The following is a 56,232-nucleotide window of genomic DNA, read 5'->3' as shown; positions in this document are numbered from 1 at the left end:
TCGGCGTCTCCGGCTACAACACCGAGGATCCACAGGCCCTGCTGGTGCACCTGCCGCCATCCGTGACCCGTACCGATCTGACCGATCCGTACGAGGGCGCGGCCCAGTGGTGGAGCGGCACCGGCGACTTCATGGACAACACCCTGACCCGCACGCTCGACCTGACCGGCCACGCGCCGGACGCCGGCCCGGTCCGGCTCGGCGCCCGTCTCTGGTACGACATCGAGCAGGACTTCGACTTCCTGACCGTGGAGGCCTCCACGGACGGCGGCACCACCTGGTCCGCCCTGCCGGGCACGGTCGGCGGTACGGCGATCCCCGCGAAGGGCATCTCCGGCACCTCGGCCGGCTGGAGCGAACTGGCGGTCCCGCTGGACGCGTTCGCGGGCCGGAGCGTGCAGCTGCGGCTGCGGGTGACCTCCGACAGCAACACCCACGGCAAGGGCGTCACCTTCGACGACCTCACCGTCACGGCCGGCGGTGCCACCGTGCTGCGCGACGGGGCCGAGCAGGGCGCGAACGGCTGGAGCGCGGTGAAGTGGTCGCGCACGCAGGGCCGTACGGGCACCGCGGAGCACCCGCGCGCGTACCTGGTGGAGAACCGCCGCTACACCGGCTACGGCAGCTACCTCAAGAGCGGACCGTACAACTTCGGCTTCGGCAACGACACGGTGGAGTTCTACCCGTACCAGCAAGGCGTGCTGATCTGGCTCTGGGACACCGCCTACAGCGACAACACCACCAAGGCGCACCCGGGCGGCGGCATGCTGCTGCCGGTCGACGCGCGCCCGGAACCGCTGCGGTTCGCGGACGGCACCCTGTTCAACGCCCGTGCGCAGACCTTCGACGCACCCTTCTCGCTGCGCGCGAGCGACGAGATCGTGCTGCACAAGGCGGGGGCGCCGACGCTGGTCCCGGCACGCCCGGGGGTCGCGGTCTTCGACGACCGCCGCGGCACGTACTGGAACGCCGAACTGCCGCAGGTGGGCGTGAAGGTGCCCGACACCGGGACCCGGATCGCGGTGGTGAAGGAGGCGGCCGGCGGGGCCCTGACCACCGTCCAGGTCAGTCCCTCGCCCTGACGCGCGCACCCCTCGTGCGCATCGGTCATCGCGACTGATGCGCACGAGGGGTTTCGTCAGCCGGCCGACGTGACCGGCAGGGTCCGTACGGCGTGGGTCCGGAACGTGGTGTTCCAGGACAGTTCCGCGGCCGGTACCGCCAGGGTCAGACCGGGGAAGCGGCGCAGCAGGGTCGCGAAGGCGACGGTCAGCTCCAGGCGGGCCAGGGGCGCGCCCAGGCAGTAGTGCACCCCATGGCCCAGCGCGAGGTGCGCCTTGTCCGCGCGGTGCAGGTCGAAGGCGTCGGCGCGTGGGTAGCGGGCCGGGTCGCGGTGGGCCGCGGACAGGCACAGCAGCACGGTCTCGCCCGCCGGGATCCGGACGCCGCCGATCTCCACCGCCTCGGTGGGGAAGCGCCGGATCGCCGTCTGGTTGGGGTGGGCGTGGCGCAGCAGTTCCTCGACGGCCTCGTCGAGCAGGGCGGGGTCGCGGCGCAGCGCGGCGAGCTGCTCGGGGTGCTCCAGGAGGGTCAGGACACCGCCGCTGATGACGGCCTGGGTGTTCTCGACTCCCGCGAGGAGGATGAGGAAGGCGAGGGAGACGAGTTCGTCCTCGCTGAGCCGGTCCGCCTCGTCGCGGGCGGCGATCAGGGCGGACAGCAGGTCGCCCCCGGGCGCGCTGCGGCGTACGGCGACCAGGTCCACCAGGAGCCGGTGCAGGCCCCCGACGGCCTCGGCGACGTCCTGCGGGCGGCGGGGCGCGAGCATCTGCCGGCCGAGCGCGGCGAAGGGTTCGCGGTCGGCGTCGGGCACGCCGAGCAGGTCGCCGATCACCCTCAGCGGCAGCACGGCCGCGAACTCGGCGACCAGGTCGGCCCGTCCGTCGGCGGCGATGCGCGCGGCGAGTCGGTCGGCGAGGCCCTCGGCGGCGGCCTCGATGCGCGGCCGCAGCCCGGCGGTGTGGCGCGGGGTGAAGGCCTTAGAGACCAGGCGGCGCAGCCGCAGGTGGTCCTCGCCGTCGAGGTTGAGCAGGTTGGCGTCGAGCGCGGGCGGCAGCGAGAACCCCTGGTAGCCGGCGCCCGCGTACCGCTTGTCGACGCTGAGGCGCGGATCGGCGAGCCCCGCCCGGACGTCGGCCTCCCGGGTCACCAGCCAGGCCGCCGAGCCGTCGGGCAACTCCACCCGGTGGACCGGCTGTTGTGCGCGCAGCCGGGTGAACACCCGGTGGGGGTCGGCCCGGTAGGCGTCGTCGAAGGGCCGCTCGTGGCCCGGGAGCATGGCGTGCGCAGTCATGCCCGCCATCCTCCCAGGGCCCTCGGTGCGGTGGGGTACGGCGGTCAGCCGCGGGGGACGACGGTCCGGAGAACCCCGGGCAGCGGGTACCAGTCGGAGGTGATGACGGTGTCGTTGCCCACGGGGTTGCTGTGGGAGACCCGCCACGACGCTCCGAAGAAGTTCGTCCACACGTCGAGTTCGAGCAGGGCTGCGCCCGAGTCCAGCGCGTCGGCGAAGTAGGCGTACGTGGACTTCTCGTAGGCGTTGTGCACGCCGACACCGGTGGAGCCGGCGTACGGCAGGTCGGCGGCGGGCACGCGCGGGGCGGCGCCGGAGGGGGTCACGGCGGCGAACGCGAGGGCGAGGGCCGCCACCACGACCGCCCCCGCCCGGCCGGCCCTTCGGTTGCGCAGTCTCATGTGTTCGGCTCCTGTCCCGAGCGGCTGCATCAAGTCGCGCGGAGCGTAGGGGCGTTGGATGACGGCCGGGAAGACGGCGGATGGCGGGGCGGGCGAATGTGAGCACGGACACATCCGTCGGGCGGAACCGCCCGGTCCTCCTCGCCATCGAAGGGGGAGACGATTCGATGCTCCGGGCAGAGGGGTGCCGCATGCCTGCGACGGTTCACCGGCGGTCCGCCGTACGGCTGTCCGTGGTGCTCGGGGTCTGTGTCGCGCTCGTCCTGGGCCTCGGGGCGTTCCTGTGGCAGCTGCGCGCCCTGGCCGGGCACCTGGCGGAGGGGGACCTGACGACCGGGATCTACGTCCAGGACCCCCGGCTGGCGGACGAGGCCGCCGACGCGGTGCTGAACGGGCTCGGCCACGAGACCCCGGCCGCGCCCGCGCCCGAGCCCACCCTGCCGGCGCCCACGGCACCGACGGCACCGGCCCCCACGGACCGCGACCAGCGGGGCGCCGAGACCGCCCCGGCCGCCGAACCCACGGTCGGCGCGCTGTTCTCGCCCGGCGACGACGGGGACCCCGAACACCACTGCTCGGCCAGCGTGGTCCACTCCCCCGGCGCCGACCTCGTCGTGACCGCCGCCCACTGCGTCCACACCGGGGGCTTCCGCACCAACCTGGTGTTCGCGCCCGGCTACCGGGACGGCGTACTGCCGTACGGGGTGTGGGTGCCGACGCGGATCCACGTCGACCGCCGCTGGAGCGAGGACCACGACCCCGACCACGACATCGCCTTCCTGGAGGTACGCCGTCCCGGACATCCCGGCGCACGCCTGGAGGACCTGACCGGCGGCGAACGGATCGCCTTCCGGTCCCCGCTGCCGGCCCCGGCCCGGCTGCTGGGGTACCCCAACGACGCCGAGGCGCCGCTGTCCTGCCGGAACACCGCACGGACCGCCGGGCCCACGCAGGTGCGCTTCGACTGCACCGGCTTCCCCGACGGCACCAGCGGCGGCCCGCTGCTCACCGGCGCCGACGGCCCGGCCGGCACGGGCACGCTGATCGGGGTGATCGGCGGCCGTGACGGCGGCGGGGACGACGCCACCTCGTACAGCAGCCGCTTCGACGACGCGGCCGAGGCCCTGTACGAGCGCGCCGCGGGCGACTGACCCGCCCCCACCCGCCCTCCCGCGGGGGCGCAGCGTCGCCGCCGCCCGGCCGCCCCTACCGCCCGGCCGCCGCCACCAGGACGTCCCCCGCCCCCACCCGGTGGTAAAGCACGCTGCGCCCGGCCCGCCGCCGCAGCACCAGGCCCGCCTCCCGCAGCACCTTCAGCTGGCCGGCCACCGTCCCCAGGCTCAGTCCGGTCAGCGCCACCAGCTGCGTCGTCGACTTCGGGCTCTCCAGCAGCACGAGGATCCGCGCCCGCACCGGTCCCAGCAGCCGCGCCAGCGCCGTCGGCACCCCGGCCCCGGCCGCCCCCTGGGTGAGCTGCCCCGTACACGGGTAGACCAGCGCGTGCCGGTGCGCACCCCGCCAGGCCACCCACCCGTGCCCGGGGGTCACCGGCACGAACACCAGCCCCGCCGGCCCGGACAGTTCCCGCGGCGGCCGGTCCTGCCGGTTGATCCGCAGCCGCCCGTCGCCGAGCCAGGCCATGTCCGGACGCAGGCCCGCCAGCGCCGCCGCCCAGCCGGCCACGCCCAGCTGCCGCGTCCGCACCAGTACGTCCGCCTCCGCGACCCGGCGGCGGCGCGGCCAGTCCGGCCGTACCGCGTACGTCCACACCCACTCCAGGACGTCCGCCGCCCGCGGCCCCAGCCCCCGCGCGCGGGCGACCCGGTCCGGCAGCGCGGAGGCGGCCCGCAGATCGGTGCGGACCACCGCGTCGCCGCTGGCGCGTACCGCCGCCAGTTCCTCGGCGAAGGGCAGTCCCCGCGGCGGCGGGGTGAGGAAGCCCGCCAGCCAGCGCGGGCCGAAGGCCGCCCGCACCAGCTCGGCGGCGACCGGATCCTGCCTCAGATACGCCTGATAGCCGGGCAGTTGGGCGGCCAGCCAGTCCCGTTCCGCCGGGTGCGTGGCCGTGCGGCGCTCCAGTGCGAACAGCGCGGCCGTCGTCTCCGCCAGCTCCGACACCACGAACCGGCTCTGCGCCAGCGCGTCCGTGTCGATCCGCCACCACCCCATGTTTCGCCTCCACGCGGAACAATAGGGGTGCGCCGTACCGGGCATGAGACTTCCGGCATGCCCCGCACCCCCACCTACCGGGCCCTGGCCCGCACGCCCGAGTTCACCCCCTTCTTCCTGTGCGCCACCCTGCGCGTGGCGGGGAACACCGTCTCCGGTCTCGCCCTCGCCGTCCTTCTCTACGAGCGCACGCGCAGCCCGCTGCTGGCCGCGCTCGGCATGTTCGGCCCGTCCTTCGCCCAGGTGGCCGGCGCGAGCCTGCTGCTCTCGGCCGCCGACCGGCTGCCGCCGCGCGCGGCGCTGGCCGGGCTCGCCCTGTGCGGTGCGCTCGGCACCGCCCTGCTCGCCCTGCCCGGTCTGCCGCTGGCGGTGGTGTTCGCGCTGCTCCTGCTCCAGGGGCTGGCCGACGCGGTCGGCGGCGGGGTGCGGTACGGGCTGCTGACCGAGATCCTGCCCGCCGGGGCGTACCTCGCCGGCCGTTCCCTGCTGGCCGTGGCGGCGGGGGTGGTGCAGATCGCCGGCTTCGCCCTGGGCGGGCTGCTGATCGCCGTCCTCGCGCCGCGCGGCGCGCTGCTGGCCGCCGCCGCGCTCGCCCTGGTGGCCGCCGGCTGCGCCCGGCTGGGCCTGCGGCGGCGGGCGCCGCGGGCCGGTGGCCGGGCCTCGGTGGCCGGGACCTGGCGGGTCAACGCGCTGCTGCTGGCCGATCCGCGGCGCAGGGCGCTGTACCTGGCGCTGTGGATCCCCAACGGGCTGGTCGTCGGCTGCGAGTCGCTGTTCATCCCCTACGCCCCCGGGCACGCGGCGCTGCTGTTCGGCTGCGCGGCGGCCGGGATGCTGGCCGGGGACATCGCCGTGGGGCGCGTGCTGCCGGCGGCCTGGCGCGACCGGGTGGCGCCGGCGCTGCGGCTGCTGCTGGCCGTGCCGTACCTGGTGTTCCTGCTGCGACCGGGTCCGGTGGCCGCCGCGGTCGTGGTCGGGATCGCCTCCGTCGGGTACAGCGCGGGGCTGCTGATGCAGGAGCGGCTGGTGGGACTGCTCCCGGCCGGTACGCAGGGCCAGGCGCTCGGCCTGCACTCGGCGGGGATGCTGACCGCTCAGGGGCTGTGCGCCGCGCTCGGCGGGGCGCTGGCGCACGTCCTGTCGGCGGCTGCCGCGATGGCGGTCCTGGCCGGGGCCTCGGTGGCGCTCACCCTGGTCCTGGAGCCGCGGCTGCGGGCCAGTAGAGTGCGGGTCCGGTCCGTCCCCGTCCCCCGAGGTTCCGCACAGTGAGCTCCGCACCCACCCCGCCGCCGGGGCCCCCCGTGACGGTCGTCGGCATCGGCGCGGACGGCTGGGACGGCCTGACCCGGGACGCGCGGCACGCGCTGATGGCGGCCGAGGTACTGATCGGCGGTCCCCGCCAGCTGGCCATGGTGCCCGAGGGGGCCTGCGGGGGCGAGCGGGTGAGCTGGCCCAGCCCGCTGCGGCCGGCGGTGCCGAAGCTGCTGGAGCAGTACGCCGGGCGGCGCGTCGCGGTGCTCGCGAGCGGGGACCCGATGTTCTACGGCATCGGGCGCGCGCTCTGCGAGGAGGCCGGCCCCGAGGGCCTGGCCGTGCTCCCGCACCCGTCGTCGGTGTCGTACGCCTGCGCCCGGCTGGGCTGGCCGGTGGAGGACACCGACGTCGTCACGGTCGTGGGCCGGCCGGTGGCCAGGGTGGCGGCGGCGCTGCACGAGGGGCGCCGCCTGCTGGTCCTCAGCGCCGGTGCGCGCTCGCCGGGCGAGCTGGCCGCGCTGCTGGTGGAGCGGGGCTTCGGGCCCAGCCGGATGCGCGTGCTGGAGCGGCTCGGCTCGGCGGAGGAACGTCACTACGGCGGCACGGCCCAGGACTGGTCGCACGCGCCCGGCGACCCGCTGAACGTGGTCGCCGTCGAGTGCGTACGCGCGCCCGGCGCCCTGCGGCTGGGCGCGGCGCCCGGGCTGCCGGACGCGGCGTACGAGACGGACGGCCAGCTGACCAAGCGTCATGTGCGGGCGGCCACGCTGTGCGCGCTGGCACCCGCGCCGGGCGAGCTGCTGTGGGACATCGGCGGCGGCTCCGGCTCGATCGGCATCGAGTGGATGCGCACGCACCCCTCCTGCCGGGCGGTCACGGTGGAGCGGGTGCCGGAGCGGGCGGAGCGCATCGGCCGCAACGCGATGGCGCTCGGCGTACCGGGTCTGCGGGTGGTGATCGGCTCCGCGCCCGGCGCGCTGGCCGGACTGCCGGCGCCCGACGCGGTGTTCATCGGCGGCGGGCTGACCGCGCCGGGTCTGCTGGACGCGGTGTGGGCGGCGCTGCCGGCCGGCGGCCGGCTGGTGGTCAACACGGTCACCCTCGAATCGGAGGCCCTGCTCGCCCGCCGGTACCGCGAGCACGGCGGCGAGCTGGTGAAGCTGGCCGTCTCGCACGCGGTGGCGGTCGGGGGCTTCACCGGCTGGCGGCAGGCGATGCCGGTCACGCAGTGGTCGGTCACCAAGGAATGGGTCACCAAGGAACAGGACGGCGTCTGACATGACCGTGTACTTCATCGGAGCGGGCCCGGGCGCCGCCGACCTGATCACCGTGCGCGGTGCCCGTACGCTCGCCGCGAGCCCGGTGTGCCTGTACGCGGGCAGCCTGGTGCCGCGCGAACTGCTCGCCGAATGCCCGGACGGCGCACGGCTGGTGGACACCTCCCGGCTGAACCTGGACGAGATCGTGGCGGAGATGGCCGCCGCGCACGAGGCGGGCCTGGACGTGGCGCGGCTGCACTCGGGCGACCCGTCGATCTTCAGCGCGGTCGCCGAGCAGATGCGGCGGCTGGACGCGGCGGGCATCCCGTACGAGGTCGTGCCGGGCGTCCCGGCGTTCGCGGCGGCGGCCGCGGCCCTCAAGCGGGAGCTGACGGTGCCCACCGTCGGCCAGACGGTCATCCTGACCCGGATCGCGCAGCAGGCGACCCCGATGCCGCCGGGCGAGGATCTCGCCACCCTGGGCCGCAGCGGCGCCCTGCTGGTCCTGCACCTGGCCACCCGCTACGTCGACCGGGTCGTCGACGAGCTGCTGCCGCACTACGGCGCCGACTGCCCGGCGGCGGTGGTCGCGATGGCCAGCCGCCCCGACGAGCTGATCCTGCGCGGCACGCTGGAGGACATCGCGGCGCAGGTGAAGGCGCACGGGCTGGTGCGCACGGCGGTCATCGTGGTGGGCCGCACGCTGGCGGCGGACCAGTTCCGCGACAGCCACCTGTACTCGCCGGAGCGCGACCGGCATGTCTGCTGATCCGGGCCGCCGGGTCCCGCACGTCCTGATCCTGGGCGGGACCACGGAGGCGCGCGGCCTGGCGGAAGCGCTGGCCGGGACGGCGGGGACGCCCGGGACGCCGGGGACGCCGGGGACGCCGTACCGGGTGACGACCTCGCTCGCCGGGCGGGTGGCGGCGCCCGTGCTGCCGCCCGGGGAGAGCCGGATCGGCGGGTTCGGCGGGCCGGAGGGGCTGGCCGCGTGGCTGCGGGCGCACGCGGTGTCGGCGGTCGTGGACGCCACGCATCCCTTCGCCGGGCGGATGAGTTTCCACGCGGCCGCCGCGGCCGCCGCCACCGGGGTACCGGTGCTGGCACTGCGCAGGCCGGCCTGGGCGCCCGTACCCGGTGACGTGTGGCACCGCGTCCCGGATCTGGCGGCGGCCGCGGCGGCCGTGCCCGGCCTCGGCGGCCGGGTGTTCCTCACCACCGGCCGCATGGGGCTGGCCGCCTTCGCCCATCTGGACGAGCCGTGGTTCCTGGTCCGCTCGGTGGACCCGCCGCAGGCGCCGATGCCGCCGCGCACCGAAGTCCTGCTGGCCCGCGGCCCGTTCACGCTCGCCGACGAGCGCGCGCTGCTGCGCGGTCACCGGATCGACGTGCTGGTCACCAAGGACAGCGGCGGCTCGGCCACCGCCCCGAAGCTGACCGCCGCCCGCGAGGCGGGCGTGCCGGTGGTCGTCGTGGACCGGCCGGCCGTGCCGACGGGGGTCCCGGTGGCGGAGTCCGTCGGGGCGGCGCTGGAGCTGCTGGCGCGGACACTCTCCTGAGAAGCCGTGTCACATCCTCCTTCCGCACCCATGCGTGGTGGCTGAAAGCAGGCGGGGGAGACGGGGACCGGAGGGGGCGAGGATACGTTCACATCTGACGTGGTCAGGTCAGATGGAAGGAAATTCCCGTCCATGTCCTTACACACCACAGCCCGCTCGCCGGGCCGCCTCGGATCCGTCGCCCCCGCCGCCGTGCAGGCACTGTTGTGCACACTCCTCGTGGTGCCGTTCGCCGTCCTCACCGGCGGGTCGGCCCACGCGGCACCTCCCTACGACACTCCCTTCCTCACGTGGAACATGCAGGGCGCGACCGCACTGCGCGAGAGCCTGTGGACGTCGTACATGCCGGGGATCCTCGACAACGCTCCGCCCAACGTCGTCATGCTTCAGGAGGCGGGTGCCGACGTTCCGCACCACGCCAGAGTGCTGAACAATCCGCCGGGTGCCGTCGGCAACCCGCTGGACACCTACGCCCGTTGACCTTACGGCGGCCCGCGCAGAGGCGACTGGTACATCGTCTTCCTCCAGGCCCACGATCCGCAGGCGCCGGGCGGCCGGGTGAACACCATCGTGATGTCGACCGCCCCGGTCGTCGAGGCGATGGCGGTGGACAACCCGCACCGCAGCAACCGCAGCCGGGCCGCAGCCACGCAGCGGAACCCGGACACGGCCGCGCCCGTCGGCTGAGGAGCCCCGGAACCCTCCCCCCGGGGCGCTCGTTGGGACCGGTATGGAACAGCGCGTCAGTCTGATCACCCTCGGCGTCACCGACCTCGACCGTTCCAAGGCGTTCTACGAGAGCCTGGGCTGGCGGGGGCAGGAGGTCGCGCGGACCGTCTTCTTCCAGGCGGGCGGCCTGGGCCTGGTCCTGTGGGGCCGGGAGGAACTGGCCCGCGACTGCGGCCTCGACGACGGCAGCGGCAGCGGCTTCGCGGGCATCGCGCTGGCCCACAACCTGCGGTCCCGCGAGGAGGTCGACGCGCTCCTCGAGACGGCGCGGAAGGCCGGGGCGACCGTCACCAAGCCCGCCGCGCCCACGTTCTACGGCGGCTACGCGGGCTGCTTCGCCGACCCCGACGGCCACCTGTGGGAGATCGCCCACAACCCGGGCTTCCCCCTGTCCGAGGACGGCTCCCTGACCCTCCCGGACCTCACCTCACCCTGACCCGCACCGGCGCCCCCGGCGGGGCCCGTGGCCGTGCCCGGGGGCCGCGGTGGGGGTGTTGTCACAGGCGGTGCCCACCGTGCGGGCATGAGTGCCACGACCCCGCTGGTCCACGGCGGTTCCGCCGCCCCCGACGCCCCCGTCACCCGGGTCGGCGGCCTGCCGCTGGCGCCCGCCGGGACCGGTTGGCCGGGTTGTGCGGTCTGTGCGGGGCCGCTGCAGTTCCTCGCCCAGGTGGTCCTCGACGACGGGCGCGGGGTCCTGGCCGTCTTCATGTGCGCCCACCGGCCCGGCCGGTGCGAGCAGTGGAGCGCCACCGGGGGCGGGAACCGGGCGTTCCTCTTCCCGGCCGCCGGGCTGCGCCCCCTGCGGCTCCCCCACCCCGACGCGGAGCTCGGCGGCGTCCCCGAGTGGCTCCCGTACGAAGAGACGCCTCACTGCCCCGGCTGCGTCCGGCCGATGGACTTCGCCGCGATGCTCACCGAGGACCCCGACCCCCTCACGGCCCCCGACTTCGGCTCCGGCCGCGCCTACGCGTTCACCTGCACGCCGTGCGCCCGCGCCGCGTTCGGCCGGCAGTGCTGAGGCGGCGGGCGCCGTCCCGCCGACCGCCGCGATCCGGACAACTCTGCTCCTGCCGCTGCCGATTCGGGGATTCCGCCGCCATGCTCACGCCATGAATGACTGGGACGGCACCACCTCGGGCGACCTCGAGCCGACCTCGGCCGTCATCGGCGTGCTCGTCGTCATCGCGGCCTGCCTGCCGCTGAAGGTCAAGGCCCAGCGCGTCCTGCTGCTGGTGGCGATCCTGCTGGTGGCCCTGGTCGGCATCGGCACGCAGTACATGGCGTACGAGAACGCCTCCGTCTGGAGCCGGTACCGCGAGGACGCCGAGCTGTTCAACATGCTCATCATGCTCGGCCCCGGCGGCCTGATCGCCCTGCTGCGCCTGCTCGGCAACGCGTTCTCCAGCACGTGACCCGGCCGGAGGCGGCTGCGGTACGGCGTACCGCAGCCCCCTCCGTCAGGCCTCCGGGTAGCGGCGCGGGGTCCAGGTCAGCCTCGTGCCGTCGCCCCGCTCGGTGACCTGGGTCTGCGAGGAGCCGATCAGCAGGATCGTGCGCATGTCGACCTCGGCCGGGTCCAGCTCGGCGAGGGTGAGGACGCGCACCGACTGCTCGGGGCCGCCGACGTCCCGCGCCACGACCACCGGGGTCCCCGGCGCGCGCAGCTCCAGCAGCAGCTCGCGGGCCTGCGCGACCTGCCAGGTCCGGCTGCGCGAGCCCGGGTTGTACAGGGCGAGGACCAGGTCGGCGGCGGCGGCCGCGCGCAGCCGGCCGGCGATGACGTCCCAGGGCTTGAGCCGGTCCGAGAGGGAGATCGTGGCGTAGTCGTGGCCCAGCGGCGCGCCGGCCGCCGCCGCGGCGGCGTTGGCCGCGGTCACGCCCGGCAGCACCCGTACCGGCACGTCCTTGTACGCGTCCTGCCCGGCCACCTCCAGCACGGCCGTGGCCATCGCGAAGACCCCCGGGTCGCCGCCGGAGACCACGGCCACGCGCTTGCCGCGGCGGGCGAGGTCGAGGGCGAACTCGGCGCGCTCGGACTCCACCTTGTTGTCGGAGCCGTGCCGGATCTGGCCCGCCCGGACGGGCACCCGGTCCAGGTACGTCGTGTAGCCGACCAGCACCTCGGCGTCGGCGAGCGCCCGCCGGGTCTCGGGGGTGAGCCACAGCGGACCGGCCGGGCCGGTGCCCACGACCGCGACCTCGCCGGGGCCCGACGGCTTGCTGCCGGGGTTGCCGACCCGGCTCGGTACGACGGCCACCGCGAAGTACGGCACCGACGCGGGGTCGGTGTCGGCCAGCGCCCCGGTGCGCTCGCCGGCCATCGTGGCGCGCTCGACGTAGCGCGCCTCGGCCAGCCGGCCGGAGTCCTCCATCGCCCCGCGCACGGCGGGGAAGGTGCGCCCGAGCTTCATCACCACCGCCGAGTCGGTGGCGGCCAGGCGCGCGGCGAGCTCCTCGCGCGGCAGGGTGCCGGGCAGGATCGTCAGCACCTCCTCGCCCTCGACCAGCGGCGTCTGCAGCCGGGCCGCCGCGGCGCTCACACTGGTGACGCCGGGGACCACCTCGGTCTCGTAGCGGTCGGCCAGCCGCTTGTGCATGTGCATGTAGGAGCCGTAGAAGAGCGGGTCGCCCTCCGCGAGCACGGCGACGCTCCGCCCGGCGTCCAGGTGGGCGGCCAGCCGGGCGGCGGCCTCCTCGTAGAACTCCTCCATGGCGCCCTGGTAGCCGCCGGGGTGGTCGGTGGTCCCGGTGGTGACCGGGTAGACCAGCGGTTCCTCGATGTGGTCGGCGCGCAGGTGCTCCTGTGCGATGGACCGGGCGATGGACCGCCCGTGGCGGGCGCTGTGGTAGGCGACGACGTCCGCCCCGGCGATCACCTGGGCGGCGCGCAGCGTCATCAGCGACGGGTCGCCGGGCCCGAGCCCGACCCCGTAGAGGCGCCCCTTGGCCGTGGTGCTCATTCTTCCTCGCTCGCTATCGCGTTGACGGCGGCGGCCGCGATGGCGCTGCCGCCGCGCCGGCCGCGCACGACGAGGTGGTCGAGCCCGGCGGGGTGGGCGGCGAGGGCGTCCTTGGACTCGGCGGCGCCGATGAAGCCGACGGGCACGCCGATGACCGCGGCGGGGCGCGGCGCGCCCTCCTCGATCATCTCCAGCAGCCGGAAGAGCGCGGTGGGCGCGTTGCCGACGGCCACCACGGAGCCCTCCAGCAGGCCCTGGTCGCGCCACAGTTCGAGGGCGGCGGCGCTGCGCGTGGTGCCCATCCGCGCGGCGAGCTCCGGCACGGCCGGGTCGGACAGCGTGCACAGCACGTCGTTGTTCGCGGGCAGCCGCTTGCGGGTGACCCCGCTGGCGACCATCTGGACGTCGCACAGGACGGGCGCGCCCGCGTGCAGGGCGGCGCGGGCGCGCAGGACGACCTCGGGGGTGTAGCCGAGGTCCTGGGGCAGATCGGTCATTCCGCAGGCGTGGATCATGCGCACGGCGACCTGGGCGACCGAGGCGGGCAGCCCGGAGAGGTCCGCCTCGGCGCGGATCGTGGCAAAGGACTGGCGGTAGATCGCCGCGCCGTCCTTCTCGTACTCGAACACTGGGTAGTCGCTCATTTCTTCACCGTGTCGGCGTCGGATGCTGCGGAAGGGGTGGTGCGGGTGCGGGCGGCCGCGAGGGCGGCCGCCAGGTCCGGGGAGGGTGCCACCGGCCGCCCGTGGACGGAGAGCCGGTACCCGGCGCCGGTGGCGACGACATCGACCCACGCGGTGCCCTGGGGGTGGCCGCAGCGGCGCTCGCAGCCCGACCAGTGCACGGGCAGCGCGCCGCGCGCGCGGGGCGCGAGGTCGGCCGCGTCGGCGCGGACGTCGGCCAGGGACTTGACGCAACCGGGCCGCCCGGTACAGGCGGTGACGGACTGCCAGGGACCGTCGGGGGTGACGACCAGGCCCTCGCGTTCCAGCGGGCCCGGGCCGCCGGCGGGCCGCAGGGGCGGGGCGTCGGGCAGGACCACGCTGCGCCAGGGGGTGAGGACCAGTTCGCCGCTGCCGCCGGCGGCGGCCCGTGCCAGGGCCCGCAGCTGGCCGGAGGTCAGCCGGCCCAGGGGGACGAGCACGCACTGGGGGCCCCGGTGGCCCTCGTCCACCGCGACGGGTGGCGGCGGGTCGGCGTACGGCCGGACGACGGCACCGGCGTACGTCGCGTCGATCCCGGCGGCGGTCAGCCGGGCCGCGAACCGGCGGGCGTCCAGGGCGTGTTCGGGCGGGAGCTCGCGAACCCGCCAGGCGCGGGTGCCGGCCGCGCCGGCGGCGTCGAGGAAGGCGGCGGCGGCCAGCAGGGCCGCCCGGGGGGCGTCCGCGCCGGGCACCTCGACGGCGTCGGCGGCCGCCCCGAGGAGCACCAGGGCGCGCCCGTGCGGCCGGCCCAGGACGGTCACGTCGGCGCCGAGCGCGGCCACGTCCCCGCGGCTGTCGTCGAAGGCGAACAGGAACCGTCCGGACAGGGCGCTCGCGCGCGGGTCGGCGCACAGCAGCCGGTCCAGTTCCAGGGCCCAGGGCCGGACATGGGGCCGCAGCTCAGGGTCGCCGGAGCCGGACAGGGGGGTGGCCACGATGTTGCGGACGCGTTCGTGGCCGGGCGCGGGCAGCAGCCCGGCCTCGTCGAGCACGCCCGCGAGGCCGCCGCCGCAGTCCTGCCCCAGGCCGCGCAGCTGTACGTTGCCGCGGGAGGTGAGGTCCAGGTGGCCGTCCCCGAACCGGTCGGCGGCCAGCGCCAGCAGGCCGGCCTGCCGGGCGTCGAGCAGTCCGGCCGGGATCCGGACGCGCGCGAGGTACCCGTCGTCCGCCGCGTGCAGCCGCAGCGCACCGGGGCAGGCGTCACCGCGGTCCCGTACGACGGGCTCGTCCCGGGACGCGGCGGAGGGGGGTGGTGGCATGGCGGCGAGCATACCCACGATTGCCGGGCCCCGGCCTGTGGCCGTCACCACCCCGCCGGGCGCCGGGACCTGCGGCAACCCCGCCTCCCCAGGCCGCCTGGACCTGCGGCGACCCCGCCCGGTGCGGGGGCCGGGAGCCGCGACGGCCCTGCCTCCCGCGGCCGCGCGGCGGCACATAGGATGCCGCTTGGCGGGCCGCCTGGCCCGTCGTCGCCGAGGACGGCGACAGGGGAGGAAGCCCGGTGCGATTCCGGCGCGGTCCCGCCACTGTGAGTCCGGTGGCAGCCGGTGACGGCTGTGCCGGATGAGCCAGGAACTCCCGCCGTCCGACTGCCCGGGGCGCGGAAACCCCGAGGAAGGCCTGCCGCCGCATGATCCTGCTGCTGTCGACGTCCGACACCGATCTGCTCAGCGCCCGAGCCGCGGACGGTCCGGTTCCGTACCGGTTCGCGAACCCTTCCCGGCTCCACCTGGACGACCTGCCCGAGTTGCTGGACGGCGCCGAGCTGGTGGTCGTACGCCTCCTGGGCGGCCTGCGCGCCTGGCAGGACGGCCTGGACGTGCTGCTCGCGCCCGGCCAGCCCCGCCCGGTCGTGGTGCTGACCGGCGAACAGGCCCCGGACGCCCAGCTGATGGAGGCCTCCACCGTCCCCATCGGCATCGCGGCCGAGGCGCACGCCTACCTCGCGCACGGCGGCCCCGCCAACCTGGAGCAGCTGGCCCGGTTCCTGTCCGACACCGTGCTGCTGACCGGCCACGGCTTCGAGCCGCCGGCGCCCGCGCCGACGTGGGGCCACCTGGAGCGGTCCCCCGTCGCCGTCAAGGGCCCGCGGATCGCCGTGCTCTACTACCGCGCCCACCAGATGAGCGGCAACACCGGCTTCGTGCACGCGCTCTGCGACGCGGTCGAGGCGGCCGGGGCCACCCCGCTGCCGCTGTACGTGTCCTCCCTGCGCTCCCCCGAGCCGGAGCTGCTGGCCGAGCTGTCCGGGGTCGACGCCGTCGTCACCACGGTGCTGGCGGCCGGCGGCACCCGGCCCGCCGCCGCGTCGGCCGGCGGTGACGACGAGTCCTGGGACGCCGGCGCGCTGGCCGCCCTCGACGTACCGATCCTCCAGGCCCTGTGCCTGACCGGCTCGCGCAGCGCCTGGGAGGAGAACGACGAGGGGCTCTCGCCGCTCGACGCCGCCAGCCAGGTGGCCGTGCCGGAGTTCGACGGCCGTCTGATCACCGTGCCGTTCTCCTTCAAGGAGATCGACGCCGACGGCCTCCCGGCGTACGTCGCCGACCCCGAGCGGGCCGCCCGCGTGGCCGGTATCGCCGTCCGCCACGCCCGGCTCCGGCACATCCCGAACGCGCAGAAGAAGATCGCGCTGGTCCTCTCCGCGTACCCGACCAAGCACTCCCGCATCGGCAACGCGGTCGGCCTGGACACCCCGGCCTCCGCCGTCGCGCTGCTGCGCCGCCTGATCGCCGAGGGCTACGACTTCGGGCCCGCGGAGGAGATCCCGGGCCTGGTCTCCGGCGACGGCGACGAGCTGATCCGCGCGCTGATCGAGGCCGGCGGCCACGACCAGGACTGGCTCACCGAGGAGCAGCTGGCCCGCAACCCGGTCCGGATCCCGGCCGCCGACTACCGGCGCTGGTACGAGGCCCTCCCCGCCGACCTGCGCGGATCCGTCGAGGAGCACTGGGGGCAGGCCCCGGGCAACATGTTCGTGGACCGCTCGGCCAACGCGGAGGGCGACATCGTGCTCGCCGCGCTGCGCCGGGGCAACCTCCTGATCCTCATCCAGCCGCCGCGCGGTTTCGGCGAGAACCCGATCGCGATCTACCACGACCCGGACCTGCCGCCCTCGCACCACTACCTGGCGGCCTACCGCTGGATCCAGGCGGCCGCCGCCGACGGCGGCTTCGGCGCCGACGCGATGATCCACCTGGGCAAGCACGGCAACCTGGAGTGGCTGCCCGGCAAGAACGCGGGCCTGTCCGCGGCCTGCGCGCCCGACGCGGCCCTGGGCGACCTGCCCCTCGTCTACCCGTTCCTGGTCAACGACCCGGGCGAGGGCACCCAGGCCAAGCGCCGCGTCCACGCGACGCTGGTGGACCACCTGGTGCCGCCGATGGCCCGCGCCGACTCCTACGGCGACATCGCGCGCCTGGAGCAGCACCTGGACGAGTACGCGCAGATCTCCTCCATGGACCCGGCCAAGCTGCCGGCGATCCGCGCCCAGATCTGGACGCTGATCCAGGCCGCCAAGCTCGACCACGACCTCGGTCTGCAGGAGCGCCCCGACGACGACGGCTTCGACGACTTCCTGCTGCACGTCGACGGCTGGCTGTGCGAGGTCAAGGACGCCCAGATCCGTGACGGCCTGCACGTCCTGGGCGGCGCCCCCGCCGGTGCCGACCGGGTCAACCTGGTGCTGGCCATCCTGCGGGCCCGCCAGATCTGGGGCGGCACCTCCGCCCTGCCGGGCCTGCGCGAGGCGCTCGGCCTGGACGAGTCGGCCGCCACCCGCACGGACGCCGACGCGGCGGAGGAGCGGGCGCGCGCCCTGGTCCAGGCGATGGAGGACGCGGACTGGGACCCGGCCGCCGTCGCGGCGGTCGCCGAGGGCCACGGCCGGGCGGTGGCCGACATCCTGGCCTTCGCCGCCACCGAGGTGGTGCCCCGCCTGGCCGCCACCACCGACGAGCTGACCCACGCCGTGCACGCGCTCGGCGGTGGCTTCGTCCCGGCGGGCCCCTCGGGCTCGCCGCTGCGCGGCCTGGTCAACGTGCTCCCGACGGGCCGCAACTTCTACTCCGTCGACCCCAAGGCCGTCCCCTCGCGGCTGGCCTGGGAGACCGGCCAGGCGCTGGCCGACTCGCTGCTGACGCGCTACCGCACGGACAACGGGGAGTGGCCCTCCTCGGTGGGCCTGTCGCTGTGGGGGACGAGCGCCATGCGCACGGCGGGCGACGACGTCGCCGAGGCGCTGGCGCTGCTGGGCGTCCGCCCGGTCTGGGACGAGGCCTCCCGCCGCGTCACCGGTCTGGAGCCGATCCCGCTCGCCGAGCTCGGCCGCCCGCGCATCGACGTGACGCTGCGCATCTCGGGCTTCTTCCGTGACGCCTTCCCGCACGTCATCGGCCTGCTGGACGACGCGGTACGGCTGGCGGCCTCGCTGGAGGAGCCGGCCGAGGACAACTTCGTGCGGGCCCACGCCCAGGCGGACCTCGCCGAGCACGGCGACGAGCGGCGCGCGACCACCCGTATCTTCGGCTCCCGCCCGGGGACGTACGGCGCGGGCATCCTCCAGCTCATCGACTCCCGCGACTGGCGCACCGACGCCGACCTCGCGGAGGTGTACACGGTGTGGGGCGGGTACGCGTACGGGCGGGGCCTGGAGGGCCGGCCGGCGCGCGCGGAGATGGAGACGGCGTACAAGCGGATCACGGTGGCCGCGAAGAACACCGACACCCGCGAGCACGACATCGCCGACTCCGACGACTACTTCCAGTACCACGGCGGCATGGTCGCCACCGTGCGCGCGCTGCGGGGCACCGCCCCCGAGGCCTACATCGGCGACTCCACCCGCCCGGAGACGGTCCGCACCCGCACGCTGGTCGAGGAGACCTCGCGCGTCTTCCGGGCCCGCGTGGTCAACCCGAAGTGGATCGAGGCGATGCGCCGCCACGGCTACAAGGGCGCCTTCGAGCTCGCGGCGACGGTGGACTACCTCTTCGGGTACGACGCCACGACGGGCGTGATCGCGGACTGGATGTACGACAAGCTGACCGAGACGTACGTGCTGGACCCGGAGAACCGCGCGTTCCTCCAGGAGGCCAACCCCTGGGCCCTGCACGGCATCGCCGAGCGGCTGCTGGAGGCCGAGTCGCGCGGGATGTGGGAGAAGCCCGACCCGCAGATCCTGGAGTCCCTGCGCCAGGTCTACCTCGACACCGAGGGCGACCTGGAGGGCGCGGCGGAGCAGGAGTAGCCGCACGGGAGCAGCTACGAACGGCATGAGGGCCCCGGCCCCGGGAGGACCCGGGGCCGGGGCCCTCAGGCCCTCATGCCGTCGGTGCGGCGGACGCCCGGCCGGTGCGCCGGACCGGTGCGCCCGCTTGTGCGCGCCGTGACCGGTGCCCGTTACGGGGCGATCGGCAGCGCCCGCTTGTGCGCGGTGAGGCGGTAGCGGCGGGCGATGATCTCGTGGGCCCGGCCGTCGACCGGCTTGCCCTCCAGGAAGTCGTCGATGTCGTCGTAGGTGACGCCCAGCGCGTCCTCGTCGGCCTTGCCCGGGTCCAGGGTCTCCAGGTCCGCCGTCGGGGTCTTCCAGACCAGCTCGGCGGGCGCGCCCAGGAAGTCGGCGCAGGCCCGGACCCGGCGCTTGGTCAGTCCGGTCAGCGGCACCAGGTCGGCCGCGCCGTCGCCGAACTTGGTGAAGAAGCCCGAGACCGCCTCGGCGGCGTGGTCGGTGCCGACGACCAGGCCGTCGTGCGCGCTGGCCACCGCGTACTGGGCGATCATGCGCTGGCGGGCCTTGATGTTGCCCTGCACGAAGTCCTGGTGGTGGGCGTCGCGGAAGGTCACGCCGGCGGCCAGCGCCGCCTGGAGCGCCGCGTCCGAGGCGGGCTTGACGTCCACGGTCAGCACGTGGTCGGCGCGGATGAAGGAGAGCGCGAGCTGGGCGTCGTGCTCGTCGGCCTGGACGCCGTACGGCAGCCGCATCGCGTAGAAGGCCGCCTCGTGGCCGGCGGCCCGGACCCGCTCCACGGCCAGCTGGCACAGCCGCCCGGCTGTGGTGGAGTCCACGCCGCCGCTGATGCCGAGGACCAGGGAGCGCAGGCCGGTGGCGGTGAGCCGCTCGGCCAGGAACGCCACCCGGCGCTCGACCTCGCGCCCGGCGTCGAAGACCTCGGACACCTCCAGGTCCCGGGCGATCTCCTGCTGCAGGGCGATGGACGCCGGCTCGCTCACGGCTGCTCCTCGTGGTCGTTCACGTTGCGATGTCCCGTCGACCCTAGTCGACGCGGCGGGGTGGGACGCGCGCGCGTCAGACCCCTTCCTCCACCATCAGCAGGTACCAGGTGTGGCCGGCGGTCTCCGGGCCGGGCCGGTAGTCGTACCACTGGACCAGGGTGTCCGGGGTCTCGAAGGCGAGGGTGAGCTCGCGTCCGGAGCTGCCATGGCTGAAGGACAGCACGCGCACGGGGTGGACGGGGTCGTCCACGGCGTCGGGCCCGCGGAGGCTCCAGCCCTGGGCGGGCAGCACCGCACGGTAGTGGTCCAGCACCTGGCGGGGCGTGCCGGGGTGGGAGTACATCCGCTCCGCGCTCAGCCAGGCGTCGCCACTGTCGTCGGTGCAGTCGCCGCCCGCCAGGTCCAGGCCCGTGGCGGGGGCCGCCTCCGGCGGCCGCACCTGGAGCACCGGGTCGGCGTCCAGGGCGCGCAGCGCCGCCCCGGTCCCCTCGCAGCTGCTGAACGGAGAGAAGAACGCACAGCCGGTGGCCGCGCCCACCAGGAGCACGGCCGCCCACGTCCATGCCGCCGCCCTGCCCAATTCAGCCATGTTCATGGCGGAAGTATGCGCCATCCGCCGCCGCCACCGACACGCCCCCGCAATCCCCCGAAGGGAGGCGTCCACCCCGACCGGGTGGATCGAACGCCGGATCACGGGGCGCAGCCCCGGCGCCGCTTGGGATCCGCCCCCGGCCCGTAAACCTGTACGAGAGTTCGCCCCGACCCGCCCGTGACGCCGCCCTGAACAGCCACGTTCTTCCCGGCGTCAGTCGCCGCCGCGTCATCTCGGGAGGAATCTTGCGATCCGTGCACGTTCATGTGGTGTTCGACCCGGGCCCGGACGGAGGTGCCCGCGCATGAGGCTCCTCAAGCGTCCGGTGCCCGCCGCCGCGGCCGTCTCCGCCAGCGAGAAGCAGCTCTTCGGCGGGCCGCTGCGCTACGAGGCCGGCTGGGCCGAGCACGAGTACGCCGTCCTGGAGACCGGCCTGTGGAGCACCCTGCGCTCCATGCCCCGGATGGTCGCGGGCACCCTGCGGCTCGCCCGGGAGGCCGACCGGCCCGCCCTGATCACCGTCGCCGCCGCCGAGGCCGGCCAGGGGATCGCCTCCGCCGTGGGCCTGCTGGTGGTCAACTCCGTCCTGGGCACCCTGCTCTCCGACGGCAGCGCCGCCGACCGGCTGCACCGGGCGCTGCCCGCGCTGGCACTGGGCGCGCTGGTCGCCGTCCTCGGCGCCCTGTGCGCCTCGCGCTCGACGGCGGCCGCCGGCCGGCTGGAGCCGAAGGTGGAACGGGCCGCCACCGTGCGCTACCTGGCGGCGGCGGTCGAGGTCGAGCTCGAAGCCGTCGAGGACGGCGAGTTCCACCGGCTGCTCGACAGCGCCCAGTGGGGCCCGCCGGCCGCCCGCCGCACCATCAGCGCCTGCGTGGCCACGCTGAACGGCCTGATCTCGCTGATCGCCGTGGCCGGCGTGCTGACCGTGCTGCACCCGGTGCTGCTGCCGATGCTCGCGCTGATCGCCGCGCCCCGCGGCTGGGGTGCGATGCGGGTGGCGCAGCGCCGCTACCTGTCGGTCATGACGTGGATCGAGCACGTACGGGCCGCCCGGCTGATCGGCCAGCTGCTGATCTCGCGGACCTCGGCCGCCGAGGTCCGCGTGCACGGCGTCGGCCGCTACCTGCTGGGCCACTACCGCAACATGGCCGAGCACGCGGAGGGCGAGGCCACCCGGCTGGCCAAGGACAAGGCCGCCACCGAGCTGCTGGCCGCCGCACTGTCCGGGGTCGCGGCCCTGGTCACGTACGGGGCCATGGGCCTGCTGATCGCGGCCGGCCGGATGGACCTGGCCGTCGCCGGCACGGCCGTGATCGCCGTACGGACGGGCACGGCGGGGCTGGGCGCGCTGGTGGCGACCACCAACACCCTGCACGAGGAGTCCTTGTACGTACGGGACCTGGAGCGGTTCGTGGACAGCGCCGGGCGCCGGGCCATCCCGGACGGCGGCCACCCGCTGCCCGAGGCGCTGGGCACGGTCCGCCTGGACGGCGTGGGGTTCTCCTACCCCGACCGCGCGGAGCCGGCTCTGACCGATGTGTCCCTGACCGTCGAGGCGGGCCGGGTGGTGGCGCTGGTGGGCGAGAACGGCTCGGGCAAGTCCACCCTGGTCAAACTGCTGGCCGGGCTACACCTGCCCGACAGCGGTTCGCTGACCTGGGACGGGGTGGAGATCACCGAGGCCGACCGGGAGGCCGTCTTCGACCGGGTCGCCCTGCTCACGCAGGACTTCGAACGCTGGCCGGTGACCGCCCGGACCAACATCGTCATCGGACGGCCCGAGGGCGACGGCACGGTCGAGCGGGCCGCCGACGTCGTCGACGCCGCCCGGTACTCCGGCGCGGACAAGGTGGTGGCCGGGCTGCCGAACGGGTACGAGACCCTGCTCGCCCGGGTCTTCCGGGGCGCCTCGGAACTCTCGGGCGGCCAGTGGCAGACCTTCGGCCTGGCCCGCACCCGCTACCGCGACGCCCGCCTGATCATCGTGGACGAGCCCACCTCGGCGCTCGACCCGGAGGCGGAGATCGCGGCGTTCGACAGCATCCGGGGCCTGGCCGGGCCGCGGCGGGCCGTCGTCCTGGTCACGCACCGGATGTCGGGCGTGCGGTACGCCGACGTGATCTACGTCCTGCACCGGGGGCGGCTGGTCGAACGGGGCAGCCACGAGGAACTGCTGGCGCTGGACGGCCGGTACGCGGCGATGTTCCGGATGCAGGCCGAGAGCTACGGCCACGTGCCCGCGCCCCGGGACCCCGTAGTCCCCCGGCAGGCCCCCGCGCCGCACAACGACGCCGGCATCACCTGAAGCGGTGAACTTCCTCTTGTCACACCGGCATCAGGGGTAGGGCCCTGCTGATCTCGTGCGGGGGCCCGGGCACGTCCGGGTCCCCGCACCCCCAGGGACGAAAGGCCGAGCCCGCCGTGACGCAGCCGTTTCACCTGCCGGATTTCTATGTGCCGTATCCGGCGCGACTGAACCCCCATCTGGAGTCCGCGAGAGCCCACACCCGGCAATGGGCGCGCGAGCTCGGGATGCTGGAGGGTTCCGGCGTCTGGGAGCAGAGCGACCTCGAGTCGCACGACTACGCGCTGCTGTGCTCGTACACCCACCCCGACTGCGACAGCGAGACCCTCAGCCTCGTCACCGACTGGTACGTGTGGGTGTTCTTCTTCGACGACCACTTCCTGGAGGTCTACAAGCGCACCCAGGACCGCGAGGGCGCCAAGGCGTACCTCGACGGGCTGGCGGCGTTCATGCCGATGGACCTCGCCGACGGCTTTCCCGAGCCGGCGAACCCGGTCGAGGCGGGGCTGAGGGACCTGTGGCTGCGCACCGTCCCGGCGATGTCCCTGGACTGGCGGGAACGGTTCTCCGAGAGCACCCGCAACCTCCTCGACGAGTCGATGTGGGAGCTGCACAACATCAACATCGGCCGGGTGGCCAACCCCCTCGAATACATCGAGATGCGCCGCAAGGTCGGCGGCGCGCCCTGGTCCTCCGGGCTGATCGAGTACGTCTCGGCCGAGGTCCCGGCGAAGGTCGCGCACTCCCGCCCGCTCCAGGTGCTGCGCGACGCCTTCTCCGACGCCGTGCACATCCGCAACGACATCTTCTCGTACCAGCGCGAGGTCGAGCAGGAGGGCGAACTGTCCAACGCCATCCTGGTGCTGGAGACCTTCCTGAAGTGCTCCACCCAGGAGGCCGCCGACCTCTCCAACGACCTCCTGACCTCGCGGCTGCAGCAGTTCGAGCACACCGCCCTCGCCGAGGTCCCGGCGCTGGCCGCCGAGCAGGGGCTGACACCCGACGAGGTCGCGGCCGTCCTCGCGTACGCCAAGGGGCTGCAGGACTGGCAGTCGGGCGGCCACGAGTGGCACATGGTCTCCTCCCGCTACATGAACGAGGAGGCCCGGCCCACCGGTGGGCTCACGCTGCCGTTCCTGCCCGCCGGGCTCGGCACCACCGCCCTCGACGTGCGCTCCCTCTTCCCGCGCCGCTCGATGGAGCTGCGGCGGCGCAGCTTCACGCACGTGCCCTTCCAGAAGGTGGGGCCCTCGCTGCTGCCCGACTTCCGCATGCCGTTCCCGCTCTCCTTGAACCCCCACCTCGACCACGCCCGCGAGGAGGTCCTCCGGTGGTGCCGGCGGATGGGGCTGCTCGAGTGGCAGCCGGGCGATCCGGGCTCGGACATCTGGGACGAGGACCGGCTGATCGGCATGGACCTCGCCCTGTGCGCGGCCGGTATCGACCCGGACGCCTCGGCCGAGGCGCTGTGCCTGAGCACCCAGTGGCTGGCCTGGGGCACGTACGGGGACGACTACTACCCCCGGGTGTTCGGCGCGGCCAAGGCCCCGGACGCGGCCCGGCTCGCCACCGAGCGGCTGATCTCGATGGTGCCGGTGGACCTCGCGCAGGCCGGTGAGCCCGTCATCGCCATGGAACGCAGCCTGAAGGACCTGTGGGCGCGGACCGTGGTGGAGATGGACGAGTCCGTGCGCGCCGCATTCCGCGAGACGGTCGTCGAGATGCTCAGGAGCTGGGTGTGGGAGATCGACAACGTCACCGTGGGCCGCATCCCGGACCCGGTCGACTACGCCGAGATGCGCCGCCACACCTTCGGCAGCCACATGACCATGTTCCTGGCGAGGCTCGGTCACCAGGGTGACGGGGTGCCCCCGGAGGTCTACCGGGCCGGCGTACTGCGTTCCCTGGAGAGCGCGGCCTCGGACGTCGGCTGCATCATGAACGACCTCTTCTCGTACCAGAAGGAGATCGAGGTCGAGGGCGAGGTCCACAACCACGTCCTGGTCACCCAGAACTTCTTCGACATCGACTACCCCCGGGCCTTCACGATCGTGGCCGATCTGATGGAGCAGCGCACCAGGGAGTTCGAGCACATCCGGGACCACCAGCTGCCGCTGCTCTACGACGACCACCGGCTGGACCGGGCCGCGCGGGACTCCCTCGACGCGTACGTGCGGGAGCTCGAGGACTGGATGGCCGCGATCCTCAACTGGCACCGGAGCGTACGCCGTTACCGGCCGGAGGACCTGCACCGGCAGCCGGTCCCGGCCGGCCACGGACCCGGCACCCGGCTGCCGGGCCGGGCAACCCCGGGAGCCCCCGGGTTCGGCATGGCGGCGGCGCGGATCCCGCTCACCGGCACGCCGTGACGGCCGGGGCGGCGCCCGGAACCTCCACGGGCGCGGGGCCTGCTCGCCCCGCACCCGCCGGGCGTCCCGGCCGCGCGGGCGGTCAGCGGCCGGCCGGGCCGCTCCAGCCGGCGAGGACGTGGCCCAGCCGCACCCGCTGCGGGTGGTCGCCGACGGGTACGGAGACCCGCTTGGCGCCGGTGGCGAAGTCGATCGCGGTGACCCGGTCGGAGCCGCTCTCGGAGACCACGCAGGCGGTGCCGTCGCCGTTGACGGTCGCCCAGTACGGCTTGGAGACCGGGACCAGCGGGCCCTCGGTGAGGGTGGCCCGGTCGACGACGGTCGCGTAGTCGTCCATGGTGCCGGCGACGCACAGCCGGGTGCCGTCCGGGCTCATCGACATCCCGTGGTGGCGGGAGTCGTTGACCCAGGTGGTGCGGTCCTTGCTGGTGGCCGGGTTCTCGGGGAGGGTCTTGACCCGGGTGATCCGGTCGGTGGCCACGTCGTACTCCACGAAACCGTTGAAGAAGGACACCTGGAAGTAGAGGGTGGACTCGTCGGGGCTGAAGGCGTTGGGGCGGACGGAGTCGGAGAGGCCGGTGAGGCCGGCGGCGTCGAGCCGCTCGCGCATGTCGATCACGCGCACGGTGCGGTAGGTCCGGGTGTCGACGACGGTGATCTTGCGGTCGCCCTTGGTCCAGTCCAGCCAGGGGGCGTCCAGGGCGGTGTTGACCTCGCCGATGGAGCTGTTCCACAGGTAGCGGCCGTCCCGCGAGAAGGTGTTCTCGTGCGGCTTGTCGCCGGTGCCGAAGGAGCCGAGCTGGCGGCCGGTGACGATGTCGAGCACGTGCACGGTGTTGGAGGTGGAGGCGGAGACGGCGACCTTCGTACCGTCGGGAGAGACCGCCATGTGGTCGGAGCGGAAGCCGGAGACGGGGAAGCGCCAGTTGATCCGGCCGGAGGCCAGGTCGAGGGAGACGACGTCGGCGAAGGAGGGCCGGGAGACGACGACGGAACGCCCGTCGGGGGTGGTGTACATGTCGTCCACGAACTGGTCGTGGCCCTCGCCGGCGCTGGCCCGGATCCCGAGGAAGAAGGCGAGCTTGACGGGGTTGAGGTAGATCTCCCGCAGCCGCTCCTCCTTGTCCGGGATCACGTTGATCCGGCCGACCCGGGCCATGTCGCCGGTGGAGGCGAGGACGTCGGCGGTGCCCTCCCAGTTGTTGCCGACGAAGAGCACCTCGCGCAGGGGCTCGTCGGGGACGGCCGCCGCCGCGGGGACGGCGGGGCAGAGGACGGCTGCCACGGCCAGGGCGCACACGGTTCGCAGACTGCGGAACATCGGCTCAACTCCCATGAGGGGAAAGGCAATTACCGGCCGGTAAGGTAGAGGTAACGGCGTAAGGGCGCAACCCCCGGCGGGGGTTGCGCCCTTACGTCCTACGTCTTCAGGCCTTCGCGGGCCCGTGCGGCCCCGTGTCGTGCGCCGTCGAGGTCGCGCTTCAGGCGACGACACCGATCCGGGCCACCGCGGGCACGCCGTCGTGGTGGATCGGGGTGTGCGCGCCGGTGAGGGCGACCCCGCTGCCGCCGCGCCGGTTGGCCACGATCTCCGCGGCGATGGACAGGGCCGTCTCCTCCGGGGAGCGGGCGCCGAGGTCCAGGCCGATCGGGGAGCGCAGGCGGGCGAGCTCGAGTTCGGTGACCCCGACCTCGCGCAGCCGCTTGTTGCGGTCCTCGTGGGTGCGGCGCGATCCCATGGCGCCGACGTAGGCGACGGGAAGCCTGAGGGCCAGTTCGAGCAGCGGTACGTCGAACTTGGCGTCGTGCGTCAGCACGCACAGCACGGTACGGCCGTCCACGTCGGTGGACTCCAGGTACCGGTGGGGCCAGTCCACGACGATCTCGTCCGCCTCGGGGAAACGGTTCCTCGTCGCGAAGACGGGCCGGGCGTCGCACAGGGTGACGCGGTAGCCGAGGAACTTGCCGATCCGGACCAGCGCGGACGCGAAGTCGATCGCCCCGAAGACGATCATTCGCGGCGGCGGCACGCTCGACTCGACCAGGACCCGCAGGGGCTCGCCGCACAGCCGGCCGTCGGCGCCGATCTCCAGGACCCCGGTCCGGCCGGCGTCCAGCATGGCCCGGGCCTCCTCGGCGACGGTCCGGTCCAGCTCGGGGTGGCCGCCGAGACCCCCCTCGTACGCGCCTTCGCCGCGCACCAGCACCGCGCGGCCCATCAGCTCCGCCGGGCCCTCGGCGATCCGGGCCACGGCGGCCGCCGCGCCGTCGGCGGCCGCGGCCAGCGCGGACTCGAAGACGGCGCGGTGGGGGGCGGCCGCGTGGACCGGGGTGACCAGGATCTCGATGATTCCGCCGCAGGTCAGGCCTACGGCGAAGGCATCGTCGTCGCTGTAGCCGAAGCTCTCGCGGACGGTCTCGCCGTCCTCGAGGGCCTGCCGGCACAGCTCGTACACCGCACCCTCCACGCATCCGCCGGAGACGGAACCGATGGCCGTGCCCTCGCTGTCGACGGCGAGCGCGGCCCCGGGCTGCCGGGGCGCGCTGCCGCCGGTCGACACCACGGTGGCGACGGCGAAGTCACGTCCCTGCTCGACCCACCGGTTCAGCTCTTCGGCGATGTCCAGCATTGCGGCCTCCTGACGAGGATCGGTTCCATTATCGGATGCGTGGCGGGTTGGTGCCGGTGCGGGCGGCCTCGCGTCAGTGGACGCCCAGCCAGCCCTCGATCGGGTTCAGCGCGTAGAACACGATGAAGATGGCGAACAGTCCCCACATGAAGGCTCCGATTTCCCGGGCCTTGCCCTGCGCGACCTTGATCGCGACGTGGGAGATCACACCGGCGGCGACGCCGGCCGTGATCTGGTACGTGAAGGGCATGATCACGACGGTCAGGAAGACCGGGATCGCGGTGGCGCCGTCGTGCCAGTCCACGTGACGGGCGTTCTGCATCATCATCGCGCCGATGACGACCAGGGCGGCGGCGGCGACCTCACCGGGGACGATCTGGGTGATCGGGGTGAAGAAGATGCAGGCGGCGAAGAAGAGGCCGGTGACCACGGAGGCCAGACCGGTACGGGCGCCCTCGCCGACACCCGTGGCGGACTCGACGAACACGGTCTGGCCGGAGCCGCCCGTGACACCGCCGATGGCACCGCCGGCGCCGTCGATGAACAGGGCCTTCGACAGGCCCGGCATCCGGCCCTTGTCGTCGGCGAGCTTGGCCTCGGTACCGACACCGATGATCGTGGCCATCGCGTCGAAGAAGCCGGCGAGCACCAGGGTGAAGACGATCATGCCGACGGTCATCGCGCCGACCTCGCCCCAGCCGCCGAACTCGACCTCGCCGAAGAGCGAGAAGTCGGGCATGGAGACCGCGGAGCCGGTCAGCTCCGGGGCGCCGCTGGCCCACGCCTTGGGGTCGATGTCCGCGACGGCGTTGAGGATGGCCGCGAGCACGGTACCGGCGACGATGCCGATCAGGATGGCGCCGGGGATCTTGCGGGCCTGCAACATGAAGATCAGCAGCAGCGTGACGGCGAAGAGGAGGACGGGCCAGCCGGCGAGCTCGCCGGTGGGCCCGAGGGTGACGGGGCCGCCACCGGGCGCGGGGTTCTCGTGCACGAAACCGGCCTTCACCAGGCCGATCAGGGCGACGAACATGCCGATGCCCATGGTGATCGCGTGCTTGAGCGCGAGCGGGATGGCGTTCATGATCATCTCGCGGAGGCCGGTGACGACCAGGAGACAGATCACGACGCCGTACAGGACGCACATGCCCATGGCCTGCGGCCAGGTCATCTCGGGGGCGACCTGCGAGGCCAGTACGCCGGAGACGGAGAGTCCGGCGGCCAGGGCGAGCGGCACCTTGCCGACGAAGCCCATCAGGAGGGTGGTGACGGCGGCGGCGAACGCCGTGGCGGTGATCACTGCCTTCTGGCTCAGGGTGTCGCCGGCGGCGTCCTTGCCCGAAAGGATCAGGGGGTTGAGCAGCAGGATGTACGCCATCGCCATGAAGGTCGTGATACCGCCACGAACCTCGTTGCCGACGTTGGATCCTCTGTGGGTGATGTGAAAGTACCGGTCGAGCCAAGAACGCCCGGCGGGCGTGCGCGAGCCGGAGCCCGCGTCCTCCGCGGTGGTCTTGGACTCCACTGACGACTGGGTCATGGTGCCTAACTCCCAAGGTTCAAAGGGGCACCCGCATGGGGATTGGAGAGCGCGGGATTTGGGATGGTGCGTTGGCTGCACGACCCGGGGTGACGGCCCGAGCTGTGGTGCTGCTGGGGGTCGAAGCATTCATGAAGCGGTCCGCGAGCGGTGCGGTACTTCTTCGGTGCTCCGGGCGGTGTGACCGTGAAGTGTGACGTTCCCTGTCACACCGCCCGGAGAGCTTCGGGACCAGGAGCCGGCCGTCGGGTGCGGCTCCTGGACGCCGTCCTAGAGGGTGCCGGTGAGGGCCTCGGGACGGATCGGCGTCTTGTTCAGTTCCAGACCGGTCGCCTGCCGGATCGCCGCGAGGACGGCCGGGGTGGACGACAGGGTGGGGGCCTCGCCGAGACCGCGCAGACCGTAGGGCGCGTTCGGGTCGGCCAGTTCCAGGACGTCGACCGGGATGGTCGGGGTGTCGAGGATGGTCGGGATCAGGTAGTCCGTGAAGGAGGGGTTGCGCACCTTCGCGGTCTTCGGGTCCACGATGATCTCTTCCATGACGGCCACGCCGAGGCCCTGGGTGGTACCACCCTGGATCTGGCCGACCACGGACAGCATGTTGAGCGCCTTGCCGACGTCCTGCGCGGTGGCGAGCTCGATGACCTTGACCAGGCCGAGCTCGGTGTCCACCTCGACGACCGCGCGGTGCGCGGCGAACGTGTACTGGACGTGGCCGTCGCCCTGGCCGGTCTTCAGGTCGAAGGCGACCGTCGGGCGGTGGCGGAACTCGAGCTCGAGGTCGATCGCCTCGTCCTCGAGGATGTCGGCGATGTCCGCGAGGACCTCGCCGCCGTCGGTGACGACCTTGCCGCCCTCCAGGAGGAGCTCGGCGTGCGCCCAGGCCGGGTGGTAGGAGCCGTTCTTGCGGCGGCCCATCTCCAGCAGCGCCTCGCGGACGGCCTCACAGGTGTTCTTCACCGCGCCACCGGTCATGTACGTCTGCCGGGAGGCGGACGTGGAACCGGCGGAGCCGACCTGGGTGTCGGCCGGGTGGATGGTTACCTGCGTGACGCCCAGCTCCGTACGGGCGATCTGGGCGTGCACGGTGACACCGCCCTGACCGACCTCCGCCATGGCCGTGTGGACCATCGCGACGGGCTCGCCGTTGATGACCTCCAGGCGCACGCGTGCGGTGGAGTAGTCGTCGAAGCCCTCGGAGAAGCCGACGTTCTTGATGCCGACCGCGTAGCCGACACCGCGTACGACGCCCTCGCCGTGGGTGGTGTTGGACAGGCCGCCCGGCAGCGCGCGGACGTCCGCGCCCTCGCCGGCGGTCTCCCACTGGCGCTCGGGCGGCAGCGGGCGGGCCTTGACCCGGCGCAGCAGCTCGGCGACCGGGGCGGGCGAGTCCACGACCTGGCCGGTGGGCATGATCGTGCCCATCTCCATGGCGTTGAGCTGGCGGAACTCCACCGGGTCCATGCCCAGCTTCGCCGCGAGCTTGTCCATCTGGGCCTCGTAGGCGAAGCAGGCCTGGACGGCGCCGAAGCCGCGCATCGCGCCGCAGGGCGGGTTGTTCGTGTAGAGCGCGATCGCCTCGATGTCGACGTCGTCGACGACGTACGGGCCGACGGAGAGCGAGGAGGCGTTGCCGACGACCGCCGGGGAGGCCGAGGCGTACGCGCCGCCGTCCAGCACGATCCGGCACTTCATGTGCGTGATCTTGCCGTCCTTGGTGGCGCCGTGCTCGTACCAGAGCTTGGCCGGGTGGCGGTGCACGTGGCCGAAGAAGGACTCGAACCGGTTGTAGACGATCTTGACCGGCTTGTTGGTGGCCAGGGCCAGCAGGCACGCGTGGATCTGCATGGAGATGTCCTCGCGGCCGCCGAAGGCACCGCCGACGCCGGAGAGCGTCATGCGCACCTTCTCCTCGGGCAGGCCGAGGACGGGGGCGATCTGCTTGAGGTCCGAGTGCAGCCACTGGGTGGCGACGTAGAGGTCCACGCCGCCGTCCTCGGACGGTACGGCCAGGCCGGACTCCGGGCCGAGGAAGGCCTGGTCCTGCATGCCGAAGGTGTACTCGCCCTCGACGATGACGTCGGCGCGCTTGCGGGCCTCCTCCACGTTGCCGCGGATGATCGGCTGGCGGTGCACGATGTTCGGGTGCGGGACGTGGCCGGCGTGGTGGTCGTCGCGGCCCTCGTGGATCAGCGGCGCGTCGGCGGCGAGGGCGGAGGCCTCGTCCGTGACGAGCGGCAGCTCCCGGTAGTCGATCTTGATCTTGGCAGCCGCGCGGCGGGCGGTCTCCGGGTGGTCGGCGGCCACGAGGGCGACCGGCTCACCGTGGTGGCGCACCCGGCCGTGGGCCAGGACGGGGGTGTCCTGGATCTCGAGGCCGTAGTTCTTCATCTCGGCCGGCAGGTCGTCGTACGTCAGCACCGAGTACACGCCGGGCATGGCGAGCGCCTCGGAGATGTCGATGGAGACGATCTCGGCGTGGGCGACGGTGGAGCGCAGGGTCTGGCCCCACAGCATGTCCTCGTGCCACATGTCCGAGGAGTACGCGAACTCGCCGGTGACCTTGAGGGTGCCGTCCGGGCGGAGCGTGGACTCGCCGATGCCGCCCTTGTTGTGGTTCTGGGTGACGTTCGTCGGCGTACCGGCGGGCACGGTGCGGGTGTTCTGAGCCATGATCAGACCGCCTCTCCCTGACGGGCGGCCGCCAGGCGGACCGCGTCGAGGATCTTCTCGTAGCCCGTGCAGCGGCAGAGGTTGCCGGACAGGGCCTCACGGATGTCCTGGTCGGACGGGTCCGCGTTGCTCTCCAGGAGGGCGTCCGCCTGGACGAGCAGACCCGGGGTGCAGAAACCGCACTGGACGGCGCCGGCGTCGATGAACGCCTGCTGGATCGGGGAGAGCTCGGTGCCCTCACCGGTCTGGGAGTCGCCGGCCCTGTCAGATGGACGAGCGGACCAGTGCTTGGCCTCGTCCGTGGAGACGCCCTGGGAGCCGCAGGCGCCGCCGGTGCCGCACGCACCGCCGCGGCCGTGGGCCTCGCGCTGCTTGGCGAAGTCCGCCAGGCCCTCGACGGTCACGACGTCGCGGCCCTCGACCTGACCGGCCGCGACCAGACAGGAACAGACCGGCACGCCGTCGAGGCGGACGGTGCAGGAACCGCACTCGCCCTGCTCGCACGCGTTCTTGGAGCCGGGCAGACCCAGGCGCTCACGCAGCACGTAGAGAAGGGACTCGCCCTCCCAGACGTCGTCGGCTTCCTGCTGACGACCGTTGACAGTGAAATTGACGCGCATGGTTACGCAGCCCCTTCAAGCGAGCGGCCGTTGGTGCCGCGGTACTGCTCCCACGTCCAGACCAGCTGGCGGCGAGCCAGGATGCCGACCGCGTGACGGCGGTACTTCGCCGTGCCACGGACGTCGTCGATCGGGTTGCACGCGGCGGAGGCGAGCTCACCGAACTGCTTGGCGACCGACGGGGTGATGACCTTGCCGGACTCCCAGAAGCCGCCCTCTTCGAGCGCGGCGTTCAGGAACTCCTCGGCGGCCTTCGCCCGGATCGGGGTCGGGGCGGCCGAGGCGATGCCCGTACGCACGGTGCGGGTGTCGGTGTGCAGCGCGAGGCCGAAGCCGCAGACGGCGATGACCATCGCGTTGCGGGTACCGACCTTGGAGTACTGCTGCGGGCCCGTGGCGTTCTTGATGTGGATCGCCTTGATCAGCTCGTCCGCGGCGAGCGCGTTGCGCTTGACGCCGGTGTAGAACTCGTCGATCGGGATCATGCGCGCGCCGCGTACGGACTCCACCTCGACCTCGCAGTCGGCGGCGAGGAGCGCGGGGTGGGAGTCACCGGCGGGCGAGGCGCAGCCGAGGTTGCCGCCGACACCGCCGCGGTTGCGGATCTGCGGGGACGCGACCGTGTGCGAGGCCAGCGCGAGGCCGGGCAGCGTCTCGCGCAGGTTCTCCATGATCTGGGTGTACGGGACGGAGGCGCCCAGCCGGGTGACCTCCTCGCCGACCTCCCACTCCCGCAGCAGCTCGATGCGGTTGAGGTCCAGGAGGTATTCCGGACGGCGGTGGTCGAAGTTGATCTCGACCATGATGTCGGTGCCACCCGCAATCGGCACAGCTGTGGGGTACTCGGCCTTAGCGGCGAGCGCCTCCTCCCAGCTGGCGGGGCGAAGGAAGTCCATGAGCGGCTCTCTTCTTCTTCATCGTGTCGTTCACTTCAAGCCAGGAGGCCATGCGGCCCTCGACTGGTCGTTCACGTGCTGTTAACGCGGTGTGGAGTCAGTACACAAGCCGCGCGTCCCCCGGGTGCAGTCACCGAAACCATGAAGGAGTTGGCTGGCGGCCTCCCTCGTCTTGTAGATTCGTATGAAAGGCGGTCTGCACGGACCTGACCGATTTCCAACGGCAACATCGAGACAGATCGGCGGCGACATCATGCGGCTGCGCGCACTGCTGGAGACCGAGGCGCTGGGGCTGCGGCTGCTGGGCGGCGAGGACGAGCTCGACCGGACGGTCCGCGGGGTCATGACGACCGACCTGAGGGATCCCAGCCGATACCTCTCGGGGGGCGAGCTCGTCCTGACCGGCCTGGCCTGGCGGCGGAATTCGGCCGACTCCGAGCCGTTCGTACGAATCCTCGCGAGCGCCGGTGTCGCGGGTCTGGCGGCCGGCGAGGCGGAGCTGGGCGACATCCCCGACGATCTCGTATCAGCCTGTCGGCGCAACCGGCTGCCGCTGTTCGCCGTGAACGAAGACGTTGCATTCGCCACCATCACGGAGTACGTGGTGCGGCAGGTCTCGGGGGAGCGCGCGGGCGACCTCGCGGCCGTCGTGGACCGCCACCGCCGCCTCATGACCTCCGGTCCTGCGGGGGGCGGACCTGATGTGGTGCTGGATCTGCTCACCACGGACCTCGATCTGCGGGCGTGGGTGCTCTCCCCCACGGGCCGGCAGATCGCCGGAGCGGGCGAACCGCTCGCTCCGGGTGTCTGCGCGGCTCTGGCGAGCGAGCACCTCGCGGCGGTCCGGACCGGCCGCAGGGGGCCGCACCGGATCTCCCTTCAGGGTATGACGTACTCCTTGTTCCCGATCAGACAGAGCGGGCGTGGCGCGACGGCCGTCTCGCGCGACGTCCGTGAGAGCGTTCTCTCCGACTGGCTGCTGGCCGTCGAGGCCGACGCGGGCGACTGGCCGGCCGAGCGGCTGGACCTGCTCCAGGGCGTCACCCAGCTGATCGCGGTCGAGCGGGACCGCCGCGACGCGGCCCGTACGGTGCGGCGCCGGCTGGCCCAGGAGGTGCTGGAGCTCGTCCAGACCGGCGCCCCGCCCGCCGAGATCGCCGCGCGCCTGCGGGTGGCGGCCCCCGTGCTGCTGCCGGGTCTGGGCGCCGCCCCGCACTGGCAGGTCGTGGTGGCCCGGGTGGACTGGGAGGGCGGGGAGATCCCCGGCGGCCCGGTGGCCCAGTCGCTGCTGGAGGAGATCCTGGTCGACCCCTCCCAGCCGGGTCCCGAGCCCTCCGACCGGATCGCGGTCGCCCATGCGGGTGACGAGGCCATCGCGCTCGTCCCGCTGCCGGCGCTGCCCGGCGACGGCGACGAGGACAAGGACCCCAAGGGCCCCGGCGCGGCCCTGCACGCCGACGTGCTGCTGACGGCCGTACGGGACCCGCTGGCGGCGGGCCTGGCCGACGACGGGCGGCTCACGCTCGGCGTCAGCGCGGCCGTGCACTCCGCCGAGGGGCTGCGCGGGGCGCTGGAGGAGGCCCGGCACGCCCGCCGGGTCGCCGCCGCCCGCCCGGGGCGCGTGTGCGCCGCCGGCCACCACGAGCTGGCCTCGCACGTCCTGCTGCTGCCCTTCGTCCCGGACGACGTGCGGCGCGCCTTCACCGCGCGGCTGCTGGACCCCCTGCGGGACTACGACCGCCGGCACCGCGCGGAGCTCATCCCGACCCTGGAGGCCTTCCTCGACTGCGACGGCTCCTGGACGCGCTGCGCCACCCGGCTGCACCTGCACGTCAACACGCTGCGCTACCGGGTCGGGCGAATCGAGCAGTTGACGGGCCGTGACCTTTCGCGCCTGGAGGACAAGCTCGACTTCTTCCTGGCCCTGCGCATGAGCTGAACCTCCGGCCCGCCCGGCGGCTGATGAGGTGTCCGAACTTTGTGAAAGAGTTCACCCGACCCCTTGGCCGAGTGCGACGATTCGTGCTGTCATTTCGCCCCAGGGGCTCAATGACGTGCTGCTCGCTTGCTTGGGGAGGGCAATGTGGCGGACACCGCCATGTCGGGTGCCGGAATGACCGGGGGAGACGACCCCCTCCAGCGGGCGATATGGCGGCTGCGGTCGCGCGGCTGCTGGGCCGACGCGGCGGCGCTGCTGGCACCGCACGGCGCCGACGCCGGCGCCGCCGTGCAGCGTACGGCGCTGCTGGTGGAGCGGTGCCTGTTCACCGGGGGCGGCTGGGCGGAGGCGGAGGACGCGCTGCGGACCGCCGAGGCGGTGGCGGCGGCGGACGACGAGCGGGGCGCGGCCGCGTGCGAGCGCGGGCAGCTGGCGTACGCGGCGACCGTCCTCGGCGTACGGGACCGGGCCGACGAGGCCCGGGCGGCGCTGGGCCGGGCGGCCGCGCTGCTCTCCCCCGACTCCCCGACCCGGCCGCTGCTGGACTTCCGGCGCGGGCTGGTGGCGGAGCACCTGGCGGACTCCCCGCAGGCGGCGCGGCCGGCCTACCGGCGCGCGCACGCCGGGGCCGCGGCGCACGGGGACACGCTGCTGCTGTCCTTCACCTGGCGGCACCTGGCCGGGCTGGCGCTGCGCGACGGCGAGCTGGCGGAGGCCCGGCACGGCTTCGCGGAGTCCCTGCGGATCCGGGAGGAACTGGGCTTCCTGGTCGGTACGGCGCCGGCGCTGGCGGCGCTGGCCGAGGCCGAACCGGAACCGGAGGCGACGAGGCTGCGCGCCGAGGCCCGCCGCCTGTTCCACCTGCTGGGCGGCATCCCCACCTGGCTGGCGGACCACCTGACGGCCCCGGCGGCGTAGCGCACCCGCAGGAACCGAGGCCGGCCCCGGCCGTGCGGAGGCGCCCGCACGTGGGAAGGACCGGGCGGGCCGGGGCCGGTCCGGCCGCCCTGCGCAGGCGGGGGCGGCGGCGGGCGCGGGCGGGCCGGGACGCCGGGGCGGGGGCCGGGCGCGGGCGCCCGGTGCGGTCGCCGGGGGGACGGAGCCGCCGGCCCGGGAGGGGTCAGGCGCAGGCGCCCATGAAGTGTTCGCGGACCAGGGATTCGACCACGGGGAAGTCGCGGGCGATCAGGGCCTCCAGGAGCGCCGCGTGCTCCGCCGCGTCCGCGACCAGGTCCGCACGGCGTACCCGCGGCGCGTCCTTGACCGGCCACTGCGAGCGCCGGTGCAGGTCGTCGGCGACCTGGACCAGCTGGTCGTTGCCCGCCAGCGCCAGGACGGCCCGGTGGAAGGAGCGGTCCGCCTCGGCGTAGCCGGCCGGGTCGTACGCGGCCGCGGCCGCCGCCGTGGCGGCCGCCGCGGGACGCAGCGCGACCCAGGACTCCACCGGCTCGGAGCGGGCGAGGCGCAGCATGACGGGGACCTCCAGCAGGGCCCGTACCTCCGCCAGCTCCGCCAGCTCGCGGGCGCTGCGCGAGACCACCCGGAACCCGCGGTTGGGCAGGCATTCGACGGCCCCCTCGAGGGCGAGCTGCTGCATCGCCTCGCGGACGGGGGTGGCCGAGACGCCGAACCGCTCGCCGAGCGCCGGCCCGGAGTAGATCTCCCCCGGCTCGAGCTCGCCGTCGACCAGGGCCGCGCGCAGTGCGTCGAGCACCTGCCCGCGCACCGAATGGCGCAGCACCTTGCGCTGGGTCTGGGCCGGTGTCGACGGCACCGGACCCGTGTCGGCCGCGTCGTGCACTCGGACCTCCTGACGGATCTCGGCTCCGCCGCAGGATACGGGACGCGGATGACCTGCTGGAGAGTTGGGTAAGGTTAGGCTAACCTTCTAACGATCGAGCGATTCGGTGGTCCGTCATGAGCGTCCCGGCCCTGTCGACCGCTACTGCGTCCGCCCCGGCCGGCTCTCCGGTGGCGGACGCGTACGCACGGCTGACCGAGGTCCATCCCGGACTCCGCGTCGACGAGCGGTCCGCGCACGAACCCGCCCCTCGCGGTGTGGGGTGGGTCGGTGCGGACGAGCTCGCGGCGGGCGGGGCGGCGGTGGACGCCTTCCTGGCGTGGGACGAGGAACAGGTGCTCCGGGACTACGGCTCCCCCGGACGCCCGGACGTCGTCGCCGGGTTCGGCCTGCACCGGTACGCGTGGCCGGTCTGCCTGCTGTTCACGGTGCCGTGGTTCCTGCACCGGCGGGTGCCCCGGCTGCCGGCGGACGCGGTGGCCCTCCACCGGACGCGGGGGCGGCTGAGCGTACGCGTCGAGTCGTTCGCGTGCCTGCCGGACGATCCGGCGGCGGGCCTGCCCGGCGCCCTGGTCGTGGCCGACGAGGAAGCGCTGCGGGCGCGGGTGCGGGACGCGGTGGCCGAGCACCTGGCCCCCGTGGCGGAAGGTTTCGCCCCCCGGATGCGGCGCGGCCGCCGCGCCGTGTGGGGCATGCTCACGGACGATGTCGCCGAGGGCCTGTGGTACGTCGGCGGACTGCTCGGCGAGGGGGACCGCGCGCGGGCCGAGCTGGACCTGCTGCTTCCGGGCGGCACGGCCCCGTACACGGGCGGCAGCGGCTTCCGTACGCTCCACGCGCCCGACGGCTCGGAACTGCCCACCCGCGACCGGGCCGGCTGCTGCCTCTTCTACACCATCCGCCCCGCGGACACCTGCATCACCTGCCCCCGGACCCGCGACGCCGAGCGGATCACCCGGCTGGCGGTTGCAGCGTCCGCCTAACCACCCGTCAGGGTGATGACAATCGAACACAACTCCCTTGTTGCGTGCGTGAGTTCGACCTACAACACCCTATCCGGAGGGCCTCGCCGCCCGTTGGCGTGCACTTGCCCCGAAACCCGCCTACAGGCCACCTGAAATCCGCCACTATGGCGCCCGGAAAGCCGCCGTACGCGACTCAAGGGACACCGGATGAGACTGACCGACATATCGCTGGACTGGCTGCTGCCGGGCAGTCTGCTGATCCTGGGCGTGCTTGCGGCAGTCGCGGTGCTGGCCCGGGGCCGGCGCGAGGGCGAGAAGGCCCCGGCCGAGGACAGCTGGGAACGCAGCGAGGAGCGCCGGCGCCGCAAGGAGGCCGTCTACGGCACGGCCTCGTACGTGCTGCTGTTCTGCTGCGCGGCCGTCGCCGCCGCCCTCTCGTTCCACGGGCTGGTCGGATTCGGGCGGCAGAACCTGAACCTGACCGGGGGCTGGGAGTACCTCGTCCCCTTCGGCCTCGACGGCGCCGCCATGTTCTGCTCGGTGCTCGCCGTCCGCGAGGCCAGCCACGGCGACGCGGCCCTCGGCTCGCGCCTGCTGGTGTGGCTGTTCGCGGGCGCGGCCGCCTGGTTCAACTGGGTGCACGCGCCGCGCGGGCTCGGTCACGACGGGGCCCCGCAGTTCTTCGCGGGCATGTCGCTCTCGGCGGCGGTGCTCTTCGACCGGGCGCTCAAGCAGACCCGCCGGGCCGCCCTGCGTGAGCAGGGCCTGATCCCCCGTCCGCTGCCGCAGATCCGGATGGTCCGCTGGCTGCGGGCCCCCCGGGAGACCTTCGGCGCCTGGTCGCTGATGCTGCTGGAGGGGGTGCGCACCCTCGACGAAGCGGTGGACGAGGTGCGGGAGGACAAGCGGGAGAAGGCGCAGGACCGGATGCGGCGGCGCGAGCAGCAGCGGCGCGAGCGGGCGCACATCCGGGCGCTGGGCCGGCAGCACAGGGCCTTCGGCCTGCCCCGGCCGCGCGGCCGTCAGGTCGAGGTGCCGGAGCTGGTCCCGGGAAACGGCTCCGCGCCGGTGGGCGCGGAGCCCGCCATATCGGAAGCGGGACAGCTGCCCACGCTTCCCCAGCTGGGAGGTACCTCCAGGCGGCCCTCCCTGCAGGCCGTGACCGGAACCGACGCCTTTGACACCGCGCCCCGGACGGTGGACCTCACCGCCGAGGACGACACCCAGACCATTCCCCGCCTCGACTCACTGGAGCGCAAGCTGAAGGATCTGGAACAGCAGTTCGGCTGACGGCCGGGCGTGACGAGGGCCGGTTCGGGGGTTGCCTGGGGCTCCCTCAGACCGGCCCTCCGTCGAGTTCGAACCACACCACCTTGCCCCCGCCCAGCGGGTCCACCCCCCAGGCGTCGGCGAGCGACTGCACCAGCACCAGCCCCCTGCCGTGCGTACCGTCGTCGGCGGTCGGTACGTACGGACGGGGCCGGCGCGCGGTGAAGTCCCGCACCTCCACCCGTAATCGCGCGTCGGCCCAGGCCGCCGACACCTCGGCGCCGTGGTCGGTGTGCACGAGCGCGTTGGTGACGAGCTCGGTGGTGAGCAGCTCCGCCACCTCCGCCGCGTCGGTCCGGCAGTGGTGCCGGAGCAACTCCCGTAAGGCTCTGCGGACTTCGCCCACCGCCTTCAGGTCCGCCCGGCGCACCGTCCGAGTCATTCCGGTCTTCGCCCCCACCCGCACGGCAACGTCCCTCCCGTGTCCGTTTCTCGAACAGGTCTACGGGATGCATTCCCGCCGGGGAGATCCGCACTCCTGCGGGATCACGGACGCGGCATGTTCCTGAGGTCGGATCGAGCCATCCGGATCACCGGAGCGGACCGGGCGCCGGGTCGGTGACCACGTCCGCGTCCGGATCGCGGTGGGTGGCCGCGTACGGGGGAAGGCCGGAAACCGGCACCTCCGGCCCGGCCGTACCGGGGGGTGAGCCGTCGAACAGAACCACATTGACGGGCAGGTCGTACTGCACCAGGGGGAGGAAATCTCCCCTCGGCACCGAGAGACCCGGCCGCCGGACACCGGCACCGCTTGACGGCCCCGCACGCCGGGCGGAGCGCCCCTCCCGGGGCCGCGCTCAGGACTCCTCGGCCGTCAGCCCCCACGCGTGGATGCGGTCCGGGTGGATGCGGATGACCTCGGGGCTCGCCTGCGGCCGGCCCGCCGGGTCCACCGTCGCCAGCCGCCCCAGCCGCTGGCCGCGCAGGTACGTCCGTTCCGTCTCGCTCAGCTTCGCCGTCATGCCTCCAGGGTCGCCGCCGGACGGCCCCGCCGCATCGGGCGCCGGCCCTACGCCGCAGGGCCCGGGCCACGCCGAGGCGCCCTTCAGCCCCACACCACGGCGCCCACCCAGGCCCCCACCACCAGCAGGCACGCGAAGAGCTCCACCAGCACGCTCGTGCCCACGGCCCGCATCACCGCCCGGACCGACGCCGCCGCCTCACCGTGCGAGCCCAGCCGCCGCCGCTCGCACAGGTAGATCCCGCCGACGAAGCCCGGGATCGCGCCGAGCACCGGTACGACGACGAAGCCGATGACGGCGCCCGCGCCCGCGTACACGGCCGTCTCCGGGGTGACCCCCACCGCGCGGATACGGCGCGGCGGCAGCTGCCACTTCACCACCTGCACCACCAGCAGCAGGGCGGTCGCCCCCACCAGCAGCGACCACGCCAGGGACGTCGGCTCGTGCAGCGTCCACCACAGCAGCGCCGCCCACACCAGCCACGTGCCGGGGACCCCCGGCACCAGCACGCCCAGCACCCCGAGCAGCAGGACCAGTCCCACCAGGAGGAGCTGCGGCACATCCACCCGCCCAGCCTGCCGGACCCGGGGTCACCGGGCCACCCAGCCCCGTTCGCGAGCGTGCCAGCCCAGCTGGAGCCGGGTCGTCACCCCGCAGACCTCCATCAACCCCTTCACCCGGCGCTGCACGGTCCGCAGGCCCAGCTCCAGGTGTTTGGCCACGCTGGCGTCCGTCATCCCCGCCAGCAGCAGCGAGAGGATCTCCAGGTCCGTCGCGTCCGGCGGGGCCGGCGCGCCGACCGGGGTGTTCCCCGGACCCAGCCGCAGCGGCAGCGCCTCCCGCCACACCGCCTCGAACAGTCCCCGCAGCGACTCCAGCAGGCCGGACGGGTGCACCACCAGCGCCGCCGGTTCCGGGCCGTGCACCGTCAGCGGGACCATCGCCAGGCTCCGGTCCACGATCACCAGCCGGGTGGGGATCCGGGCCGCCACCCGCACCCGCTCGCCCCGGTCCAGCGCCGCCGACGCCTCCCGCAGACCGCCGGGCAGCGTGAGGAGCTCCCGCTCGATCACCACCCGGTGTTCCACACGGTGCTCCACGCGGTGCTCCACGCCGTGCTCCACGCCGTGCCGCGCCGCCGGGTCCCCGGCCTCCTCGCCGCCGCCCGGCAGGTCCTGCGGGCGGCCCGTCACCAGGGCGCAGACCTCCTCCACCGCGCCCGCCCGGAGCTGGGCGAAACGATGCGCCACCGCGCTCGCGCCGCACACCACCTCCACCAGGTCGTGCACGGCCGGCTCCGCCGCCTCCGCCCGGTACTCCTCCGCCAGCAGCGCCGCCGCCAGCTCCGCCTGCTCCAGCTCGTGCCGCTGCCGGGTCAGCAGCGCGCCGAGCGCGGCCCCGGGTGGCGCGGCCACCCACCGGCCTGGCCGGGACGAGGACCGTGCGGCCAGCCCGTGGCGCTCGAGGTGGCGCAGGGTCCGTTCCGTCTGCGGGACCGGCAGCGTCAGCCGGTGCGCGAGGTCCGGCACCTCGGCCGCCCCCAGCGCCACCAGCGCGCGGTACGCCGACTCCTGTCCCTCGTCCAGGCCTATCGCACCCAGCAATCCGATCACCCTCCCCTTCGTGCGGCGCCTGGCGGGAAGCGGCCACGGCGCGAACCCGCCGCGGACATCATCACCGCACCCCGGGCCGGTCTGCCAAGCCCGGTTCTCCTGCCAGGGCTGGTCGAGACCGGGCACCCCGGCCGGACCCTGCGGGGTGCGGTAGATCCGGCAGGAGATCGAGGGCGTGGTGCCGGGCTCGGCAAGCGGGTCGCGGCCGTCGACCAGGATCGTCTGGGACCCGGTGAAGGCGGACCGCTCGGCCTCGGCCCGGTGAAGGTCTGCGCAGACCAAGCCGTCGAGGAGGTCGAGGCCGTAGCGGAGGATCAGATTCCGTGTGTCGACAGGCAGAACGGATGTCCTGCTGGATCCAGGAGTACCCGCCATACATCGGGGCGTGGCTGGAAGGACGGCAGGGTGGCGCCCAGGGCGAGCATCCGCTCCTGTGCAGCGTCCAGGTCGTCGACACCCAGTTCCAGGTGGGCCTGTTTGCCGAGGGCGGGATCGGGCCAGGTCGGGGGGCGGAAGTCGGCCTGGCGGATGAAGCCGAGCCCGGGCGCCCCTTCCCTGCCGAGAAGGATGAAGTCGTCGCTGCGGTACAGCGCGGGCAGATCCAGGGCTTCGCCGTAAAAGCGCGCCAACTCGGCTGGGTCAAGGCAGTCGAAGTCAAAGGAGAGGAGACGTATCTCGGGGGTGCTCATGGGACTGGACGGTAGGCCATGACCAGGACAGGTTGTGTCCTGGTCATGGCGGATACTGATGATTGTGATCAGGACCTCCTCCCGTCTGCTGCACCTGGTGTCGCTGCTGTCTGCCCGCCCGGTATGGACCTGTCGGGAACTGGCCGAGCGGATGGCGGTCACTGACCGCACGGTCCGCCGTGACATCGCCCGGCTGCGGGACCTGGGCTACGGCGTCGAGTCCGAGCCCGGGCCATGGGGCGGTTACCGTCTCAGTCCCGGCGCCCGGATGCCGCCGCTGGTGCTGGACGACGAGGAGGCCCTGGCCGTCGCCGTCGGCCTGCGTGAGGCTGCCCTCAGCGGAGTCCTCGGCGCCGGTCAGGCCGCTCTGTCCGCGCTGCTCAAGCTCCGCCAGAGCCTGCCGAAGCACCTCGCGGGCCAACTGACCGCGCTGGAGGGGACCCTTGATCACACTCCCCGCACCGGCGAACCGCAGATCGACATGCCTGTGCTGTTGGAACTGGCGCGGGCCTGCGCCAGCGGGCTGCGTGCCACCCTGTCCTACCGAGACCACGCCGGCCGCGCCTCTGTCAGAGAGATAGACCCCTACCGCTTGGTCCACACCGGTGCGCGCTGGTACCTGGTGGCCCGGGACGTGACCAAGCAGGAGTGGCGCACGTTTCGCGCCGACCGAGTGATGGCCGTGCACCCCACCACCGAACCAGCCGACCTGACTGATCCACCCGAGGCAGCACAGCTGGTCTCCCGGGGCATCGCGAGCGTCATCTACCCCGTGTACACCACGATCCGCCTTCCGCTGCCCCTGGACCGCGCGATGGAGGCGGTTCCCCCCAGCATCGGCACGCACAGCCCCGATGGCCCCAAAGCCACCGTAGTCCGGATCGGCGGCAACAGCGTCGAGTGCCTGGCCTCCTACCTCCTCGGCCTGGACACCCCGCTGACGGTGCTGTCCCCAGATGAGGTACGCGAAGCACTCGCTCGCCGAGCCGAGGCCCTTCTTGCCGCCAATCGCTGACCACATGTCCGTTCGCCGCAGCTGAACGAGAACAGGGCCGGCGAAGGCCGTGCCGAGGGCCGCGCAGGGCTCCGCCGCCACCAGGGCGTCCGCATGTGTGTGCGACGTTCGTGCGTACACCCCGGGCCGGGCGGCGGGGCCGCCGGGCAACTCGCCCGACGGCCCCGTTCCGCGTTTCCGCCCGCCGTCGGCGGCCGAAAATAAGGGCATGAATCAGCAGGGGGCTCCCGAGGACTGGTGGCAGAAGCTCTACGACGAGCCGCCGGCCGAGCCCGATCCCACCCCCGCCGCCCCACCGGACCCGTCCGACACCCTGGACGCCCGCTTCACCTCGGCGTCCGTCGTGACGAACCCGGAACCCCCACCCGACCCCCGCTCCGGCACCCTGCCGGCGCAACGGACGTACGGGTACGGCACGGACACCGCGCCACCGGAGCGGGGCGGCGGCGCCCCGGACCCGGGCGCACGGCCCGGGCCGGACGGCGGGACGACCCGGGCGACGGGCACGCGGCTCCCGCACGAGCCCGGGGCCACGGCGGCGGACGTGCCACCCACGCCGGACGGCGGGACCAGCCGGGCGACGGGCACGCGGCCCCACCAGAGCCCGGACCCGCAGCCGACGGGCACGCCCCCCGCGCCGGACCACGGGGTCCCGGCCGTGGGGGAAGCGACGGGGTACGCGCTCGGCGCGGTGGAGGTGCCCCCCGCACCTCCGACGCCCCCGCCCGGCCCGACGGCGCCGCAGGCGCCCCCCGCGCCCCCCGCGCCCGCGCCCCCGCCGCTGCCCCCGGAGTGGACGCCGGGCCAGGCGGCCCCCGCGCCGCCCGTCACACCTCCCGCGCCCGCGCGGCCCCCGGCGGAACCCGCCCCCCTGCCCGAGCAGTGGACCGAGTCGCTCGTCTCCCCCGAGCCCGGCGGCGGCCCCTGGCCGGAGCCCCGGCCCGACGCACGCCACCTCGGCGACCGGGCCCCCACCTACGCCGCCGAGCCGGGCAAGCTGGCCGAGGCCGACCCGGCGGAGCTGACGGCCCTGGTCTCCGACACCGTGCTGGAGGGCGCCCGCTACGGGACGTACACCCTGCGCGCCGCCTCCGTACGCGGCGACTCCGCCCGCTACCGCGGCGAACCCCGCCGCGACGTACTGCTCACCGCCCGGTTCGGCGGCGGTGACGACGCGCTGATCCTGGTCGCCGTCGCGGGCGCCGACCGGGCCGTACCCCGGGAGGCCGCCGCCGAGGTCTGCCGCTGGGTCGCCTCGGCCGTGGGGCGCAGCCGGACCCGGCTCGCCGACGACATCCGGGCCGGCCGGCGCGACGCCCTGCGGTCCGGGCTCCAGCGGCTGACCGACCGCGGATACGGGCGGCTGCGCGCCCGCGCCACCGAACTGGGCTACACCGAGGACCAGTACACCGCCGGCCTGCGCTGCCTGCTGCTGCCCATCGACCCGGAGTGCCGTACCCGGGTGTGCTTCGGGGCCGGACCGGGCGGGCTGTTCCGACTGCGGGCCGGGGCGTGGCAGGACCTGGAGCCCGCACCGCAGCCCGGGTTCACCTTCCGGGCGAGCGTCGCGCGCGCCGGGGACACGCTGCTGGTCTGCTCCGGCGGCCTGGCCGGGCCGATGCGCGAGGAGCCCCTGCTGCCGGCCGAACTCTCCGCCCGCTGGGCTCCGCCGGAGCCGCCGGGCCTGGCCTGCTTCCTCGCCGACACCTCCCTGCGCCTGAAGGGCTACGCCGACGACCGCACGGCGGCCGGGGTCTGGGAGGACTGACGCCCCGGTGACCGGGACGCCGGCCGGGGCACGCCGGAACCGGGCCCTCCAGGAGGAGGGCCCGGGCGGGCTGCGAACCAGGGGCCGGAGCCGGGGCCCGGACCGGAGCCGAGAGGCCCCGGCCGGGGTGGCCGGGTCAGCGGCGGGGGTGGCCGCCGCGCTTGACCGCGTAGTTCAGGCGGCCCTCCGCCGACTTCAGGCGCCAGTCGCGGCGGAGGTCGGCCTGCGCCTTGGCGTCCGTCTTCGCCACGATCCACTGGTTCTCGCGGACCAGCTTGCGGTACGACTCCAGCCGCCGCTGCGACAGTTCGCCGGACTCGAGCGCCGCCAGCACCGCGCACCCCGGCTCCGACTCGTGGGCGCAGTCGTGGAAGCGGCACTGCGCCGCGTACTCCTCGATCTCCGAGAAGACCTGGCCGACGCCCGCCTCGGCGTCCCAGAGGCCGACGCCGCGCAGCCCCGGCGTGTCGATCAGGACGCCGCCGCCCGGCAGGGCGAGCAGGTTGCGCGTCGTGGTGGTGTGGCGGCCCTTGCCGTCCACGTCGCGCGCCGCCTGCACCTCCATGACGTCCTCGCCGAGCAGGGCGTTGGCCAGCGTGGACTTGCCCGCGCCGGAGGTGCCGAGCAGCACGCTCGTCCCGTCGGCGACGACCGTGCCCAGGACGTCCATGCCCTCCCCGGTCAGGGAGGACACGGTGAGGACCTGCACGCCCGGGGCCACCGTCTCGACGTCCTCGACGAGGTACGACAGCGCCACCGGGTCCGGGACCAGGTCCGCCTTGGTCAGCACGACCAGCGGCTGTGCGCCCGACTCCCAGGCCAGCGCCAGGAAGCGTTCGACACGGCCGAGGTCCAGCTCGACGGCGAGCGAGACCGCGACGATCGCGTGGTCGACGTTGGCGGCGAGGATCTGGCCCTCGGACCGCTTGGAGGAGGTGGACCGCACGAACGCGGTCCGGCGCGGCAGGTACGCCTTCACGTACCGCGGGTTGCCGTCCGGTTCGACGGCGGCCCAGTCACCGGTGCAGATGACCCGCAGCGGGTCGTGCGGCGTGACGAACGCGGTGTCGGCGCGGACCAGGCCGTCCGCGGTCAGTACGTCGCACCGGCCGCGGTCGACCCGTACGACACGGCCGGGCAGCAGGCCCTGCGCCGCGTACGGAGCGAACTCGGCGGCCCACTCCTCGTCCCACCCGAGGAGGGTGAGGGCGGACTCGTCCGACGAGAAAGCAGCAGAAGAAGCAGAAGAGAAAGCGGAGGAAGTCAAGGGGGACCCTTCACAAGGGTGGCCCCGGCAACGCGCGCCCTGCGCGCGGGAAGAAGCGGAGTGTCAGCCGGTGACCACAGGAATGAGAGACATGGCCTTCTGAGTGCGGGCAGCGCCCTGCGCAGCAACCGTCATCAAAGGACTCACCTCCTGTGTCATGCACGCGGCATTGGTTCGACGTGACGCGTCGCGATTCGACGGCGTCCGACGTGAACGGCTGTACCGTAACAAGATCCACGACAACCCCGCCAGCGATTTCCGGGCAGGATCCGGCGGGCACCGGACCGACTCGTATTCCCGTACGAGTCCCCCGTCCGGGTGGACGCGCGGTGCGCCGGGCTGACGGAGGCCACATGCCGCCGGGCCCGGCCCCCCTCGGCCGCTCAGTGCGGATGCCGCTCCTTGTGCAGGCGGGCCTTGTAGTCCTCCGGCGGCAGGAACTTCGACCAGCGCTCCGGGAACTCCGACGGCATCCCGTCGTCCTCGTCGTCCTCGGACTCCCCCTCGGCCAGCGCCCGCCAGGCCGCCGCCCGCGCCACCAGCATCGCGGCCTCCGCCTCGCGGGCCCGTTCGTTGGCCTCGCGGGCCGCCGCGGTGGCCACCGAGGGCCAGACGCGGTCGATGGCGGCGTTCACCGCGGCCCCGACCAGCACCGCGAACGCCGAGATGCCGATCCACAGCAGCACGGCGACCGGGGCCGCCAGCGAGCCGTAGATCGTCGGTCCCTCCACCGTGTTCGTCAGGTAGATCCGCAGCAGGAAGCTGCCCAGCACCCACATCGCGAGGGCGACCAGCGCCCCCGGCACGTCCTCGATCCACGGCGAGCGCACCGGCACCGACACGTGGTAGAGCGTGGTCAGGAAGGCGATGGACAGCAGCGTGACGGTGGGCCAGTACAGGACCGCGATCACTTCCGTGCCCCAGGGCACCAGCCGCACCACCGCGTCCGGGCCGACCACCATCAGCGGCAGCACGATCGCGCCGATGGCCAGCGCGACGACGTACAGCAGGAAGGCCAGCAGCCGGGTCTTGACGATGCCGCGCTGCCCGTCGAGGCCGTACATGACGGTGATGGTGTCGATGAAGACGTTCACCGCGCGCGAGCCGGACCAGAGGGCGAAGGCGAAACCGAGGGAGATGATGTCGGGGCGGCCGCGGCTGGTCACGTCGTCCAGCAGGGGTCTGGCGATGTCGTTGACGCCCCGGTCGGACAGGACGGTGCCGACGGCCCCCAGGATGTTCTCCTCGATGCTGGCGACGGTCGTGGTGTCGGTCCAGTTGTCGACGTAGCCCAGCAGTCCGAGCAGGCCGAGGAAGAGCGGCGGCAGGGAGAGCAGCGTGAAGAACGCCGCTTCGGCCGCGAGCCCGAGGATCCGGTACTCGATGCACGAGTTGACGGTGTCCTTGAGCAGCAGCCAGGCCATCTTGCGCTTGGAGACGTTGCGGTAGAGGGCCCGGGCCCGGTGGAGCCGCCCCGGGAGCCGCTCGGGTGTTTCATTTGCTGCCTGCACGTCTTTACCGTATCGGCATGGCAGCCACCACCCACACAGTCACCAACCAGGCCCCGCCCCTCGTCGGGTACGACGTCTACGGCGGCGACCGGGCCCTCACCGAGGGCGTCGAGCGGCACCTCGCCCCCGAACTCCTCGGCGACGTAAGGGAAGAACTCACCGATCTCGGGCGTGCCGCGGGCTCCGCGCAGGCCCAGGAATGGGGCGCCCTGGCGAACGAGAACCCGCCGAAACTGAAGACGCACGACCGGTACGGCCACCGGATCGACGAGGTGGAGTTCCACCCGGCCTGGCACCGGCTGCTCGGGCACGCCGTGACGGCGGGGCTGACCGACGCCTGGGGGCGCGAGGACGGGCATCTGCGCCGGGCGGCCGGGTTCTTCGTCTGGTCGCAGGCCGAGGCGGGCCACGGCTGTCCGGTGTCGATGACCCACGCGGCCGTCCCGGCCCTGCGGACGGATCCGGCGCTGGCGGCCGAGTGGGAGCCCCGGCTGACCTCGCACGTGTACGAGCAGGGGCTGCGGCCGGCCGGGCAGAAGGCCGGGGTCCTGTTCGGGATGGGGATGACGGAGAAGCAGGGGGGCAGCGACGTACGGGCGAACACGACCGCGGCCACGGCGCTGGACGCGCCCGGCGAGTACCTGCTGACCGGCCACAAGTGGTTCTGCTCGGCGCCGATGTCGGACGGCTTCCTGGTGCTGGCGCAGGTCCCGGCGGCCGGGAAGGACCGGCTGAGCTGCTTCCTGGTGCCGCGGGTGCTGGAGGACGGCACGCGCAACGTCTTCGCGATCCAGCGGCTGAAGGACAAGCTGGGCAACAAGTCGAACGCCTCCAGCGAGGTCGAGTTCGACGGGACCTGGGCGCGCCTGGTCGGCGAGGAGGGCCGGGGGGTGCGGACCATCATCGAGATGGTCGCGGCGACCCGGCTGGACTGTGTGATCGGCTCGGCCGCGCTGATGCGGCAGGCGCTGACCCAGGCCGTGCACCACGCGGAGCACCGCTCCGCCTTCGGCGCCCGGCTGATCGACCAGCCGCTGATGCGCAACGTCCTGGCCGATCTGGCGCTGGAGTCGGAGGCGGCGACGACGCTGATGCTGCGACTCGCCGCGGCCTACGACGCCGGGACGGAGCAGGAGCGGGCCTTCCTGCGCCTGGCGGTGCCCGCGGCGAAGTACTGGGTGACCAAGCGCTGCACGCCGACGGTCGCCGAGGCCCTGGAGTGCCTGGGCGGCAACGGCTACGTGGAGGAGTCCGGGCTGCCGCGGCTGCTGCGCGAGTCGCCGCTGAACTCGATCTGGGAGGGCTCGGGCAACGTACAGGCGCTGGACGTGCTGCGGGCGCTGCAGCGCGAGCCGCAGGCGCTGAACGCCTTCCTCCAGGAGGTCGGGCTGGCCCGGGGCGCCGACCACCGGCTGGACGCGGCGATCAAGGACCTGCTGACCGAGCTCGCCGACCTGGAGGGCATCGAGGCGCGGGCGCGCCGGCTGGTGGAGCGGATGGCGCTGGTGCTCCAGGGGTCGCTGCTGGTGCGGTTCGCGCCGCCGGAGACCGCGGACGCGTTCTGTGCCTCGCGGCTGGGGGGCGACTGGGGGAACGCCTTCGGGACGCTGCCGCACAGCCTGGACCTGGGGGCGATCGTGGAGCGGGCGCGGATCGCGGGCTGAGGCGTCACGGCCACGCGACGGGCTGAGGTGTCACGGCCACGCGAGGGGCTGAGGTGTCACGGCCACCCGACGGGCTGAGGTATCTCACGGCCACCTGACGGTGGCGGGCCGCGCCGGCGCGGGCCTGCGGCCCGCACCGAGCGGGCCGCACGGGCGCGGACCGCGGGTCGGGAGGGGTCCCCAAACCCCGGCCGGGCCCGGATCCGGGCCCGTTGCGTGGGAGCAGGGGTGGCGCCGCGCCGACTCGGCACCACCCCTGATCCGAGAAAAGCCCCGAGGAGGAGCTGTGGCCGCCGCAGGGCGGCGCCCGGCACAGTTTCGGTCGGGCGACCGGCACTTGGCGAGGGTTGCGTACCGTTGCAACGCTGTTGTTGGTCCGGCTCACACGGGGAGGATCCGGTGGCCCACACCGCAGTCGACTTGAACCGGCTCTCTGCCATGGACACGCGCGAGGCATCGCGGCTGCTCAAGGGGGTACGGGCGGCTGCGCTGGCCGGGGACCCGCCGCCGGCCGCGCCCCGGCCGGACATCGCGGCCTCCTGGCGGCGGATGCTGGCGGGCGGGGTCCACCCGGACCGGGACGCGCGCTCGCGGATGCTCTCGCTCGCCGAGACCGAGGAGCGCCGGCAGCTCTCGCCGCTGCGGGAGATCCTGCCCGTGCTGCGCGAGGGACTGCTGCCGGCCCTGGACGGGGCCCTGCACATCATGGTGGTCGCGGACGCGGACGGGCGGCTGCTGTGGCGGGAGGGGGCCTCCGCCATCCTGCGCAGGGCCGACCGGCTGGGCTTCTCGGTGGGCGCGGACTGGGCCGAGGGCGTGGTCGGCACCAACGGGGTGGGCACGGCGCTGGTGACCCGGCGGCCGGTGCAGGTCTTCTCGGCGGAGCACTTCGTCTCCAGCCACCACGACTGGACGTGCGCGGGGGCGCCGCTCCACGACCCGCGCGACGGGTCGCTGCTGGGGGTGGTGGACGTGAGCGGGCCGCTGGCGACCATGCACCCGGCGACGCTGGCCTGGGTGAGCTCGGTGGCCCGGCTGGCCGAGCGGGAGCTGCGGGTGCGCCACCTGGAGTCGCTGGAACGGCTGCGGGCGGTGGCGGCGCCGATCCTGGCGCGGCTGCCGGGGCGGGCCCTGGCGGTGGACGGGCACGGCTGGACGGCGGCCGTGACGGGTGTGACCCCGGTGGACCGGCTGCCCCTGCCCAAGGGCTTCGGCCCGGGCCGGGTGTGGCTGGCGCAGCTGGGCGACTGCGGGGTCGAGCCGCTGCCGGGCGGCTGGCTGATCCGTATCGACGGGGCGCGCACGGGCGGTGCGGCGGCGGGCCGGGTGGTGCTGGACCTCAGCCGGCCGCGCGGCTGGTCCGCGACCGTGTACGGGGCGGCGGGCAGCTGGTCCCAGGAGCTCAGCCCGCGCCATGCCGAGCTGCTGTTCCTGCTGGCGGACTGCCCGCGGGGGCGGTCGGCGGCGGAGCTGGCACAGGAGCTGTTCGGCGATCCGACGCGTACGGTCACGGTGCGCGCCGAGATGTCACGGGTACGCCGGCACCTCGCCGGAGTGCTCGCGCACCGGCCGTACCGCTTCGCGGAGGGCGTCGAGGTCGAGCTGATCCGCCCGGCGGACCCGCGGACGCTGCTGCCGCACTCCACCGCACCCTCGGTGATCAGGGCCCGCGTGGGCCGCGGCGGGCCGGGCGTGATTCCCTGACGGCATGAGCGAGCGCACCATCACGTTGACGACCTGGTCCCTGGAGATGACCTCCCCGGCCGAACTGGTCCCCGCCGCCGTACCCGGCGAGGAGATCCGCATCGAGCGGGCGGAGGTCCCCTCCCCCGAGTTCAGCCGCTTCCTGTACGCGTCCGTGGGCGGCGACATCCACTGGACGGACCGGCTGTCGCTGACCCGCGCGCAGTGGGTGGCGCAGCTGGAGCGGCCGGGGGTCGAGACCTGGGTCGCGTACGAGCGGGGCACGCCGGCCGGCTACATCGAGCTGGACCCGCAGGACGACGGTGTGGTGGAGATCATGTACTTCGGTCTGCTGCCGGACTTCCGCGGCCGGCGGATCGGCGGCCACCTGCTGTCGGTGGGTACGGCGCGTGCCTGGGACCTGGCCTCGCGCTGGCCGGGCCGGACGCCGACGTCGCGGGTGTGGGTCCACACGTGCAGCCAGGACGGGCCGACCGCGATGGACAACTACCTGCGCCGTGGCTTCCGCCTCTTCCGTACGGAGACCGAGGAGAAGACGGAGTCCCCGACCCCCGGCCCGTGGCCGGGCGCGTAGGCCCCGGCGCGTCAGCCGGGCGCGTAGGCCCGGCGCGTCAGCCCGGCGCAGGCCGGACATCCGCAAGGGCCGCCCTCGCGGATGTCCGGCCTGCGCGCACACGGCGCGTTCAGGACATCCGCCCGCCTTCCCGGCGTGACCCAGCCCACACCGTCTCGGAATTCGGGACGGATCTGTCCGCATCGCGGACAGTAGTGGACTCGTACAAGAGGCCCGTGCCACGCTTCGGCCATGAATGGAGCTGGAATTGCCTTGGTGAGTCGGCGGCACGTCGACCTCGGCCGCATGTCCAGCGCCATCTGTCCGGCGAGCTGACCGAACCAGCCACCGCCGCACCTCGCCGTCCCACCGCCGCCGTAGCCGGTCGCGGACGAGCCGACACCTGCACAGCCCCCGAGGCCGATGACCGCCCCTGCCCACCGGCGACGGGGCCCACTCTGCCGCACCTGCACACATCTGCGCAGGTCACCCCCGTGCCCTGCCCCTGCCTTGAGCCGCCACAGAAGGACGTACCGCCATGGCCGCCACCCCAGAGAAGCCCACTCCCGCAGCCGCGCGCCGCAAGACCGGCCGTCACCGCGGTGAGGGCCAGTGGGCCGTTGGCCACCACACGCCCCTCAACGGCAACGAGCAGTTCAAGAAGGACGACGACGGTCTCAATGTGCGGACACGCATTGAGACGATCTACTCCAAGACCGGCTTCGACTCGATCGACCCCAACGACCTGCGCGGACGCATGCGCTGGTGGGGTCTGTACACGCAGCGCAAGCCCGGGATCGACGGCGGCAAGACCGCGGTCCTGGAGCCGGAGGAGCTGGACGACTCCTACTTCATGCTGCGCGTGCGCATCGACGGCGGCCGTCTGACCACCGAGCAGCTGCGCGTGATCGGTGAGATCTCGCAGGAGTTCGCGCGCGGCACCGCCGACCTCACCGACCGGCAGAACGTGCAGTACCACTGGATCCGGATCGAGGACGTGCCCGAGATCTGGCGCCGGCTGGAGGCCGTGGGCCTGTCGACCACCGAGGCCTGCGGCGACACGCCCCGCGTCATCCTCGGCTCGCCCGTCGCCGGCATCGCCGAGGACGAGATCATCGACGGCACCCCGGCCATCGACGAGATCTACCGCCGGATCGTGGGCAACAAGGAGTTCTCCAACCTGCCCCGCAAGTTCAAGTCGGCCGTCTCCGGCTCGCCGCTGCTGGACGTGGCGCACGAGATCAACGACATCGCCTTCGTCGGCGTGCACCACCCCGAGCACGGCCCCGGCTTCGACGTGTGGGTCGGCGGTGGTCTGTCCACCAACCCCAAGCTGGGCGTGCGCCTGGGTACCTGGGTCTCGCTGGAGGAGGTCCCGGACGTCTACGAGGGCGTCATCTCGATCTTCCGCGACTACGGCTACCGGCGGCTGCGCACCCGCGCCCGCCTGAAGTTCCTCGTCGCCGACTGGGGCGCGGCCAAGTTCCGCCAGGTCCTGGAGGACGAGTACCTGGGGCGCAAGCTGGCCGACGGCCCGGCCCCCGAGCAGCCCTCGGGCCAGTGGCGCGACCACGTCGGCGTCCACCGGCAGAAGGACGGCCGCTTCTACGTCGGCTTCGCGCCCCGCGTCGGCCGCGTCGACGGTGCCACCCTGACCAAGATCGCGGATGTCGCGGAGCGGCACGGCTCGGGCCGGCTGCGCACCACCGCCGAGCAGAAGATGATCGTCCTCGACATCGACGAGGCGCAGGTCGAGTCGGTCGTCGCCGCCCTGGAGGCGCTGGACCTGCGGGTCAAGCCGTCCCCGTTCCGGCGCGGCACGATGGCCTGCACGGGCATCGAGTTCTGCAAGCTGGCCATCGTCGAGACCAAGGCGCGCGGCGCCTCCCTCATCGACGAGCTGGAGCGCCGGCTGCCGGCGTTCGACCAGCCGCTCACCATCAACATCAACGGCTGCCCCAACGCCTGCGCCCGTATCCAGGTGGCGGACATCGGTCTCAAGGGCCAGCTGGTCCTGGACGACGACGGCAACCAGGTCGAGGGCTACCAGGTGCACCTCGGCGGCGCGCTCGGCCTGGAGGCCGGCTTCGGCCGCAAGGTCCGCGGCCTGAAGGTCACCTCGGCCGGTCTGCCCGACTACGTCGAGCGGGTCGTCAAGCGCTTCGAGGCGGAGCGCGAGGACGGCGAGCGCTTCGCGACCTGGGTCGGCCGCGCCTCCGACGAGGCCCTCTCATGAGCGAGCGCGCCGCCCCGTTCTACTGCCCGTACTGCGGCGACGAGGACCTGTTCCCCCACGAGCAGGGCCACGGCGCCTGGGAATGCAGGGCGTGCAACCGGGCCTTCCAGCTGAAGTACCTCGGGCTGCTGGCCCGCGGATTTCAGACCGACGACGCTGGAGGGGACGAGATATGACGACGGTTCAGGAGACCCGTGACCTCAAGGAGCTGGCCGAGCGGGCGGGCCGCGACCTCGAGGACGCCTCCGCGCTGGAGATCCTCACCTGGGCGGCCGGGACCTTCGGGGCCAGGTTCTGCGTGACCTCCTCCATGGAGGACGCGGTCGTCGCCCACCTCGCGTCCCGCGCCTTCCCCGGCGTGGACGTGGTCTTCCTCGACACGGGCTACCACTTCGAGGAGACCATCGGCACCCGTGACGCGGTCGAGGCCGTGATGGACGTCAACGTCATCACCCTCACCCCGCGGCAGACGGTGGCCGAGCAGGACGCCGAGCACGGGCCGAAGCTGCACGACCGCGACCCGGACCTGTGCTGCGCGCTGCGCAAGGTCACGCCGCTCCAGGAGGGCCTGACCGGGTACGACGCGTGGGCGACGGGCCTGCGCCGCGACGAGTCCCCGACCCGGGCGAACACCCCGGTGGTCGGCTGGGACGAGAAGCGGCGGAAAGTCAAGATCTCCCCGATCGCCCGCTGGACCCAGGACGACGTGGACGCCTACGTCGTCGAACACGGTGTCCTCACCAACCCGCTGCTGATGGACGGCTACGCCTCCGTCGGCTGCGCCCCCTGCACCCGCCGGGTGGCGGAGGGCGAGGACGCGCGGGCCGGCCGCTGGGCCGGCCGGGCGAAGACCGAGTGCGGACTGCACGGCTGATGACCGAACCTACGGAGAACCAGATGAGCGTGACCGGCCAGGGAGCCACCGTGTGGCTGACCGGTCTGCCCAGCGCGGGCAAGACCACCATCGCCTACGCGCTGGCCGAGCGGCTGCGCGCCGAGGGCCACCGGGTGGAGGTCCTCGACGGCGACGAGATCCGTGAGTTCCTCTCCGCCGGGCTGGGCTTCACCCGCGAGGACCGCCACACCAACGTGCAGCGGATCGGCTTCGTCGCCGAGCTGCTGGCCGGCAACGGCGTCAAGGCGCTGGTGCCGGTGATCGCCCCGTTCGCCGACAGCCGCGAGGCGGTCGCCAAGCGGCACGCCGACGCCGGTACGACGTACCTCGAGGTGCACGTGGCCACTCCGGTCGAGGTGTGCTCCGAGCGCGACGTGAAGGGGCTGTACGCCAAGCAGGCCGCGGGCGAGATCTCGGGGCTGACGGGCGTCGACGACCCGTACGAGGCTCCGGCCGCCCCGGACCTGCGCATCGAGTCGCACACCCAGACCGTCCAGGAGTCCGCGGCGTCGCTGTTCGCGCTGCTCAACGAAAGGGGTCTGGCGTGACCACCGCTGCCCACCCGCACACCACCACCGACGCCGACGCTCCCTACGCGCTGTCGCACCTGGACGCGCTGGAGTCGGAGGCGGTGCACATCTTCCGTGAGGTGGCGGGCGAGTTCGAGAAGCCGGTGATCCTGTTCTCCGGCGGCAAGGACTCGATCGTCATGCTGCACCTGGCGCTGAAGGCCTTCCGGCCGGCGCCGGTGCCGTTCGCGCTGCTGCACGTGGACACCGGCCACAACTTCCCCGAGGTCATCGACTACCGCGACCGTACGGTGGCCGCGCACGGGCTGCGGCTGCACGTGGCCTCCGTCCAGGAGTACATCGACGCCGGCACGCTGCGCGAGCGTCCCGACGGCACCCGCAACCCGCTCCAGACGGTGCCGCTGACCGAGGCGATCCAGCAGCACCGCTTCGACGCGGTGTTCGGCGGAGGCCGCCGTGACGAGGAGAAGGCCCGCGCGAAGGAGCGGGTGTTCTCGCTGCGCGACGAGTTCTCCCAGTGGGACCCGCGCCGCCAGCGCCCGGA

51 protein-coding genes, 1 pseudogene and 1 riboswitch (1 of these 53 only partly in view) are annotated in these 56,232 nt (G+C 73.8%); of the genes and pseudogenes, 29 read left to right on the top strand and 23 right to left on the bottom strand.

Annotated features, from left to right (window positions below; all coding sequences use genetic code 11):
* A protein-coding gene (locus tag ACIPXB_RS31110) for an immune inhibitor A domain-containing protein (RefSeq protein ID WP_401455252.1) crosses the window boundary here: on the top strand, window positions 1-1,082 show its 3' portion. It extends 1,228 nt beyond the left edge of the window; 1,082 of the gene's 2,310 nt are visible here — the last part of the coding sequence; its start codon lies off the left edge, out of view; the stop codon is at window positions 1,080-1,082.
* 56 nt (window positions 1,083-1,138) lie between these two features.
* Here ACIPXB_RS31110 and ACIPXB_RS31105 read toward each other — a convergent pair whose 3' ends face one another.
* Both ACIPXB_RS31105 and ACIPXB_RS31100 read right to left on the bottom strand, forming a co-directional pair.
* Window positions 1,139-2,353, bottom strand: a complete 1,215-nt coding sequence (locus ACIPXB_RS31105) for a cytochrome P450 (protein ID WP_401455249.1) — start codon at window positions 2,351-2,353, stop codon at window positions 1,139-1,141.
* Between the two features lie 44 nt (window positions 2,354-2,397).
* Window positions 2,398-2,754 (bottom strand): hypothetical protein, encoded by a 357-nt coding sequence (locus ACIPXB_RS31100; protein ID WP_401455247.1) that lies wholly within the window; start codon window positions 2,752-2,754, stop codon window positions 2,398-2,400.
* Window positions 2,755-2,945: 191 nt separating this feature from the next.
* Here ACIPXB_RS31100 and ACIPXB_RS31095 point away from each other — a divergent pair, with 191 nt between their 5' ends.
* Entirely contained in the window at window positions 2,946-3,905 is a 960-nt protein-coding gene (locus ACIPXB_RS31095; protein WP_401455246.1) for a trypsin-like serine peptidase, read from the top strand.
* Between the two features lie 55 nt (window positions 3,906-3,960).
* Here ACIPXB_RS31095 and ACIPXB_RS31090 read toward each other — a convergent pair whose 3' ends face one another.
* Complete coding sequence (locus ACIPXB_RS31090) at window positions 3,961-4,923, bottom strand: ArsR/SmtB family transcription factor (protein ID WP_401455243.1); 963 nt, start codon at window positions 4,921-4,923, stop codon at window positions 3,961-3,963.
* Window positions 4,924-4,980: 57 nt separating this feature from the next.
* Between ACIPXB_RS31090 and ACIPXB_RS31085 the strand changes: the two genes are divergently transcribed.
* The 9 genes from ACIPXB_RS31085 (at window position 4,981) to ACIPXB_RS31045 (ending at window position 11,139) form a co-directional block, all read left to right on the top strand.
* Entirely contained in the window at window positions 4,981-6,192 is a 1,212-nt protein-coding gene (locus ACIPXB_RS31085; RefSeq protein WP_401455240.1) for an MFS transporter, read from the top strand.
* A complete protein-coding gene (cbiE, locus tag ACIPXB_RS31080) occupies window positions 6,189-7,454 on the top strand; it encodes a precorrin-6y C5,15-methyltransferase (decarboxylating) subunit CbiE (protein ID WP_401455238.1) in 1,266 nt (421 codons plus the stop codon). The genes ACIPXB_RS31085 and cbiE overlap by 4 nt, the downstream gene beginning before the upstream one ends.
* Window position 7,455: 1 nt before the next feature.
* Complete coding sequence (gene cobM, locus ACIPXB_RS31075) at window positions 7,456-8,205, top strand: precorrin-4 C(11)-methyltransferase (RefSeq protein WP_401455235.1); 750 nt, start codon at window positions 7,456-7,458, stop codon at window positions 8,203-8,205.
* A complete protein-coding gene (locus ACIPXB_RS31070; RefSeq protein ID WP_401455233.1) occupies window positions 8,195-8,995 on the top strand; it encodes a cobalt-precorrin-6A reductase in 801 nt (266 codons plus the stop codon). Before cobM ends, ACIPXB_RS31070 begins: the two co-directional genes overlap by 11 nt.
* Before the next feature lie 132 nt (window positions 8,996-9,127).
* Complete coding sequence (locus ACIPXB_RS31065; protein WP_401455232.1) at window positions 9,128-9,475, top strand: hypothetical protein; 348 nt, start codon at window positions 9,128-9,130, stop codon at window positions 9,473-9,475.
* Between the two features lie 78 nt (window positions 9,476-9,553).
* Window positions 9,554-9,682: a hypothetical protein gene (locus tag ACIPXB_RS31060; protein WP_401455231.1), complete on the top strand. Its 129-nt coding sequence runs from the start codon at window positions 9,554-9,556 to the stop codon at window positions 9,680-9,682.
* 43 nt (window positions 9,683-9,725) lie between these two features.
* On the top strand, window positions 9,726-10,160 hold the full coding sequence (locus ACIPXB_RS31055) for a VOC family protein (protein WP_401455228.1): 435 nt from the start codon (window positions 9,726-9,728) through the stop codon (window positions 10,158-10,160).
* Between the two features lie 87 nt (window positions 10,161-10,247).
* On the top strand, window positions 10,248-10,745 hold the full coding sequence (locus tag ACIPXB_RS31050; RefSeq protein ID WP_401455226.1) for a hypothetical protein: 498 nt from the start codon (window positions 10,248-10,250) through the stop codon (window positions 10,743-10,745).
* A gap of 91 nt (window positions 10,746-10,836) precedes the next feature.
* Window positions 10,837-11,139 carry a hypothetical protein gene (locus tag ACIPXB_RS31045; protein WP_401455224.1) on the top strand — a complete coding sequence of 101 codons (303 nt, stop codon included), beginning with the start codon at window positions 10,837-10,839 and terminating at the stop codon, window positions 11,137-11,139.
* A 45-nt stretch (window positions 11,140-11,184) separates the two neighbouring features.
* Here ACIPXB_RS31045 and ACIPXB_RS31040 read toward each other — a convergent pair whose 3' ends face one another.
* Genes ACIPXB_RS31040 through cobG form a run of 3 tightly spaced genes read right to left on the bottom strand, consistent with a single transcriptional unit; the run spans window position 11,185 to window position 14,650 of the window.
* Window positions 11,185-12,687 (bottom strand): precorrin-2 C(20)-methyltransferase, encoded by a 1,503-nt coding sequence (locus ACIPXB_RS31040; protein ID WP_401455222.1) that lies wholly within the window; start codon window positions 12,685-12,687, stop codon window positions 11,185-11,187.
* Window positions 12,684-13,331 (bottom strand): precorrin-8X methylmutase, encoded by a 648-nt coding sequence (locus ACIPXB_RS31035; RefSeq protein ID WP_401455220.1) that lies wholly within the window; start codon window positions 13,329-13,331, stop codon window positions 12,684-12,686. Before ACIPXB_RS31035 ends, ACIPXB_RS31040 begins: the two co-directional genes overlap by 4 nt.
* Entirely contained in the window at window positions 13,328-14,650 is a 1,323-nt protein-coding gene (gene cobG, locus ACIPXB_RS31030) for a precorrin-3B synthase (protein ID WP_401455219.1), read from the bottom strand. The genes ACIPXB_RS31035 and cobG overlap by 4 nt, the downstream gene beginning before the upstream one ends.
* Before the next feature lie 231 nt (window positions 14,651-14,881).
* A riboswitch (cobalamin riboswitch) is annotated at window positions 14,882-14,969 on the top strand.
* Window positions 14,970-15,021: 52 nt separating this feature from the next.
* Between cobG and cobN the strand changes: the two genes are divergently transcribed.
* Window positions 15,022-18,636, top strand: coding sequence for a cobaltochelatase subunit CobN (cobN, locus tag ACIPXB_RS31025; RefSeq protein ID WP_401455216.1), 3,615 nt, complete (start codon window positions 15,022-15,024; stop codon window positions 18,634-18,636).
* Between the two features lie 152 nt (window positions 18,637-18,788).
* Here cobN and nadE read toward each other — a convergent pair whose 3' ends face one another.
* Window positions 18,789-19,619, bottom strand: coding sequence for an ammonia-dependent NAD(+) synthetase (nadE, locus tag ACIPXB_RS31020; protein WP_401455215.1), 831 nt, complete (start codon window positions 19,617-19,619; stop codon window positions 18,789-18,791).
* A gap of 76 nt (window positions 19,620-19,695) precedes the next feature.
* The gene (locus tag ACIPXB_RS31015; protein ID WP_401455213.1) at window positions 19,696-20,217 is read right to left on the bottom strand and encodes a hypothetical protein; all 522 of its coding nucleotides are present in this window, start codon (window positions 20,215-20,217) and stop codon (window positions 19,696-19,698) included.
* Window positions 20,218-20,518: 301 nt separating this feature from the next.
* Here ACIPXB_RS31015 and ACIPXB_RS31010 point away from each other — a divergent pair, with 301 nt between their 5' ends.
* Both ACIPXB_RS31010 and ACIPXB_RS31005 read left to right on the top strand, forming a co-directional pair.
* On the top strand, window positions 20,519-22,519 hold the full coding sequence (locus ACIPXB_RS31010; protein ID WP_401455211.1) for an ABC transporter ATP-binding protein: 2,001 nt from the start codon (window positions 20,519-20,521) through the stop codon (window positions 22,517-22,519).
* 116 nt (window positions 22,520-22,635) lie between these two features.
* On the top strand, window positions 22,636-24,888 hold the full coding sequence (locus ACIPXB_RS31005) for a germacradienol/geosmin synthase (protein WP_401455209.1): 2,253 nt from the start codon (window positions 22,636-22,638) through the stop codon (window positions 24,886-24,888).
* A gap of 82 nt (window positions 24,889-24,970) precedes the next feature.
* Here the strand turns inward: ACIPXB_RS31005 and ACIPXB_RS31000 are convergent, their stop codons facing one another.
* The 6 genes from ACIPXB_RS31000 to ACIPXB_RS30975 all read right to left on the bottom strand — a co-directional run bounded on the left by ACIPXB_RS31000 (window position 24,971) and on the right by ACIPXB_RS30975 (window position 33,247).
* Window positions 24,971-26,209 carry a YncE family protein gene (locus ACIPXB_RS31000; protein ID WP_401455207.1) on the bottom strand — a complete coding sequence of 413 codons (1,239 nt, stop codon included), beginning with the start codon at window positions 26,207-26,209 and terminating at the stop codon, window positions 24,971-24,973.
* Between the two features lie 160 nt (window positions 26,210-26,369).
* Complete coding sequence (locus ACIPXB_RS30995; protein WP_401455206.1) at window positions 26,370-27,518, bottom strand: XdhC family protein; 1,149 nt, start codon at window positions 27,516-27,518, stop codon at window positions 26,370-26,372.
* 73 nt (window positions 27,519-27,591) lie between these two features.
* The gene (locus ACIPXB_RS30990; RefSeq protein ID WP_401455204.1) at window positions 27,592-29,058 is read right to left on the bottom strand and encodes an NCS2 family permease; all 1,467 of its coding nucleotides are present in this window, start codon (window positions 29,056-29,058) and stop codon (window positions 27,592-27,594) included.
* 270 nt (window positions 29,059-29,328) lie between these two features.
* Window positions 29,329-31,731, bottom strand: coding sequence for a xanthine dehydrogenase subunit D (gene pucD / locus ACIPXB_RS30985; RefSeq protein ID WP_401455201.1), 2,403 nt, complete (start codon window positions 31,729-31,731; stop codon window positions 29,329-29,331).
* 2 nt (window positions 31,732-31,733) lie between these two features.
* On the bottom strand, window positions 31,734-32,351 hold the full coding sequence (locus tag ACIPXB_RS30980; RefSeq protein WP_401455198.1) for a (2Fe-2S)-binding protein: 618 nt from the start codon (window positions 32,349-32,351) through the stop codon (window positions 31,734-31,736).
* Between the two features lie 2 nt (window positions 32,352-32,353).
* Window positions 32,354-33,247: an FAD binding domain-containing protein gene (locus ACIPXB_RS30975; protein ID WP_401455197.1), complete on the bottom strand. Its 894-nt coding sequence runs from the start codon at window positions 33,245-33,247 to the stop codon at window positions 32,354-32,356.
* Window positions 33,248-33,500: 253 nt separating this feature from the next.
* Here ACIPXB_RS30975 and ACIPXB_RS30970 point away from each other — a divergent pair, with 253 nt between their 5' ends.
* Window positions 33,501-35,186: a PucR family transcriptional regulator gene (locus tag ACIPXB_RS30970; protein ID WP_401455195.1), complete on the top strand. Its 1,686-nt coding sequence runs from the start codon at window positions 33,501-33,503 to the stop codon at window positions 35,184-35,186.
* 159 nt (window positions 35,187-35,345) lie between these two features.
* Entirely contained in the window at window positions 35,346-36,104 is a 759-nt protein-coding gene (locus ACIPXB_RS30965) for a hypothetical protein (RefSeq protein WP_401455292.1), read from the top strand.
* Between the two features lie 202 nt (window positions 36,105-36,306).
* Here ACIPXB_RS30965 and ACIPXB_RS30960 read toward each other — a convergent pair whose 3' ends face one another.
* Window positions 36,307-36,960: a GntR family transcriptional regulator gene (locus ACIPXB_RS30960; protein WP_401455290.1), complete on the bottom strand. Its 654-nt coding sequence runs from the start codon at window positions 36,958-36,960 to the stop codon at window positions 36,307-36,309.
* A gap of 143 nt (window positions 36,961-37,103) precedes the next feature.
* Between ACIPXB_RS30960 and ACIPXB_RS30955 the strand changes: the two genes are divergently transcribed.
* Together ACIPXB_RS30955 and ACIPXB_RS30950 are read left to right on the top strand one after the other, a co-directional pair.
* Entirely contained in the window at window positions 37,104-37,970 is an 867-nt protein-coding gene (locus ACIPXB_RS30955; protein WP_401455194.1) for a (2Fe-2S)-binding protein, read from the top strand.
* A gap of 189 nt (window positions 37,971-38,159) precedes the next feature.
* Window positions 38,160-39,242: a DUF2637 domain-containing protein gene (locus ACIPXB_RS30950; RefSeq protein WP_401455192.1), complete on the top strand. Its 1,083-nt coding sequence runs from the start codon at window positions 38,160-38,162 to the stop codon at window positions 39,240-39,242.
* Window positions 39,243-39,288: 46 nt separating this feature from the next.
* Here ACIPXB_RS30950 and ACIPXB_RS30945 read toward each other — a convergent pair whose 3' ends face one another.
* The 6 genes and pseudogenes from ACIPXB_RS30945 to ACIPXB_RS30920 form a co-directional block, all read right to left on the bottom strand.
* The gene (locus ACIPXB_RS30945; protein WP_401455190.1) at window positions 39,289-39,663 is read right to left on the bottom strand and encodes an ATP-binding protein; all 375 of its coding nucleotides are present in this window, start codon (window positions 39,661-39,663) and stop codon (window positions 39,289-39,291) included.
* A 148-nt stretch (window positions 39,664-39,811) separates the two neighbouring features.
* The gene (locus ACIPXB_RS30940) at window positions 39,812-39,973 is read right to left on the bottom strand and encodes a hypothetical protein (RefSeq protein ID WP_401455188.1); all 162 of its coding nucleotides are present in this window, start codon (window positions 39,971-39,973) and stop codon (window positions 39,812-39,814) included.
* 168 nt (window positions 39,974-40,141) lie between these two features.
* Window positions 40,142-40,243: pseudogene (locus tag ACIPXB_RS30935) on the bottom strand (pyridoxamine 5'-phosphate oxidase family protein); the annotation flags it as partial.
* Between the two features lie 83 nt (window positions 40,244-40,326).
* Entirely contained in the window at window positions 40,327-40,809 is a 483-nt protein-coding gene (locus tag ACIPXB_RS30930; RefSeq protein WP_401455185.1) for a DUF456 domain-containing protein, read from the bottom strand.
* A 24-nt stretch (window positions 40,810-40,833) separates the two neighbouring features.
* The gene (locus ACIPXB_RS30925; RefSeq protein WP_401455288.1) at window positions 40,834-41,847 is read right to left on the bottom strand and encodes a helix-turn-helix domain-containing protein; all 1,014 of its coding nucleotides are present in this window, start codon (window positions 41,845-41,847) and stop codon (window positions 40,834-40,836) included.
* 323 nt (window positions 41,848-42,170) lie between these two features.
* Window positions 42,171-42,545 (bottom strand): VOC family protein, encoded by a 375-nt coding sequence (locus tag ACIPXB_RS30920; protein ID WP_401455182.1) that lies wholly within the window; start codon window positions 42,543-42,545, stop codon window positions 42,171-42,173.
* A 64-nt stretch (window positions 42,546-42,609) separates the two neighbouring features.
* Here ACIPXB_RS30920 and ACIPXB_RS30915 point away from each other — a divergent pair, with 64 nt between their 5' ends.
* Both ACIPXB_RS30915 and ACIPXB_RS30910 read left to right on the top strand, forming a co-directional pair.
* Window positions 42,610-43,560, top strand: a complete 951-nt coding sequence (locus ACIPXB_RS30915) for a helix-turn-helix transcriptional regulator (RefSeq protein ID WP_401455181.1) — start codon at window positions 42,610-42,612, stop codon at window positions 43,558-43,560.
* Between the two features lie 208 nt (window positions 43,561-43,768).
* Window positions 43,769-45,328, top strand: a complete 1,560-nt coding sequence (locus ACIPXB_RS30910) for a hypothetical protein (RefSeq protein WP_401455178.1) — start codon at window positions 43,769-43,771, stop codon at window positions 45,326-45,328.
* Window positions 45,329-45,464: 136 nt separating this feature from the next.
* Here the strand turns inward: ACIPXB_RS30910 and rsgA are convergent, their stop codons facing one another.
* Both rsgA and ACIPXB_RS30900 read right to left on the bottom strand, forming a co-directional pair.
* Window positions 45,465-46,595 (bottom strand): ribosome small subunit-dependent GTPase A, encoded by a 1,131-nt coding sequence (gene rsgA / locus ACIPXB_RS30905; protein ID WP_401455176.1) that lies wholly within the window; start codon window positions 46,593-46,595, stop codon window positions 45,465-45,467.
* Between the two features lie 383 nt (window positions 46,596-46,978).
* A complete protein-coding gene (locus ACIPXB_RS30900) occupies window positions 46,979-48,106 on the bottom strand; it encodes a YihY/virulence factor BrkB family protein (protein ID WP_401455173.1) in 1,128 nt (375 codons plus the stop codon).
* 17 nt (window positions 48,107-48,123) lie between these two features.
* Between ACIPXB_RS30900 and ACIPXB_RS30895 the strand changes: the two genes are divergently transcribed.
* From ACIPXB_RS30895 to cysD, 9 genes are all read left to right on the top strand, one after another.
* Window positions 48,124-49,770 (top strand): acyl-CoA dehydrogenase family protein, encoded by a 1,647-nt coding sequence (locus ACIPXB_RS30895; protein WP_401455172.1) that lies wholly within the window; start codon window positions 48,124-48,126, stop codon window positions 49,768-49,770.
* 399 nt (window positions 49,771-50,169) lie between these two features.
* On the top strand, window positions 50,170-51,474 hold the full coding sequence (locus tag ACIPXB_RS30890; protein ID WP_401455170.1) for a GAF domain-containing protein: 1,305 nt from the start codon (window positions 50,170-50,172) through the stop codon (window positions 51,472-51,474).
* Window positions 51,475-51,478: 4 nt separating this feature from the next.
* On the top strand, window positions 51,479-52,048 hold the full coding sequence (locus ACIPXB_RS30885) for a GNAT family N-acetyltransferase (protein ID WP_401455167.1): 570 nt from the start codon (window positions 51,479-51,481) through the stop codon (window positions 52,046-52,048).
* A gap of 231 nt (window positions 52,049-52,279) precedes the next feature.
* Window positions 52,280-52,363 (top strand): putative leader peptide, encoded by an 84-nt coding sequence (locus tag ACIPXB_RS30880; RefSeq protein ID WP_309550570.1) that lies wholly within the window; start codon window positions 52,280-52,282, stop codon window positions 52,361-52,363.
* 202 nt (window positions 52,364-52,565) lie between these two features.
* Window positions 52,566-54,263 (top strand): nitrite/sulfite reductase, encoded by a 1,698-nt coding sequence (locus ACIPXB_RS30875; protein ID WP_401455165.1) that lies wholly within the window; start codon window positions 52,566-52,568, stop codon window positions 54,261-54,263.
* Entirely contained in the window at window positions 54,260-54,439 is a 180-nt protein-coding gene (locus ACIPXB_RS30870) for a hypothetical protein (RefSeq protein WP_401455163.1), read from the top strand. The genes ACIPXB_RS30875 and ACIPXB_RS30870 overlap by 4 nt, the downstream gene beginning before the upstream one ends.
* The gene (locus ACIPXB_RS30865; RefSeq protein ID WP_401455161.1) at window positions 54,436-55,137 is read left to right on the top strand and encodes a phosphoadenylyl-sulfate reductase; all 702 of its coding nucleotides are present in this window, start codon (window positions 54,436-54,438) and stop codon (window positions 55,135-55,137) included. Before ACIPXB_RS30870 ends, ACIPXB_RS30865 begins: the two co-directional genes overlap by 4 nt.
* Before the next feature lie 23 nt (window positions 55,138-55,160).
* A complete protein-coding gene (gene cysC / locus ACIPXB_RS30860) occupies window positions 55,161-55,706 on the top strand; it encodes an adenylyl-sulfate kinase (RefSeq protein WP_401455287.1) in 546 nt (181 codons plus the stop codon).
* Window positions 55,703-56,232 (top strand): sulfate adenylyltransferase subunit CysD (gene cysD / locus ACIPXB_RS30855; RefSeq protein WP_401455159.1); only part of this gene is annotated, 530 nt, incomplete at its 3' end. The genes cysC and cysD, both read left to right, overlap by 4 nt.

The organism is Streptomyces sp. NPDC090022 (genome assembly GCF_044748145.1).
Taxonomy (GTDB): domain Bacteria; phylum Actinomycetota; class Actinomycetes; order Streptomycetales; family Streptomycetaceae; genus Streptomyces.
This window is presented reverse-complemented; position numbering and strand designations above follow the sequence as displayed.

Bases quoted from the DNA above. Each gene is read 5' to 3' on its own strand.
- ACIPXB_RS30975 (WP_401455197.1), bottom strand. From the start codon at position 33,247: ATGGACTTCCTTCGCCCCGCCAGCTGGGAGGAGGCGCTCGCCGCTAAG.
- ACIPXB_RS30865 (WP_401455161.1), top strand. From the start codon at position 54,436: ATGACGACGGTTCAGGAGACCCGTGACCTCAAGGAGCTGGCCGAGCGG.
- ACIPXB_RS31065 (WP_401455232.1), top strand. From the start codon at position 9,128: ATGTCCTTACACACCACAGCCCGCTCGCCGGGCCGCCTCGGATCCGTC.
- cobN (WP_401455216.1), top strand. From the start codon at position 15,022: ATGATCCTGCTGCTGTCGACGTCCGACACCGATCTGCTCAGCGCCCGA.
- ACIPXB_RS31045 (WP_401455224.1), top strand. From the start codon at position 10,837: ATGAATGACTGGGACGGCACCACCTCGGGCGACCTCGAGCCGACCTCG.
- ACIPXB_RS30870 (WP_401455163.1), top strand. From the start codon at position 54,260: ATGAGCGAGCGCGCCGCCCCGTTCTACTGCCCGTACTGCGGCGACGAG.
- ACIPXB_RS31015 (WP_401455213.1), bottom strand. From the start codon at position 20,217: ATGAACATGGCTGAATTGGGCAGGGCGGCGGCATGGACGTGGGCGGCC.
- ACIPXB_RS31040 (WP_401455222.1), bottom strand. From the start codon at position 12,687: ATGAGCACCACGGCCAAGGGGCGCCTCTACGGGGTCGGGCTCGGGCCC.
- ACIPXB_RS30880 (WP_309550570.1), top strand. From the start codon at position 52,280: ATGAATGGAGCTGGAATTGCCTTGGTGAGTCGGCGGCACGTCGACCTC.
- ACIPXB_RS31105 (WP_401455249.1), bottom strand. From the start codon at position 2,353: ATGACTGCGCACGCCATGCTCCCGGGCCACGAGCGGCCCTTCGACGAC.
- ACIPXB_RS30990 (WP_401455204.1), bottom strand. From the start codon at position 29,058: ATGACCCAGTCGTCAGTGGAGTCCAAGACCACCGCGGAGGACGCGGGC.
- ACIPXB_RS31100 (WP_401455247.1), bottom strand. From the start codon at position 2,754: ATGAGACTGCGCAACCGAAGGGCCGGCCGGGCGGGGGCGGTCGTGGTG.
- ACIPXB_RS31095 (WP_401455246.1), top strand. From the start codon at position 2,946: ATGCCTGCGACGGTTCACCGGCGGTCCGCCGTACGGCTGTCCGTGGTG.
- ACIPXB_RS30950 (WP_401455192.1), top strand. From the start codon at position 38,160: ATGAGACTGACCGACATATCGCTGGACTGGCTGCTGCCGGGCAGTCTG.
- ACIPXB_RS30955 (WP_401455194.1), top strand. From the start codon at position 37,104: ATGAGCGTCCCGGCCCTGTCGACCGCTACTGCGTCCGCCCCGGCCGGC.
- ACIPXB_RS30895 (WP_401455172.1), top strand. From the start codon at position 48,124: ATGGCAGCCACCACCCACACAGTCACCAACCAGGCCCCGCCCCTCGTC.
- cysC (WP_401455287.1), top strand. From the start codon at position 55,161: ATGAGCGTGACCGGCCAGGGAGCCACCGTGTGGCTGACCGGTCTGCCC.
- ACIPXB_RS31035 (WP_401455220.1), bottom strand. From the start codon at position 13,331: ATGAGCGACTACCCAGTGTTCGAGTACGAGAAGGACGGCGCGGCGATC.
- ACIPXB_RS30875 (WP_401455165.1), top strand. From the start codon at position 52,566: ATGGCCGCCACCCCAGAGAAGCCCACTCCCGCAGCCGCGCGCCGCAAG.
- ACIPXB_RS30980 (WP_401455198.1), bottom strand. From the start codon at position 32,351: ATGCGCGTCAATTTCACTGTCAACGGTCGTCAGCAGGAAGCCGACGAC.
- ACIPXB_RS31055 (WP_401455228.1), top strand. From the start codon at position 9,726: ATGGAACAGCGCGTCAGTCTGATCACCCTCGGCGTCACCGACCTCGAC.
- pucD (WP_401455201.1), bottom strand. From the start codon at position 31,731: ATGGCTCAGAACACCCGCACCGTGCCCGCCGGTACGCCGACGAACGTC.
- ACIPXB_RS30995 (WP_401455206.1), bottom strand. From the start codon at position 27,518: ATGCTGGACATCGCCGAAGAGCTGAACCGGTGGGTCGAGCAGGGACGT.
- ACIPXB_RS30885 (WP_401455167.1), top strand. From the start codon at position 51,479: ATGAGCGAGCGCACCATCACGTTGACGACCTGGTCCCTGGAGATGACC.
- ACIPXB_RS30970 (WP_401455195.1), top strand. From the start codon at position 33,501: ATGCGGCTGCGCGCACTGCTGGAGACCGAGGCGCTGGGGCTGCGGCTG.
- cobM (WP_401455235.1), top strand. From the start codon at position 7,456: ATGACCGTGTACTTCATCGGAGCGGGCCCGGGCGCCGCCGACCTGATC.
- ACIPXB_RS30945 (WP_401455190.1), bottom strand. From the start codon at position 39,663: ATGACTCGGACGGTGCGCCGGGCGGACCTGAAGGCGGTGGGCGAAGTC.
- ACIPXB_RS31000 (WP_401455207.1), bottom strand. From the start codon at position 26,209: ATGTTCCGCAGTCTGCGAACCGTGTGCGCCCTGGCCGTGGCAGCCGTC.
- ACIPXB_RS30910 (WP_401455178.1), top strand. From the start codon at position 43,769: ATGAATCAGCAGGGGGCTCCCGAGGACTGGTGGCAGAAGCTCTACGAC.
- ACIPXB_RS31070 (WP_401455233.1), top strand. From the start codon at position 8,195: ATGTCTGCTGATCCGGGCCGCCGGGTCCCGCACGTCCTGATCCTGGGC.
- cobG (WP_401455219.1), bottom strand. From the start codon at position 14,650: ATGCCACCACCCCCCTCCGCCGCGTCCCGGGACGAGCCCGTCGTACGG.
- ACIPXB_RS31010 (WP_401455211.1), top strand. From the start codon at position 20,519: ATGAGGCTCCTCAAGCGTCCGGTGCCCGCCGCCGCGGCCGTCTCCGCC.
- ACIPXB_RS30920 (WP_401455182.1), bottom strand. From the start codon at position 42,545: ATGAGCACCCCCGAGATACGTCTCCTCTCCTTTGACTTCGACTGCCTT.
- ACIPXB_RS31085 (WP_401455240.1), top strand. From the start codon at position 4,981: ATGCCCCGCACCCCCACCTACCGGGCCCTGGCCCGCACGCCCGAGTTC.
- ACIPXB_RS31050 (WP_401455226.1), top strand. From the start codon at position 10,248: ATGAGTGCCACGACCCCGCTGGTCCACGGCGGTTCCGCCGCCCCCGAC.
- ACIPXB_RS30965 (WP_401455292.1), top strand. From the start codon at position 35,346: ATGTCGGGTGCCGGAATGACCGGGGGAGACGACCCCCTCCAGCGGGCG.
- ACIPXB_RS31090 (WP_401455243.1), bottom strand. From the start codon at position 4,923: ATGGGGTGGTGGCGGATCGACACGGACGCGCTGGCGCAGAGCCGGTTC.